This window comes from Sinomonas sp. (assembly GCF_051955515.1).
GTDB lineage: Bacteria > Actinomycetota > Actinomycetes > Actinomycetales > Micrococcaceae > Sinomonas.
This window is the reverse complement of record NZ_JBQCGQ010000291.1, coordinates 1-56,523: the sequence shown is the minus strand read 5'-3', so window position 1 is coordinate 56,523 and position 56,523 is coordinate 1. Positions and strand designations below refer to the sequence as shown.

Below are 56,523 nucleotides of genomic sequence, written 5' to 3'. Positions count from 1 at the left end.
GAAGAGCGAATTCTGGCCCCCCCGGCCCAGCCAGTCGTAATTGCCGTCGAGGTGGACAACATCCGGCACCACCCCGGCCGCAGCGATCGCCTCCAGTGCCCGGGTTCCGGCCAGCCTCAGTGCCTCCATGAGGCCAAAGGCGTCGATTTCGTCCGCCCCCGCGTGGCCGACCGCGCTCGCGACCCCCCACGAGCGGACCTTGGGAACGAGCTCCCGACGCTTCTCGGGGGCGAGCAGCTTGCTGTCGCGGAACATCGTACGGGTGCGAACTGTACGAGCGTCGACTACCACGATGCCGACGGAGACCGGGCCCGCAAGTGCTCCCCGGCCAACCTCGTCGCACCCTGCCACGAGCGGACCGTACTCGGCGGCGAGCTGGCGGACGTAGCGCAGTGTCGCGGGCGCAGGGGCGCGCCGAATCGCGGTTGGCCTTTCGATGATGGGCTGGATCACGGTCATATCAGTGAGGGGCAGGGATGGACGCGAAGGTGCTGGGATAGCTGCCCAGGCTTCCTAGGCGGTTGAGCGGCCATGCGATGACGACAGCTTGGCCCTCGATGTCGCTTTCGTCAATGAATCCGTTGCCCGGCTGAGACGCGTTGTGGAAGCGGGAGTCCGATGAATGGTTCCGGTTGTCCCCCATCACCCACACCTTGCCGGCTGGAACGGTCACGTCGAAGGGCACAGGGCGCGGGACTTCGGCGGGGTTGACGTAGGGCTCAGTGAGCGCGACGCCGTTGACGGTGACCTTCTGCTGTGCGTCACAGCAGACGACATGATCTCCCGGCAGCCCGATCAGCCGTTTGATGAGGTGCTGCTGCGACATGTCAGGCAGGAGGCCGATGAATTCGAGGCTCTGCTGGAACCAGTTCTGATTCCCATCCGGCGACGGCGGAAGCCATCCCTTCGTGTCTTTGAAGACGATGACGTCTCCACGATGGAGCTCGAAATTCCGCGGCACCATGAGGTTCACGAAGATCCGGTCGTTCTCCTCGAGCGTGGGAACCATGGACTCGGAGGGAATATAGAACGCCTTGAAGAAGAAGGTTTTGATCACGAACGAGATCGCGATCGAGATGACCAGGATGAGCGCTATCTCCCGGAGCCAGCTGAGAATCCCATTGCGTCGCTGCCGGCGGCCATGGCCCGAGTCTGCGCTTCCCTGCGAGTCCGGGGCATCAGGTCCGATCTCTGCCCCATGTGGCCCTGTCTCCGCCCCGTGCGTCACTGGGCCTCCTTCTGAGTGCTGCTCATCGCGCCCAATCTATCAAGCGGCCAGAGGATGGCGATGGGCTCGCCGATAACGCGGTCGGTGCGGACAAGTCCGCCACCGGGTGCCCCGAGAAGAGATCGCGAGTCCACAGAGTCGGCGCGGTGGTCACCCAGGAGCCACAGGCGGCCGGGAGGGACGACGACGTCGAACCGCTGAGTGCTGGGAGCATCGCCTGGGTAGACATAGGGCTCATCGAGCGGGCTGCCGTTGACCGTGATGTGCCCGTCGGCCGTGCAGCACGTCACGTGGTCTCCCGCCACGCCCACGACACGCTTCACGTACACGGTCTCATTGGGCACGAGCCCGAACCACTCGCCGACTCCGCGGACGGCGTCCCCCACCCATCCGCGCCCGCTGTCGAGGGGGGCGAACGAGCCACGGCCGTCGAAGACCACGACGTCTCCACGGGCGATAGGGCGTCCTGAAAAGGCCGTGCGCGACACGGCTATTCGATCACCCGGCTGGAGCAGGGGCTCCATCGAGCCGGACGGGATGTAGTAGAGGTCCACGAGGAAGGCTCGGACGAGTCCGCAGACCAGAATGGCCGCAATCACTCCGAGAAGCGCCGAGCGCCAGCCCAGTAGCCTGGGCCGGCGCTCGGTACGGAAGCCTTGCAGCAAGGCTTACTTGGAGTTGCTGTAGTCGCGCTTCTCCTTGATCTTCGCGGCCTTGCCGCGGAGCTCGCGCATGTAGTACAGCTTGGCGCGGCGAACGTCACCCTTGGTCACAACCTCGATCTTGTCGATGATCGGGGAGTGAACCGGGAACGTGCGCTCGACGCCCACACCGAAGGAGACCTTGCGGACGGTGAACGTCTCGCGGACACCGAAGCCCTGACGGCCGACCACGAAGCCCTGGAACACCTGGATGCGGGTGTTCTTGCCTTCGATGATGTTGACATGCACCTTGATGGTGTCACCCGGCGAGAACGAGGGAACGTCCGAGCGGAGGGACGCGGCGTCAACGTTGTCGAGAATATGCATGATGCTTCTCCTGGCGACTGCCACAGGTCAATCGCTTCAGTCGCGGGCCGCGAGGCCCGTGCTCTCCCCCGCACGCCGGCTGACCCGGCAGCGGGGCGCCCCGACCGTTGGCAGGCTCCCCTGTGGCAGAGTCCAAGCCCGGCGGGCGCAACGCTCTATTCTGCCATGATCTCGCGCGCCAGCGCGAATCCCCGGAGCATCACCGCCGCACGAGGCGACCATGGACGACGTCGTACCCCAGCTCCCGCAGGACCTCGCGCTCCCGCCCTGTGAAGTCGGCAGGATCAGCGTCTTCGAGCAGTTCAGGGCGTCGAGCGGCGGTCCGGCGGAACTGCTGCTCGCGGCGCCAGCGGGCGATGAGCCCGTGGTTGCCGCTCAGAAGGACGTCGGGCACGTCGTGTCCCCTCCACGAGGAGGGCTTCGTGTACACCGGGTACTCGAGGAGGCCGTCCGAATGGGACTCCTCCACGAGCGATTCGGGATTCCCCACGACGCCGGGGAGCAGCCTGCCGACCGCCTCGACCATGGCCATGACGGCCACTTCGCCGCCGTTGAGCACGTAGTCGCCAAGGCTCACGGGCCGCACGCGGAAGTGCTCGGCGGCCCACTCGAGGACGCGCTCGTCGATGCCCTCGTAGCGGCCGCACGCGAACGTCAGGCTCGGCTCCCGGGCCAATTCGTGGGCGAGCGCCTGCGTGAAGACCTCCCCGGCGGGCGACGGCACGATCAGCGTCGGCGGCTCGTTCGTCTCGGGAAGCTCGGCCAGGACAGCCTCAAGTGCGAGCGCCCACGGCTCGGGCTTCATGACCATGCCCGCGCCACCGCCATACGGCGTGTCGTCTACTGTCCGGTGCCGGTCAGCCGTGAAGTCCCGCAGGTCGTGCACCAAAAGCTGAAGGATCCCGTCCTCCTGCGCGCGGCCGAGCAGGGAGAGCCGGAGCGGGGCAAGATACTCCGGGAAGATGCTGACGACGTCGACGCGCACCTACGCTTCCTTGCCTTGCCGCGTCTCAGGCTCGGAGTTCAGCTCGAAGAGCCCCGGCGGCGGGACGACGACGATGAAGCCGCCCTCGACGTCGACCTCGGGAACGATCTCCTCGACAAAAGGAACCAGCACCTCGCCGGAGGGCGTATCCACGACGAGGAGATCCTGGGCGGGCATGATCTGGAGAGCCGAGACGCTTCCCGCTGCCTTGCCGTCGACACGGACCTCGAGACCCACGAGCTCATGCTCGTACCAGCCCTCGTCGTCCTCGTCCTCGACGTCCTCTGTGTCCAGAAAGAGCGTGGCCCCGCGCACTTCCTCGGCGCGATTGCGGTCGGCAACCTCCTCGAATCCGAGGACGAGGATGTCCTTGTTCCAGCGCGCTGAGCGCACCGTGAGCGAGCCCACGGTGAGAGAACCGTGGGAGGCGGGGTCGACGTCGAACTCCGCGCCCTGGATGAAGCGGTCTTCAGGCGAGTCCGTCAGGACCTGCACCGTCACCTCGCCCCGAATGCCGTGCGGCTTGCCGATGCGCGCGACCCGAACCTTCATCTCTTCCTCTCATCGTGCTCGCAAATTCGTCATACAGAAAAGGCTCCGGCCCCTCAGCCTATCGGCGGAGGGGCCGGAGCCTCGTGCTGGTGTGCCAGAGGTCAGCGGCGTCTGTCGGTGTCGACGACGTCGACACGAACCGCGTCGCCCTCGGCCAGGGCCGCCACGACGGTGCGGAGCGCACGCGCCGTTCGCCCCTGTCGGCCGATCACCCGGCCCAAATCGTCCTGATGGACGCGGACCTCGAGGATATCGCCCCGGCGGCCACTCTTGGCCTCCACGGTGACATCGTCGGGGTTGTCCACGATTCCGCGGACGAGGTGCTCGAGTGCGTCGGCCAGCAAGTTACTCAGCCTCGGCCGTCTCGGCGGGGGCCTCGTCGGCAGCCTTCGACGCCTTGGGCGCCTCGGGGACGATCACGGAGTCCTTCTCAGGGGCAACGAACGCAGCCTTGGACTTGGGAGCCTTGAGGGTGCCTTCCTGACCCGGGAGGCCCTTGAACTTCTGCCAGTCGCCGGTGACCTTGAGGAGCGCCAGCACCTGCTCGGTCGGCTGAGCGCCGACGGAGAGCCAGTACTGGGCGCGCTCCGAGTTGACCTCGATGAACGAGGGATCCTCGATTGGGTGGTACTTGCCGATCTCTTCGATCGCACGGCCATCGCGCTTGGTACGCGAGTCCGCGACGACGATGCGGTAGAACGGCTGGCGCATCTTGCCGAAGCGCTTGAGACGAATCTTAACGGCCACTGTTGTGGTCACTCCTGTTTCTGCAAATGGTCGAACCCGCGCTTTCTGCACCCGTGGGGCGAGCCATACTCGGGCCGGTTCTGGTGGACACGACGCGCGCGGAGAGAGGGGCCACGCGGATCGGGTACCCGTCTATTGTGCCAGATGCTTCGGCGGCATTGCGATTTGCAACGCGGCCGAGCTCAGGAGCCTGCCCAGACGAAGAGTTCCTGCTGGTCCGATTCGTCGACGTCAGCGGCAAGCTTGGCCAGCTGCTCGACGTATCCGTAGGCCTCTTGGGCGTTGAACGGCAGGTCTTCCTGGTCCACCCAGGCCGCGGCGACGCGCTCGACGGCGTCGCCCTCGCCTTCGTCGGACTCATACGCGAGAAGCTCCGCGAGCGCGCGGACCATGGCCGGCGGAACCGCCAGAAGCGTATCGCTGGCGACGTCCACCATGACGAGCTCGTAGTCGGCGCCCGCAGCGTGCACCGCTGCCCCCACCAGTCCTCCTAGCTGCTCGATCTCATAGTCCGAGACGCCCGGGATGCGCACCCCCTCGCCATCGACGTCGGAAGCGGAGCCGGCGTCGAGGTCCGCGGCCCTGCGGAGCGCGTCGGAGTGGGTTGAGACGAATACTTCGGCGAACGGGTTGGGAGCTGACACGGGATCCCCCTCGATCGGGCGGGCGCGGGGCCAGGCCAGCCCCTGCGACGGACTGCTGAACGGACAACGTGCCCGCGGGGCCCGCGGACACGTTGAGCGTAGCGCAGGAGGGAACGGGCTGCCACGAAGCGCGGGTCAGCGCTCCACTGCCAGACGGATCCTGTTCCGCCACGGGTCCTCGAACCGGAGCTCGAGCCCTGTGTGCTCGGTGGCAACTCCGGCAGACTTCAGGCGGTCCGCCGCGGCGAGGAGATCGTCGTCGCCCGGAAGGTGGATGAGGACCTCGCCGAGGCCCAGCGTGTCCTTGCGCGGCCCGGCCCCGCGGCTGTTCCACACGATCAACGACATGTGGTGGTGATACTTCCCCGCAGCGACGAAGAGGGCCTGCCCATGCCACCCCGCGGTCTGCTCGAATCCGAGAGTGTCCACGTAGAAGCGGTGCGCGGTGGGAACGTCACCGACCTGGAGGTGCACATGGCCGACGCCGGCACCCGACTCGGTCTGGAAAGTCACCGCTTCTTCGGTGAGGTTCGCCTGGAGGAAGCCCCGCGGGGGAAGCGGAAGGCTGTCCATGACGACCTGGTCGCCATGCCATTCCCAGGTGCTGCGCGGCTTGTCGAAATACAGTTCGACGCCGTTGCCTTCGGGGTCGGTGAAATAGAAGGCCTCGGAGACAAGGTGGTCGGCGCTCCCCGCGAAGAGGCGCGGGTCATACTGGGCGGCCGTCGCGACCGTGGCTGCCAGATCAGATCGATTCTCGAACAGGATCGCCGTGTGGAACAGCCCGGCCTCTCCTCGCCCGGGGATCTGCAGTCCGGCAGCAGGGCTGAGGTGAATGATCGGAAGGCCCTTGCGTCCCAGGTACACGCCGCCGAGCGACTCGGAGATCGGCACGAGGCCCAAGGCTCGCTGGTAGTAGTCCAGCATGAGTTTCATGTCCCCGACCTTGAGCATGACCGTGCCCATGCTCAGGTCCGCGGGCAGGAGATCTTGGCTCGACGCCGACAAGCTGGATGGTGTGGTCATGGCTGCTCCTCGGATCTGGTGTTGTCATCCATCGTACATTTACTTGAAGCTTCAATCAAGCAGGAATATTCCGGCTGTCGTGCTAGCCTGCGTGACTGTCCACACGGGTGCCCTCGCAGGGGCTGAGATCAGGCTGACGCGGCCTGCGACCGTCGAACCTGTCCGGGTCATGCCGGCGTAGGAAGTGAGAATCCCTTGGGAAACACTGTGAGCACCCCAGCAACCGCAGAACAGCACCCCGCCCACGCGCTCGCGTTCGTCGACGACAAAGAGCAGGGACTGAGAGTGCCGGTCACCGAGATCCGGCTCGATCCCTCCCCCAACGGCCTGCCGAACCCGTCCCTGCACGTCTACCGGACCGCCGGCCCCGGCAGCGACCCGGTGGTGGGGCTGCCGCCCTGCCGCGCGGCGTGGATCGAGGACCGCGGAGACACGGAGGCCTACGAGGGTCGCGAGCGGAACCTGCTCGACGACGGCCGCTCGGCGCAGCGTCGTGGTGCAGCCTCAGCCGAGTGGAAGGGCGCCAAGCCAGTCCCCCGGCGCGCCAAGGACGGCCTGCGTGTCACCCAGATGCACTACGCCCGCCGAGGCACGATCACGCCCGAAATGCGGTTCGTCGCACTCCGCGAGAACTGCGACGTCGAACTCGTCCGGAGCGAAGTTGCCGCCGGGCGCGCCATCATCCCGAGCAACATCAACCACCCCGAGTCGGAGCCGATGATCATCGGCAAGGCCTTTCTCGTGAAAATCAATGCGAACATCGGCAATTCGGCGGTGACGTCGTCGATCGCCGAGGAGGTCGACAAGCTCCAGTGGGCAACGAAATGGGGCGCGGACACCGTCATGGACCTCTCGACCGGCGACGATATCCACACGACGCGCGAATGGATCATCCGCAACGCGCCAGTTCCAATCGGCACCGTGCCGATCTATCAGGCTCTCGAAAAGGTCAACGGCGACGCATCGAAGCTCACATGGGAAGTCTTCCGCGACACCGTGATCGAGCAGTGCGAGCAGGGCGTCGACTACATGACGATCCATGCCGGCGTGCTCCTGCGCTACGTTCCGCTCACGGCGAACCGCGTTACGGGGATCGTGTCCCGCGGCGGATCGATCATGGCCGGCTGGTGCCTCGCGCACCACGAGGAGAACTTCCTCTACACCCATTTCGATGAGTTGTGCGAGATCTTCGCCCAATACGATGTCGCCTTCTCCCTCGGAGACGGCTTGCGGCCGGGTTCGACGGCGGACGCGAACGACGCCGCCCAGTTCGCCGAGCTCGATACGCTCGCCGAGCTGACTAAGCGCGCGTGGGAGTTCGACGTGCAGGTCATGGTCGAGGGCCCTGGCCACATCCCATTCCATCTGGTGCGGGAGAATGTCGAACGCCAGCAGGAGCTCTGCGATGGGGCACCGTTCTACACGCTGGGACCCCTCGTTACGGACGTCGCCCCCGGCTACGACCACATCACGTCGGCCATCGGGGCAACGGAGATCGCCCGTTACGGCACCGCCATGCTCTGCTACGTCACCCCCAAGGAACACCTCGGGCTGCCGAACAAGGACGACGTCAAGACCGGGGTGATCACGTACAAGATCGCCGCCCACGCGGCCGATCTCGCCAAGGGGCACCCTGGCGCCCGGGAACGCGATGATGCCCTCTCGAAGGCCCGCTTCGAGTTCCGCTGGAAGGATCAGTTCGCGCTCTCCCTCGACCCGGCGACGGCCGAGGCCTTCCACGACGAGACTCTCCCGGCCGAGCCGGCCAAGACGGCCCACTTCTGCTCGATGTGCGGGCCCAAGTTCTGCTCGATGCGCATCTCCCAGGACATCCGGAACGAATTCGGATCCAAGGAGGCTCAGGAAGCGATCGCCGGGATCGCAGACGGCATGAAGGCGAAAAGTGCCGAGTTCCTCGCCCAGGGCGGGAAGGTCTATCTGCCCGAGACTATCTCCGTGGGCGCACCCGAATAAGTTGCTCCGCCGAGGTCGGGGCGAGAAGCCCCGATCTCGGCGGCAGACGACCCGACCTCGGCGCCACACGACCCGACCTCGGCGGAGAGGGGTGCGCGCGGGGGTGCCAGACGGTTACTTGCCGAGGAACTTCTCGAAGCCCTTCGGAAGGTTCAGGGACGCCGGGTCGAAGTCGGACGGCTCCTGCTGGCCGAACGCGGAGCCGGACTTGGCTGCGTTCGCGGCGCCGGCTGCACGCCGCTGCTCCGCCTCGCGCAGCTGCTGCGCCGCCTTCGCCGGGTTGCCCGAGCGGGCCTTCTTCTTGCCATTCTTGCCGGCGGGCTTCCGCGATCCTCCGCCCATGCCGGGCATCCCCGGCATTCCCGGGATTCCACCGCCCTGCGCCATCTTGCGCATCATCTTCTGGGCTTGGCCGAACCGCTCGAGCAGGCCGTTGACCTCGGAGACGTGGACGCCGGAGCCGCGGGCAATGCGGGCGCGACGCGAGCCATTGATGATCTTGGGCGCCACCCGCTCGTGCGGCGTCATCGACCGGACGATGGCTTCGACGCGATCGATCTCGCGCTCGTCGAACTGCTCGAGCTGCTGGCGGAACTGGGCCGCACCCGGCATCATGCCGAGGAGCTTCTTCATCGAGCCCATCTTGCGGATCTGCTGCATCTGGGTCAGGAAGTCCTCGAGCGTGAAGTCCTCCTGGTCGGCGAACTTCTTCGCCATCCGAGCGGCTTCGTCCCGGTCCCAGTTCTTCTCGGCCTGCTCGATGAGCGTCATGACATCGCCCATGTCGAGGATGCGCGATGCCATCCGGTCCGGGTGGAACAGCTCGAAGTCGTCCAGGCCCTCGCCCGTGGAGGCGAACATGACGGGACGACCGGTCACCGAGGCCACCGAGAGGGCGGCGCCGCCGCGGGCATCGCCGTCGAGCTTGGTGAGGACGACGCCGGTGAAGTCGACGCCCTCCTCGAAGGCCTTCGCGGTGTTGACGGCGTCCTGGCCGATCATCGCGTCGATGACGAACAGGACTTCGTCGGGATTGACGGCGGAACGGATGTCCGCCGCCTGCTGCATCAGTTCGGCGTCGATGCCGAGGCGTCCGGCCGTGTCGACGATGACCACGTCGTGCAGCTTGCGGCGGGCCTCCTCGACGCCTCCGCGGGCAACGCCGACCGGATCCCCGCTGGCAGCCTCGAACTCGGACTGGACGCCAGGGTGCGGGGCGTACACGGGGACGCCGGCTCGCTGCCCCACGACCTGAAGCTGCGTGACGGCGTTCGGACGCTGAAGATCCGCGGCGACGAGGATGGGCGAGTGGCCCTGGCCCTTGAGCCATTTGGCCAGCTTGCCCGCGAGCGTGGTCTTGCCGGCACCCTGCAGACCGGCGAGCATGATGACGGTGGGCGGGTTCTTCGCGAGCCGAATGCGCCGCGTCTCGCCGCCGAGGATGTTCACGAGTTCGTCATTGACGATCTTGACGACCTGCTGGCTCGGATTCAGCGCGGCGGCCACCTCCGCGCCGAGAGCCCGCTCGCGGACGCGCGCCGCGAAATCGCGCACGACGGGAACCGCTACGTCGGCGTCGAGGAGAGCGCGGCGGATCTCGCGGACGGTTGCGTCGACGTCGGCCTCGCTCAGGCGGCCCTTGCCGCGGAGATTCTTGAACGTCGCAGTCAGACGGTCCGAGAGGGAGTTGAACACGTGACGGAGTCGCTTTCAGTCCTGTGAGTTGCCCGCCAATCGGCGGATCTGCCATTCCCAAGGGTATCAACGGCACGTGGGCGGTGGCATGCTGGGCACCGTGACGACCCAGACCTCAGATCCGAAGCCCGCCCCCTCACCGACTTCCGAGCCGGATCGGCGACGGGGACAGGTCCGAACCCTCCTCATTCTCGGCGCGTCCGGGGACCTCACGGGACGCCTCCTGTTCCCCGGGTTGGCCCGGCTTCTCGCGACAGGGCGGCACGCCGGCCTCTCCGTCATGGGAGCCGGCCACGAGAACTGGACCGAGCAGCAGTGGGCCGCGCGCGTCCATGACGCGACGGAGGGGGCGCTGGCCGAAGCCACCCCAGAGGGGCGCCAGGAACTGGAGCGCGTCCGCCGCGAATCCACGTACCAGCAGCTGGACGTCACGGCTCCGGGGGTCCTCGCGCGGTTTCTCGAGGCACTGCCGTCGCCCGTCGCGGTCTACTTCGCCCTCCCGCCCCAGATCACGGAGAAGGCCTGCGAGGTCCTCTCCCCCGCCGACCTCCCGCCAGGAACCCGCTTTGTGCTCGAGAAGCCGTTCGGCACCTCCGAGTCCTCGGCCGAGTCGCTGAACGAGACCCTCCGCGCGCTCGTTCCCGAGCAGCAGATCCACCGTGTGGACCATTTCCTGGGAAAGGGCACGGTCCTGAACATCCTCGGGCTGCGGTTCGCCAACAACTTCCTCGAGCCGGTATGGAACCGAGACCACATCGAGAAGGTCGAGATCTTCTTCGACGAAGACCTCACGCTCGAGGGACGCGCCGGCTACTACGACCGCGCGGGCGCCCTGCGGGACATGATCCAAAGCCACCTGCTCCATGTCATGGCGATCCTCGCCATGGAAACGCCGGCGCGACTCGACGAGCGCGATCTGCGGGACCAGATCAGTGCCGTTCTCCGGGCCGCCCGAGTCGAGGAGCCGTTCGCCGAGACGACGCGCCGTGCCCGGTACACCGCCGGCCGCATCGGGAACCGCGAGGTACCGGACTACACCGCGGAATCGGGCGTCGAGGCCGCGAGGGGAACTGAGACGCTCGCGGAGATCACCGTCACGCTCGCCACTTGGCGCTGGGCGGGGGTCCCCTTCGTCCTTCGGTCGGGGAAGGCGCTCGGAGCGAAGCGGAAGGAAGCAGTCATCACGTTCAAGCCGGTTCCCCATCTTCCCGAGGGATTCATCGGCGTGGACGAGCCGAACCGCCTGCGCATCGGCTTCGGCCCCGACGTCCTCCAGCTCGACGTCGACGTCAATGGACCGGGAGACGTCCTCACCCTCAATCGCGTCACGCTCGACGCAGACCTCAGCGCCACGGACCTCCTCCCGTACGGCGAGGTTCTTGACGGCGTGCTGAGCGGCGATCCCCTGCTCTCGGTGCGCGGGGACACCGCGGAGAGCTGCTGGCGGGTGGTGGACCCCGTGCTCTCAGCGTGGGCCGCGGACAAGGTGCCCATGGAGACCTACCCGGCAGGAAGCATGGGACCGGAGAGGTGGGCCACCTCGTCGCTCGAGGCGGACGGGACGGAAGTCGGCAGGGACGAGGGCGTCAGATAGCGTCCGATCCGCGCTCACCGGTCCGGACGCGTACCACGTCGTCGACTTGGACTGTCCAGACCTTGCCGTCCCCGGCTTGGCCAGTGTTGGCGGCCGCAACGATGACGTCGAGGATGTCTTCGGTCTGCTCGTCCGCCGCGAGGATCTCCACTCGGATCTTCGGCAGGAGATCCACGGTGTATTCGGCGCCGCGATACACCTGCGTGTAGCCGCGCTGGCGTCCGTAGCCGCTCGCCTTCGTCACGGTGAGGCCTTGCACCCCGTAGGACTCGAGGCCCTCCCGGATCGCATCAAGCTTTTCGGGACGGACGATCGCAGTAATCAACTTCACGAGGAAACTGTAGCCGTGCCGCGCGCGTCGACGAGCTCCCGCCCAGCAGACTCGCCGACGCCGTCGTGGGGGTGAACCGGTCCCTGCAGGTGGGCGATGGGGAGCTTCGCCGCGAGCGGATGGAATCCGCCGGCCGAGGACGAACCGGAGTGGTACGCGGTCTCGGCGTGGATCGCGATGTCGACCCCCGCTTCTTCGACGTCGGCCGAGACCCGGAAGCCCATGACCGCCTTGATGACGAGGCCGAGCGCGATGGAGACCGCGAACGAGTAGACCAGCACGGCTCCGGTCCCGACGGCCTGCTTGCCGAGGAGCTCGAGGCCGCCGCCGTAGAAGAGGCCACGGCCGGCGACTGGAGCAGCAGGGCTCGCGGCGAGGCCGATGAAGAGCGTCCCCACGATGCCGCCCACAAGGTGCACGCCCACCACGTCGAGCGAATCGTCGTAGCCGAACCTGTACTTGAGGCCGACGGCGAGCGCACAGACAGTTCCCGCGACGAGGCCGAGGACGATGGCCCACAGCGGCGTCAGGGAGGCGCAGGACGGCGTGATGGCGACCAACCCGGCGATGGCGCCGGAAGCCGCCCCGAAGGACGTGGCGTGACCGTCGCGGACCTTCTCGACGACGAGCCAGCTGAGCACGGCGGCGCACGGTGCCACGAGGGTGTTGATCCAGACAAAGCCCGCGGTGCCGTTTGCCGCGAGGGCCGAACCGGCGTTGAAGCCGAACCAGCCGAACCAGAGGAGGCCACAGCCCAGCATCACGAGGGGAAGGTTGTGCGGGCGGTGGTTGGGGTCCTTGCCGAAGCCGAGACGCTTCCCGAGGACAATGGCCAGCGCGAGGCCGGCAGCGCCGGCGTTCACCTCGACGGCCGTGCCGCCGGCGAAGTCGATGAGCCCAAGGTGGTTCAGCCAGCCGCCGATGAACGTGCCGTGGGAGTCTGACTTCGCGTCGAACACCCAATGCGCGACCGGGAAGTACACAAGGACGCCCCACAGTGCGGCGAACACCATCCAGGAGCCGAACTTCGCACGGTCGGCAATCGCGCCGGATACGAGCGCAACCGTGACGGTCGCGAAGACACCCTGGAAGCCCACGAACACGATCTCCGGGATGCTCCCGACGAGCGGCATGTCCCTCCCGGTCGACAGGAGACCGTGGAGACCCCAGAACTCGAACGGGTTTCCGAACAGGCCGCCGAACGCGTCATCTCCGAACGAGATCGAGTATCCGACCGTGACCCAGAGGACGCCGACGATCGCGAGGGCGCCAAAGCTCATCATCATCATGTTGAGCATGGACTTCACGCGGGTCATGCCGCCGTAGAAGATCGCGAGTCCGGGCGACATGAGCAGCACGAGCGCTGCGGAGACGAGTACCCAGGCGGTGTCGCCAGCATTCATGGGTCGTGGGCCTTCCGAGGGGGAAACGGTCGTCTTCCAGATTCCTCCCGCGGTGTTTCCAACGTCGAGCACCCATGTTGCCCCAGTGTTACAACAGAGCCACGGACGTTAAGAGTCCGTCACCGGCGTGTTAACGCCGTGTTTCCTGGTGGCGGTTTCCGCCGGTTGTCAGGCCTGCGGAAAGCGGACGACGGCGGTGCCTCCCGCCGTCGTCCGCTCCCTGCCTGGGTGGGCTGGCTAGATCGCGGCTGCCCCGCGCTCGCCGGTCCTGACCCGGATGGCCTCGTGGACGTCGACCGTCCAGACCTTGCCATCGCCGGCGCGGCCGGTGTTGGCCGTCGTGATGATGACGTCGAGGATGTCGTCAGTCTGCTCGTCGGTCGCGAGGATCTCGACCCTGACCTTGGGGAGGAGGTCCACGCTGTATTCCGCGCCGCGGTACACCTCGGTGTAGCCGCGCTGCTGGCCGTAGCCGCTCGCCGTGCTGACGGTCAGGCCCTGGACCCCGTAGGACTCGAGGCCTTCTCGGATCGCGTCGAGCTTCTCGGGCCGGACGATCGCGGTGATGAGCTTCATGAAGTGACCTTCCCTGCCTTGGTGGACTCGGTGAGCAGATCGTCCGCGTTGAACCCGGAGATCTCGTCTGCGGCGCCCTTGGCACCCAAGGGGTGGAAGCCGTTGCCGCCAGATGCCGTCGAGGAGTACGCGGTCTCGGCGTGGAGCGCGATGTCGACACCGGCTTCCTCGGCCTCCGTGGAGACTCGGAAACCCATCGTCGCCTTGATGATGAGGCCGATCACGAGCGAGAGGACGAACGAGTACCCGAGGACGGTGCCGGCGCCGATCGCCTGCTTGCCGAGCAGCTCGAAGCCGCCGCCGTAGAACAGGCCCTGACCTGCCGAGGGGGCGCCGGGGCTGGCCGCGAGACCGATGAACAGCGTGCCGACGATGCCGCCTACGAGGTGCACGCCCACCACGTCGAGCGAATCGTCGTAGCCGAACTTGTACTTGAGGCCAACGGCGAGGGCGCAGACAGCGCCGGCGAGGACGCCGAGGATGATGGCCGCGAGCGGGGAGATCGCTGCACAGGCCGGCGTGATCGCCACGAGGCCCGCCACGGCGCCGGAGGCAGCACCAAGGGAAGTTGCGTGCCCGTCGCGGATCTTCTCGACGATGAGCCAGCCCAGGACGGCGGCGCACGGTGCGACGAGCGTGTTGATCCAGGCGAAGGCCGCCGTTCCGTTGGCTGCGAGCGCCGAGCCCGCGTTGAAGCCGAACCAGCCGAACCAGAGGAGGCCCGCGCCGAGCATCACGAACGGGAGGTTGTGCGGGCGGTGGTTCGGATCCTTGCCGAAGCCGCGGCGCTTGCCGAGGACGAGCGCGAGGGCCAGACCGGCCGCCCCGGCGTTGATGTGGACAGCAGTTCCACCCGCGAAGTCGATCACGCCGAGGTGGTTGAGCCAGCCGCCGATGAAGTTGCCGTTCGCGTCCTTGTTGGCGTCGAACACCCAGTGCGCCACCGGGAAGTAGACGAGGACCGAGAACAGGGCCGCGAAGACCATCCACGAACCGAACTTGGCCCGGTCGGCGATCGAACCGGAGATGAGCGCAACCGTGATGATCGCGAACACGCCCTGGAAGCCGACGAAGGCGAGTTCAGGGATGGTGCCGGCCAGCGACATGTCCTGTCCGGTGGAGAGAGTGCCATGGAGGCCGAACTTGTCGAGGTTGCCGATGAGGCCGCCGAATGCGTCGGTGCCGAACGACATCGAATAGCCCACGGTGGCCCACAGGACTCCGACGAGCGCGATGGCTCCGAAGCTCATCATCATCATGTTGAGCACGGACTTGGCGCGGGTCATGCCGCCGTAGAAGAAAGCAAGCCCGGGCGTCATGAGCAGCACGAGCGCTGCCGAGGCGAGGACCCAGGCGGTATCGCCAGCGTTCATGGTGATTGCCTTTCGAGGGGTGGAACAGAACGGAATCGCCTGGCCCGTCGCCGCCGCTTTTCGACGGCCCGATCGGACCACTGAGAACAGATTGCGCCTCCGGTGTTTCAGCCGCACGCGACCCAAATTGCCCTGTTGTTACAACTTCATCCCCCGCGTTAAGGCAGGATCACCGGGACGTTAACGCGGTGTTTCAGAGCGCTTTTTCATAGGGTTGTGCCATGCCCCGCCTGTTCCCCCGCGCGACGGACCACCGCCCTGCTGCTCCCCGCACCGCGATCCCGCGCGACGTCTGGGTGCTCGTCGCGGCAGCCTTCGCGATCGCCATCGGCTTCGGTCTCGTGGCCCCGGTCCTGCCCCAATTCGCCGCGAGCTTCGGTGTCGGTGCCACTGCCGCGTCGGTGATCGTGAGCGCGTTCGCCCTGACGCGCCTCGTCCTGGCACCGAGCGCGGGCGGCCTGGTGAACCGGCTCGGGGAACGGCCGGTCTACGTGATCGGTGTCCTGACGGTCGCGGTCTTCACCGGCGCGTGCGCGTTCGCGGGAAGCTACTGGCAGCTCCTCCTCTTCCGCGGACTCGCAGGAATCGGCTCCACGATGTTCACCATCTCGGCATCGGGACTCATCGTGCGGCTCGCCCCGCCCGAGGCGCGTGGGCGCGTGAGCGGCCTCTACGCGTCGTCGTTCCTTTTGGGGAACATTGCCGGCCCGCTGGTGGGCGGCCTCCTCGCCGGCCTCGGGCTGCGAGTCCCGTTCCTCGTGTACGCCGGCACGCTCGTGGTCGCGGCATCGATCGTCGGCATCATGCTCGGGCGCGGTCGGACTGCCGAGGTCCGGACCGCCCTGCCTCCTCTGCGCCTCCCCGAGGCCCTTTCCGTGACGCCCTACCGCGCAGCCCTGGTCTCCAACTTCGCGAACGGGTGGGCCACGTTCGGCATCCGCATGGCCCTCGTCCCGCTGTTCGCTGCTGCCGTGCTTCACGCCGCGCCAGCCGTCGCAGGCCTTGCGCTCGCCCTCTTCGCCCTCGGCACGGCGGGGGCCCTCACCTTCTCAGGCCGCCTCGTGGACACGTGGGGCCGGCGGCCGCTGGCGCTCGCGGGGCTCGGCATCGCCGCCGTCGGAACGGCGCTCATGGGAGTGAGCGGCAGCGACGGCGTGCTCTTCCTGCTGTCCGTGGTGGCCGGCTTCGGCTCAGGCCTCCTCAGCCCCGCGCTGCAGGCCACGGTCGCCGACGTCATAGGCCGCGAGCGGAGCGGCGGAGCTCCGCTGGCCGTCTTCCAGATGGTCTCCGACGTGGGAAGCATCGTGGGGCCGCTGCTGGCCGGCCTTCTCGCGGACAGCGTCGGCTATGTGTGGGCCTTCGCTGCCTCGGGCACGTGCCTCCTGCTCGCCATGCCAGCGTGGACAGGCAGACGGAATCGCAGCAGCGCCCGGAAAGCCGACCCATCACGAATGCTTGAGAACGAGGACGGCCGCGAGCCACACGGTTGAGGCGCCGGTTGAGAAGGTGGCGTTCGGCGCGGCCCCTACGGCGGTCAGCTGGTCCTCGGCCACGAACTCCATATCGGGAGCGGGCGAGACGTTGATGCGAGAGGTGAACCCCGACCCGGACGCCAGCGTGTCCCCGAAACCCGAATCGGCGTAGAACCCGACCGCGAGTTCGTTGGCAGCACTGGCTGCCGCGGTGGCGCCCGAGGCGACTGTCGATTTCGTTCCGGTGGTCCCCGTAGCGTGGGCCTGGACATCCACGGCGCCGCTTCCGGTCGCGGTGGAGAGGCCCGAATATTCGAGGACTCCGAGGCCAATATCGGCCGGGGACGTCGTCTTTGCCGTGACGGTGACCGTCGAGCCGCCCCCTCCCGTGATCGGTGCCGTCCAGACGCTCATCTCCGTGTGATCCGAGGCGGTGAAGTGCGTGATCTCGGTGTAGGCGTTGCCTGCCGAGTCCGTGACACTGCTCGCCGTGGCGTTCGAGGAATTCCAGACACCCACTTCTACGACAAGCCTGTCTCCCGCGGTGACGGCGCGCCCGAGCGTCACGGTCGTCTGGGGCGAATTGCCCACGTGGGCGCTGCCCTGCTGAACGAACGCTGGCACCACGGTGGAGCTCGGTGTGACGCTGTTGGAGGGGGCCGACGCGGGCGAGGTCCCGACGGCGTTGGTCGCCGTCACCGTGAAGGTGTAGGCGACCCCGTTCGTGAGGCCCGTGATCGTTGCCCCGGTGGGCGCTGGGTTGCCCGTCACCGTGGTCGGCGCCAGTGCCGTCCCGCCCGTCCATGGCGTGACGGTGTACGACGTGATCGTCGATCCGCCGTTGTTCGGAGCGTTCCAGGTGACGTTTGCCGAGGCGTTTCCCGCCGAGGCGCTCACTCCGGCGGGCGCCGCGGGAGCGGTGGCCGCAGGCGCGACGTGCACGGTCGCGGCCAGGGAGGGCACACCGCTTCCGTTGACGACGAAGAGCATGTAGTCGCCCGGGGGCGCGGAGGCGCCCGAGACAGGAGCCTGTGCAGACAGGGAGCCCGAGCCTGCGGTGAAGCTGAGCGGGACGAAGTGCTGGTCCATGTCGGCCTGATGCGTGTCCGCTGCGAACGAGACGAGGTTGATGGCGCTGATGGACGCAGCGTCGGGGCTGCTGATCGTGAAGCTCGATCCGTACGCGATCGTCGCCGGAGCGGAAGAGATCGTCGGCCGGGTGCCTCCAAACAGGTACGACGGCGAGTAGACCTGGGCGCTGTACTGCCCGGGATTGCCCAGTGAGTCTTCGTGGCCGCCGCCCGCGATCAGCACCGTGCCGTCGGGCTGGAGGACGGCCGTGGAGTGGTAGTTCCGCGCCGCCGCGATCTGACCGATCACGCTCCACGCGCCGGTTGCCGGATCCCAGATCTCGGCGGGGAGCACGCCGCTCGTGACCTGGGTCTGATCCGAGGTCGGTTCTCCACCGACGGCGAGCACGCGCCCGTCGGCGAGTGTGGTGAGAGTGTGGTAGACGCGGGGGTAGTTCATGGGGGCAATGGGCTTCCACCCGGGGGTGCTGGCGGTGAGGTCGATGGTCGCCGCGCCGGCGACTGCCGTCGTCGTCGAGGTCACGCTCGGAGCGCCCCCGCTGTAGAGGATCTGCCCGGGCCGGTACATGACCGAGGAACCGTTCCTCAGCCCGCTCGCGCCGACTGACGTCCAGGTCTGAGCCGCCGCGTCGAGCCAATAGGAGACATCCTCAGAGGGACCGATGGTGAAGACCTTGCCATTGGGGGCAAGGTAGGAGAACGGATACTCCTCCTCGTGGACTTGGGAGGTGGTGATCTTCGTCAGGAGCGTCCACGTGTTGGTCGAGGGATCGTAGACCTCAGGGGTGTCAGCCCAGGTCGAGGCGCTGGACGAGTTGCCGCTGATCGCCACATAGCGGCCATCGGCAAGTTCAACGAGGTCCGGGTACCAGCGCGGAAGATTCATGCTTGCCAAGCGGCTCCACGCCTGGGTGCTCGGATCGAAGACGTTGGTGTCGGTCAGCCCCTGATTTCCGGTGGTCGTCACGCCATAGCCGCCCGCCACGATCACCCGGCCGTCGGCGAGCTTTGCGTTGCCTGAGCAGAAGATGCTCGACGGCGCGGTGATCGTTGTGAACGAACCGGTCGACGGGTCGTAGAGCGAGGTCGGTTCGGGCGTCTGCCAGCCGTCCCACTGCAGGATCTTTCCGCTGTTGAGCACCACGGAGTGCACCGCCACGATCGGCCAGGTGAGGAGCGGTCCCCATTGGCCGCTCGCGTTCGTGCTCGGCACGACGGCGTTCGACGGCGCCGACGCGGGTCCCGTGCCAACGCCGTTCGTCGCCGAGACGGTGAAGGTGTACGTGCTCCCGTTCGCGAGGCCGGTCACCGTGGCGGACGCCGCGGGTGGCGTCCCCGTCACCGTCGTGGCGGGTTGGGCAGCGGTGCCGACGTACGGCGTCACGGTGTACGAGGAGATCTGGGACCCGCCGTTGGACGGCGCCGTCCAGGACACAGTCGCCGAGCCGTTCCCCGGGCTCGCTGCGACCCCTGTCGGTGCTCCGGGGACGGTCGGCGCGGGGGCGCCTGCGTTCTTGAGGACCACAGTCGCGGCGAGCCACACCGTATTGGCCCCCGTCGTGAAGCTCGCGTTCGGCGCTGCGCCCGAGCCGACGACGGTGTCCTCGTCCACGAACTCCATATCGGAGGTCTTCGAGGTGTTCGTCCGCACTGTGAAGCCCTGCCCACCGCCGAGGGTGTCGCCGAACCCTGAGTCGACGTAAGCACCGAAGGCCAGCTCGCCGTCGCCCGTCGTCGCCGGCGTCGCTCCCGAGGCGACCGTCCCGCTTGCGGATGTGGTTCCCGAACCCTGCGCGTGGACATCCATGGCCGAGACGCCGCCCGCCGTCGACAGTCCGCTGTACTCCACGACCGAGAGGCCAACATCCGCGCTGGAGGTCGGCTTGGCCGTTACTGTTGGCCGCGTCCCCCCGCCAGCCGTGATCGGCGCGCTCCAGATGCTCAGCTCGGTATGGTCAGAGGCCGCAAAGTGGACGAGTTCGGTGTAGGTGTTCCCGGCGGAGTCAGCCACGCTCGCAGTGGTCGCCGAGGAGCTGTTCCAGACACCGACGGCCACCACCAGCCTGTCGCCGGCCGCCACTGCCGAGCCCGGCGTCACGGCGAGTGATGAGACGTTCGCCGCATGGGCTGAGGCCTGTTGGACGAAGGCGGGGCTGGTCACGGCCTGGGCCGGCGGCGCTTGCACGCCGAGTCCGGCGGCCAGGAAGAGCACGCCCGCAACACGGAGGAATCGGGAACGAAGGACGGGGCGCACTGGAACTCCCACGGTGTGGAGACCGCAATGAAACACCCAGCGCCAACACAGTGCGCCCTCTCCCCGATCGAGTCAAGACCACGAGGCGGGGAATGCCGTCAGGCGAGGATCGCGTCGACGAAGCCCTCCACGTCGAAGGGCGCGAGGTCGTCCGGGCCCTCGCCGAGGCCCACGAGCTTGACCGGCACCCCGAGCTGCTTCTGGATCGCGACGACGATGCCGCCCTTCGCGGTGCCATCCAGCTTGGTCAGGACGATCCCGGTGATGTCGACGACCTCGGAGAAGACCTTGGCCTGGTTCAGGCCGTTCTGCCCGGTCGTGGCATCGAGGACCAGGAGCACCTCGTCCACCTCGGCCTGCTTCTCGATGACGCGCTTGACCTTGCCGAGCTCGTCCATGAGGCCCACCTTGTTCTGCAGGCGCCCGGCGGTGTCGACCATGACCACATCGACCTCCTGCTCAATGCCGGCCTTGACCGCCTCGAAGGCGACGGAGGCAGGATCGGCGCCATCGACGTCGGACTTCACCGTCGGGACGCCCACGCGCGCACCCCAGGTGGCCAGCTGCTCGGCGGCGGCCGCGCGGAAGGTGTCCGCGGCGCCCAGGATCACGTCCTTGTCCTCGGCGACCAGAACACGCGCGAGCTTGCCGACCGTGGTCGTCTTCCCCACGCCGTTCACGCCGACCACGAGGACGACGGCGGGCTTGCCGGCCTTGCGATCGACGTTGAGCGAGCGGTCGAGGGACGGGTCCACGAGCTTGACGAGCTCGTCTCGGAGCATCGCGCGGACCTCATCGGGATTCCGGCTCCCCATGACCTTGACGCGGTCCTTGAGGGTGTCGACGAGCTCGAGGCTCGGCTCGGTGCCGATGTCGGCGAGCAGCAGGGTCTCCTCGACCTCATCCCAGACGTTGTCGTCGATGCGGTCGCTCGAGAGCAGGGCGAGAAGGCCCTTGCCGAGGACGTTGTTGCTGCGCGCGAGCCGTTCGCGGAGCCGCTGGAGCCGGCCCGCGACCGGGGCCGGGGTCTCGGTGGGCACCGCCTCGGCGACGGGCTCCTCGAACGCCTCGGGGACCTCGACGCCCGGCTCGGCCTCGAGGGTGGGCGCCGGCGGTTCGGCGACGGCGGTCGGCGCGCCCGTCTCGGGACCGGCCACATTCGGTTGATTGGGCGCGAGGACGGGATCGTTGGCATCCCTCGTGTCCGTGTAGCGAACCCTTGAGCGCCGCCCCCGGACAAGCCCGATGACGGACCCGGCGACGACGAAGAGCACGATCACAGCAATGATGAAAGGCAGCAATGCGGAGAGGTCTGTCACGAGACCTAGTCTGTCATGACAGGCTTTCGACGCGTTCGAGCTTCTGGCTGATGACGGTCGAGACCCCGTCGCCCCGCATCGACACGCCGTAGAGGGCATCGGCGACTTCCATCGTGCGCTTCTGATGGGTGATGACGATGAGCTGGCTGGACTCCCGCAGCTCCTCGAAGATCGTGATGAGGCGCCCCAGATTCGTGTCGTCGAGAGCGGCCTCGACCTCGTCCATCACGTAGAACGGCGACGGCCTGGCCTTGAAGATGGCCACGAGCAGCGCGACCGCGGTGAGCGAGCGCTCGCCGCCGGAGAGCAGCGAGAGCCGCTTGATCTTCTTGCCCGCTGGCCTCGCCTCGACCTCGATCCCGGTGGTCAGCATGTCCTCGGGCTCGGTGAGCACCAGACGTCCCTCGCCGCCCGGGAAGAGCCGTCCGAAGACCCGCTCGAACTGGACCGCGGTATCCGCGAATGCCTCGGCGAAGACCCGCTGCACGCGGTCGTCGACGTCCTTGATGATGGCGAGGAGGTCGCGTCGGCTCGCCTTGAGGTCCTCAAGCTGCTCGTTGAGGAACCTGTGCCGTTCCTCGAGCGCCGCGAACTCCTCGAGAGCCAGCGGATTGACCTTGCCGAGCGACGCGAGGTCCCGTTCGGCCTTCTTGAGCCGCTTCTCCTGTTCGGCCCGCACGTAGGGCGCCCCGCCGACCGGCTCCCCCGCCTCGTCGACCTCGACTCGGAGGGCAGCCCACTTGTCGCCGCCCGCCGCCTGGGACTCGGGGATCGGGACCGGCAGGTGCGGGCCGAACTCGTCGACGAGCTGCTGGGCGGAGACCCCGAGCTCCTCGATGGCGCGGTCCTCAAGGGCCTCGAGGCGAAGGCCGAGCTCGGCGCGGGCAAGTTCGTCGCGATGCGCCGCGTTGCCCAGCTCGGCGAGTTCCTTGGCGAGGGCGTCCGTCATCGAGCGCAGACCCGTGAGCCTCTCGTCGAGTTCGGCCCGCCGCTCCTCCGCCGCATCGCGCTCTTCGGCGGCCTCCTCGACAGCCCGGTCCATCGCCTCCACGCCGGCGTGCGCCGCACGGGCCACTTCCGCGGCGCGTGCGGCCTTGGCCGCACGCTCGCGCGCGCGACGCTGGGCCGCCGCCGCCGCGCGCCGTTCGCCCTCCGCGGCGCGTTCAAGGGATTCTGCCCGTGCCTCAAGCGCCCGGTGCTGCTCCTCTGCGCTCCGGAGTGCGAGGCGCGCCTCGAGCTCAGCCGCACGCGCCGCCGTCGCACGCTGGGCCAAGCGCTCCCGATCGCCTGAGGAGGTGGCGTCGTCGTCGTCCTCTTCAACTCCCGCTGCCGTCTCCTCGGCCGCCTCCAGCCGCTCGACGGCGGTCGCGAGGGCTTCCTGCTCGGACTCGAGCTGCGACTCGGCGGCTGTGAGCGAGGCCCGGAGCCGCTCGTCCTCGGCGGTCGCACCGCGCAGCTGCGCTCCCAAGGCGGCGAGGCGTTCGGCGACCGCCGCGAACTTCGCGTCCGAGTCGTGGAGTGCGGCGAGGGCCGCATCGGCCCGCTCGGCGGCCTCACGCACGAGGTCGCGGGCGCCAGCGAGCTCGAAGCCCGAGCGCTCGTACTCCGCCTGGGCGGAGGCGAGCTCGGCCTCCGCATCCTCGGCCTGCGCCTGCAGCTCGAGGGTGGACGGCGCACCCGCCGATCCGCCCCTCACCACGGCGGAGGTGAGCACATCCCCCTGCCGCGTCACCACCGTGAGATCGGGCTGCTCGGCGAGGATGGCGGCCGCCTGCGAGGTGTCCGTCGCCGCGACGACGCAATCGAGGAGGCGGACGACGGCGGAGCGCACCCGCGCGTCCGGAGTCACCACCGCGGTCAGCCAGCGGGCATTCTCCGGGAGCGCGGGCCGCGGGGACTCATCGTGTTCGGGCATGGGGGCGCCCGACACGAGCAGCGCGGCCTGGCCGCCGTCGTCCTCTCTCAGCCGAGCGAGCGCCCGGTGGGCTGCCTCGGCGCCGTCCATCACGAGGCCCTCCGCGGCCGCGCCCAAGGCTGCCGCCAAGGCGGCCTCGAATCCGGGCTCGGCCTTGACGAGGGACGCGACGGGCCCGAGAACACCGTCGCCCGAGGCCGCGATGACCCCGCTGCCGTCCCGCCCCCTCAGCCCCGCCTGCAGCACCTCGAGCCGCGCCTCGAGGGAGCGGCGTGCCCCGTCGGCGTCCCGTCGGCGCTCCTCGATCTCGGCCAGCGCGGCCTCCGCTGCTTCCTGACGTGCCGCGGCGTCCTCGTACTCGGCGTCGAGTCCTTCCTCGCCCTCCTCTACCCCGGCAACCTGGGATTCGAGGGCCGTGAATTCGAGCTCGGCGTCCCGACGGCGCTGGCTCGCCGAGCCCAGTGACGAGCGGAGCCGGCCGATCTCGCCCTCCGCCGCTTCGACGCGGCTACGCGCCGCCGCCACCGCGCCCGCGAGTCGGGCCAAGCCCTCCCTGCGGTCGGCCAGGGCCCTGAGCCTCGCGGTGTGGCGCCGGTCCTCCTCTGCGGCCTCGGCCTCGGCCTCCGCGCGAGCCTCCGACGCCGCTTCGAGGGTCTCGGCGCGCACGTCGATGGCTTCGGCCAGCACCGCGAGCTCCACGCGAGCCTCCGCTGCCTGGCGTTCGAGCCGCTCCGGGTCCCGCCCCGAGTGCTCGGGCTCATTCGTTCCGAGAAGCCGGCGCCGTTCCTCGGCGACCTTGGCGAGGGATCGAAGCCGCTCCCGCCCCGACGAGAGCCGATACCAGAGGTCGCGCGCAGCGTTGAGGCGCGGCGTCGCCACCGCCGCAGCGCGCTCCGCGTCCGCCTGTTCGCGGCGCGCGGCCTCGAGGTCCCGCTCGACCTGAGCACGACGTTCTATGAGGGCCGACTGGTCCGCGCGGTCCTTCTCCAGTGATTCCCTCAGGCGCACCACATCGTCCGCCAACAGCCTCGCGCGGGCGTCGCGCACGTCTGCCTGGATCGTCTGGGCCCTCCGTGCCACCTGAGCCTGACGCCCCAGAGGGCCGAGCTGGCGCCGGATCTCCCCCGTGAGGTCGGCAAGCCGCTGGAGGTTGCCCTGCATCGCGTCGAGCTTGCGCACCGTGCGTTCCTTGCGCCGGCGGTGCTTGAGGATCCCGGCGGCCTCCTCGATGAAGCCGCGCCGGTCCTCGGGGGTCGCGTGCAGGACGCGATCCAACTGGCCCTGCCCCACGATCACGTGCATCTCACGTCCGAGGCCCGAATCACTGAGGAGTTCCTGGATGTCGAGGAGGCGGCAGGCCTCGCCGTTGATCGCGTACTCCGACCCGCCCGTGCGGAAAAGCGTCCGGGAGATCGTGACTTCGCTGTACTCGATGGGCAAAGCCCCGTCGGCGTTGTCGATCGTGAGCGAGACCTGGGCGCGGCCGAGCGGCGGGCGTCCCGCGGTTCCCGCGAAGATGACGTCCTCCATCTTCCCGCCCCGCAGCGTCTTGGCGCCCTGCTCCCCCATGACCCACGCCAGCGCGTCGACGACGTTCGACTTCCCCGAACCGTTCGGACCGACAACTGCGGTCACGCCCGGTTCGAATTCGAACGTCGTGGCCGAGGCAAACGACTTGAAGCCTCGGATGGTCAGGGTCTTGAGATGCAAGGGAGCGCGGTTCTCCTGTCGCTGTGGCGGCCGTGGGCAATCCTGCTCTGCATTCTGCCACCGGGGATGGACAGTTCTCGGCTACCAGCGCGCGTTGCGGGGCGTCCGCTGGCAGTGCGGGCACCGATACGACGAGCGATTCATGAACGGCTCGCGAACCATGATGCTCGTGCGGCCTTCCTCCGCGCAGCGCGTGCACGCCTTCCCGGCACGCCCGTAGGCGGACAGCGAGCGGTCGAAGTAGCCGGAGGCGCCGTTGACGTTGACGTACAGAGAGTCGAAGCTCGTACCCCCTGCTTCAAGGGCCCGTGCCATGACGTCCTGCACTGCCGCGACAAGCCGCTGTGTCTCTGCCCGTCGGAGGGTATCGGTCGGACGGGCATAGTGGAGGCGGGCCGCCCACAGCGCCTCGTCGGCATAGATGTTGCCGATTCCCGAGACGAGCTGTTGGTCAAGGAGAGCCCGCTTGATGCTCGTGCGGCGGGCGCGGAGCCGACGGTGAAGCTCGTCCGCGGAGAAGGCGGGATCGAGCGGGTCTCGGGCGATATGCGCGGCGTCAGCCGCGATCAGCGGCAGGCGACCTGCGCCGAGGCCGCCCGGGCCGCCGTCGTCCGTCGGAACAAGAGGCACGACGGCGAGGCCTCCGAAGATGCGCTGGTCCACGAAGCGGAGCTCGGCTGGGAGTCCGGGGGCATCCGAGAGCGTGAGGCGCACTTTGAGGTGCTTTTCGTCCGGCTGCTCGGGATCCTCGACGAGGAGCTGTCCGCTCATCCCGAGGTGTGCCAGGAGGGCGGTGTGCGGGGTCGCGTCGGGGCTGCCGTCGTTGCTCTCAGCCGGGTCGGCACCGTCAGCCAGGGGCAGCCAGAGGAATTTGCCGCGACGCACGGCGCCGAGCACGAGGGCGCCTTCGAGCTGGCCGCGGAAGTCCTCGGGACCGAGGGTGTGGCGGCGGACGGATCGGGGATCCAGCACCTCGACTCGGTCGATCTGGCGCCCGGCGACCCAGGTCGAGAGGCCGCGGCGCACGACCTCGACTTCGGGGAGTTCGGGCAAGGCTAGACGGGTCCCTCGGCGCTCTCACGCTCGCCCGGGGAGCTGCCGAGGTCACCGGATTCGTCCGGGGCCAGAACCCTCCACGCGTCGGCTGCGGAGTGCTGCTCCGCTTCCTTCTTCGAGTTGCCGGCTCCGGTGCCGTAGGGGACTCCCCCGATGCTCAGCGTCGCGGTATAGGTGCGCGCGTGGTCGGGTCCATCGCCGACGACGGCGTAGTGGATATTGCCCAGCTGGCGGTTCGCGGCCAGTTCTTGGATGTGGGTCTTCCAGTCGGTGCCTGCTCCGAGCACGGCGGCGTCTTCGAGGAGCGGCCCCACGAGCCGCACCACGAGGCGGCGGGCCTCCTCGAGGTCGTTCGACAGGTAGGTGGCGCCGATGAGGGCCTCCATGGTGTCCGCGAGGATGGAGGACTTGTTCTTCCCGTTGGTCACCTTCTCGCCGTGGCCGAGAAAGATGCACTCCCCCACGCCGAGTCGGCGTGCGATGCTGGCGAGTGCTCTCGTGCTGACGACGGCGGCCCGGCGCTTGGCGAGCTCACCCTCGGAAAGGTGGGGGTAGGTGCGGTAAAGGTGATCGGTGACCGAGAAGCCCAGAATCGAGTCCCCGAGGAACTCGAGACGCTCGTTCGTGGGGATTCCGCCGTTCTCGTAGGCATACGAGCGATGCGTGAGGGCAAGACGAAGCGTCTCGGCGTCCCTCTCGACGCCGAGACGCTTCAAAAGCTCATCGCGAGCGGGCATATCGGGCGACTGGCTGTCTTCGTAACAGCTCAGGCGTCGGCGACCTTGCGGCCCTTGTACTCCATGAAGAGCGCCGTGCCGGCCGAGTCGGTGACGACCTTCGCCTGGTGCGGGAGGCTGTAGGTCACGCGACCGTTCTCCACGGTCTTGACGAGGGTGGGGACGGACGCCTTCCACTGGGAGCGGCGCGCGCGGGTGTTCGAGCGGGACATCTTCCGCTTGGGAACTGCCACAGCTAACTCATTTCTCTTAGGGCCAACACTTATTCGTCATTCTGCCGGTCGGGCCTGACCAGATCCGCCAAGGCCGACCACCGCGGGTCGAGGACCTCATGGTGGTGGTCCGGCTCGTCTGCGAGGCGGATCCCGCACTCGGGGCACAGCCCCGGGCAGTCCTCCCGGCACACCGGCTGGAACGGCAGCATGGTCACTACTGCGTCCCGCAACACCGGCTCAAGATCGATGGAATCGTGCTCGACTCGACGTTGCTCTTCATCGTCTTCCCCCTCTGAGGACGCCACGCCCTCGAAGGAGAAAAGCTCTTGCACATCGACATCGAGACCGTACTCGATAGGATCCAGGCACCGCCCGCACTCGCCGTTTACTTCGACATGTGCGGTTCCCGATACCAGGATCCCCTCGTGGACGGACTCGAGCCTCAGATCGAGGTCCACGGGGGACCCTTCCCTGACGCCGATGAGCGCCACACCGAGATCACTCGGTGCGGGCACATGCTCTGTGAGTGTCCGCATCGTGCCCGGGCTGCGCCCGAGATCCTTGACGTCGACCGTCAAGGGCGAACGATCTTCGCGCTTAATGAGAACTCCTGTAGAACATAGACCGACAAACAATCCTAGCCTGTGCGGCGCCGAGGCCCAAAACGGGCGCTCGGACGGTCACGGCTCACGTCCGGGAGCCGTCGCATCAAGCCGTGCCAAGACGGCGCGCGGCACAAACTCGGACACGTCCCCGCCGAGATCGTGGACCTCTTTGATGAGGGTCGAGGAGAGATGCACGTAATGGGACTCCGCCGCCAAGAATACCGTCTCCACCCCGGAGAGCTGGCGGTTCATGATCGCCATGGGCAGCTCGTAGTCGAAGTCCGACGAGGACCGCAGGCCCTTGACGATGGCCGATGCTCCGCGTTCGTGGCAGTACTCGGCCAGCAGGCCTTCCCCCATCGGCTCGACGAGGATGCCGCTGATGGCGCCGAGGGTCCGCCGTGCCATCTCAATCCGCTCGTCCAGACCGAAGCGGTACTTCTTCGAGTAGTTGGTCGACACCGCGACGATCACCTCGTCGAACTGGTTCGCGGCACGCGCGATGACTTCGAGGTGGCCGTTGTGGATCGGGTCGAAGGAGCCTGGGCAGACGGCGCGTCTCATGCTGTCAACATACTGCACGGCGTCCGTTTGCCTGGTCGATAGCATGGGCAGATGACTTCCCCTTGGCAGCGCACCGCCGCGGGCGCCAACCTCCTGAGCGCCGACGGACGGCTCGGTGTGACGATCTTCGAGGAGATGACCGCCCTCGCCGTTCGGACAGGCGCCATTAACTTGGGGCAGGGTTTCCCCGACGAGGACGGCCCGGCGGAGATGGCGGCGGCCGCCCGGCAGGCGATCGCGGACGGGGCGAACCAGTACGCCCCGGGCAAGGGTCTGCCGATCCTCCGGGAAGCGGTCGCGGGCCATCAGCAGCGCTTCTACGGCCTCAGCCCGGATCCCGACCGTGAGGTCCTGATCACGACGGGGGCCACGGAAGCCATCGCGGCAGCCGTCCTCGCCTTCGCCGAGCCCGGAGATGAAGTGGTGACCTTCGAGCCGTTCTACGACTCGTACGGTGCGATGATCGCCCTCGCGGGCGCACAGCACGTCACGGTGCCGCTCCACGCGCCGCGTTTCCAGCCGGACCTCGGGGAGCTCGCAGCAGCCTTCGGACCCAGCACCCGCCTTGTGATCCTCAATAACCCGCACAACCCGACGGGCGCCGTCTTCGGCCGCGAGGTGCTGCAGGCCGTGGTGGACCTCGCCGCCCAGCACGACGCGATCATCATCACGGACGAGGTGTATGAACACCTGGTCTTCGGCGAGCCCCATGTACCGGTCGCCACGCTTCCCCGAGCCGCCGTCCGCACCCTCAGCATCTCCTCGGCCGGGAAGACCTTCTCCTTCACTGGCTGGAAGGTCGGCTGGGTGACGGGCCCCGAAGAGCTCGTTGCCCGCGTGCGCACAGTCAAGCAGTTCCTCACCTACAGCTCGGGGACACCCTTTCAGGGTGCAGTCGCACTCGGCCTCGGCCTCCCCGACGAATTCTTCGGCGCAGCCGCCGAGACGCTGCGCCGCAAGCGGGACATCTTGGCCGAGGGGCTCCGTCAGGCCGGGCTCACGGTCTATCTGCCCGACGGCACGTACTTCATCACGGCCGACACCGCGGCCATCGGCTTCGACGACGCGCTGGACTTGGCCCGGCGCCTGCCCGAACTCGTGGGCGTCGCAGCGATCCCCGTCTCGGTCTTCTGCCACGAGGACGGCGCGAAGAGGACGCGGTCCCTGCTGCGATTCGCCTTCTGCAAGCAGGAGACCGTGCTCAAGGAGGCAGCCGACCGGCTCGCCCGCCTGAACGAGCTCGTGTGAGCCGCGCCGAGCGCTTCCTCTCAGGGCTCGGAACCCACGCGGCCATCGAGCCCGACGCCTTCGTTCCCGGCGCCTATGTGCTCTCGATCGGTGGTGCAGAGCAGTCCCACGTGGACCTCGCCCATCCCGAGCACATCTTCTACGCCTACCTCCGGCGCATGGCGACCGTGCTGGACCTTGTGCGCCCACCGCAGGAGCCCCTGCGCGTCCTCCACCTCGGGGCGGGCGCCCTCACGCTTGCCCGCTATGTGGAGGTCATGCGCCCCGGCTCCCGGCAGTTCGCGGTTGAGCTCGAGCGGGAGCTCCTCGGCTTCGTCCTCGAGCACCTCCCGCTCCCCGAGGGAACGCACCTCGAGACTCGGATCGGCGACGCGCGCTGGGAGCTGCCGGGGCTGCAGCCCGAGGCGCCGTTCGACGCCGTCGTCCTGGATATCTTCTCGGGCCCCGAGGCCCCCGAGCACCTCGCGAACCGGGACTTCTACGCCGAACTCCGCGAACTCCTGGCCCCCGACGGAGCGCTGCTCGTGAACATCGGCGACGACCCGCCCCTCCGCCTCGTCCGCTCGCAGCTCAGCGCCCTGCGGACTGTGTTCCCGGAGGTTGCCGCTGTCAGCGAACCGGAGATCTTCGAAGCCCGCTATCCGGGCAATGTGGTGGCGGTGGCACGCGCACGGCCATGGCCTCCCGGCTGGAGCGAAGCGATAGCCTCGGCGGGGCCTCATCCCACCGAGGTCAGGCGCGGCATCGACTTGGACGGCCTCGCGCGGCGCTGATCCTCAATAAGCGCTGGTCTTCAACTGGCCAGCTTCTGTTCGGCGAGCCTCTTGACCCACTCGGGAGTCTCGCGCTTGAGCCGCTCATCGAGGACCACGCGAAGCCGGGCTGCCGCGATCTGGACGCGGCGATCCGAGGCCCCCGGGCGGCGCTCCTGCCGCTCGGACTCGGCCGCATGCTTCGGTGCAGGCACCTCGTGCTCGCTCATCGCTCCCCCGTTCCAGACGATTCGGGATCCTCTCCTTCAGTATCCCCCGTAACATCCTCGCCGCCCAGCTCTTCGTCGAGTCCTGCGGCCTCCGCCTCTGCGATCGGGTCGATCCATACGGCGTCGAGGAGCCTGAGCTCCTCATCGCTCGCGATGAGTTCGCTCTTGGCCAGGCTCGCGAGCACCATCGTGCCCATCGTCTGCATCTGGGGATCCGGGTGGACGGTCGCTTCGAGGGCCCACTCCGTGCGCCGCCAGAACTCCGCGCGCCGATCGGCATACGACCGCTGGCGGATCGTGTTCAGGCCGACGATCGCTGCCACGACGGCGGCGGCGAGGGTGCCGACCGGTGCGAACGCCGCCAGGATCTCCCACCATTGCGGGCCCACCGCAACGGTCTGCTCGAGAAGCCTCACGCGCCCTCCGCGGCGTCAAGGCGCGTTGCCGCGGACTCTGCCGGCACCGGCTCAGCGAACCAGAGACGTGTCTCCCCATACTTGCGATCTGCGTAGTGGGCCAGCCCTTCCGGCCAGTCTGGCTCGGGCGAGCGGGCGGAGCGTTCGACGACGACGATGGCGTCTGGTGCGAGACGAACGGCGACGGCGGAGAGCACCGCGGTGAGTTGGCTCTCTCCCAGCGGGTACGGCGGATCCATCAGGACGAGGTCCCAGTGGGGGCCAGGCGGCACCCGCTCGAGAAACGTGGACACTTTGGAGCGGCGCACGGTCACGGCACGGCGGCTCACGGCGTCGTTGACGGTGCGGGCGTTGCGCTCGCACACTTGGGCGGCCTTGGCCTCCGACTCCACGAGCTCGACGGTCGAGGCACCGCGGCTGGCCGCCTCGACCCCCAATGCTCCGGAGCCCGCGAAGAGGTCGAGCACCCGCGCCCGTTGGACCATGCCGAGTGCATCGAGCCGCGAGAAGAGCGCCTCCTTGACGCGGTCCGTCGTGGGCCGTGTGGCGGAGCCGGGCACGGACGCGAGCGGCACGCCGCCGGCGATCCCCGCGATGATCCTGCTCATGCCCCCATCCTCCTCATCGTGAACGTTCCTGCCCCGGGGTTCCAGCGGGACGTGGTCCTGTCTTACCCACGTTCGAGGAACACCTCTCGTTCTGGGTCGAGGTAATCGTCGATGGCGGAGGCAAGTTCCGGATGGTGCTTGAGCTCAGGGTCCTCGGCAACGAGTCCGAGCGCGTCGTCGCGCGCGCTTTCGATGACGTCGACGTCGCGGAGGACCCGCAGCAGGCGGAGCGTCGAGCGGCGTCCGGACTGGCTCGATCCGAGGATGTCCCCCTCGCGGCGGAACTCGAGATCCTTCTGCGCGAGCTCGAACCCATCGGTGCTCGCCGCGACGGCCGCGAGGCGTTCCCGGCTCGGGTGACCGGGCTCGAGCCGCGTCACCAGGAGGCAGGTGCCCGCGTGGCCCCCGCGCCCGACCCGGCCGCGCAGCTGATGGAGCTGGGCGATGCCGAAGCGGTCAGCGTCGAGGATGACCATGAGCGTGGCGTTCGGCACGTCGACACCGACTTCGACGACGGTCGTCGCGACGAGGACGCCCGTCTCCCCGGACGCGAAGGATCGCATCGCCGCTGTCTTGGCCTCAGAGTCGAGGCGACCATGCAGGATGCCGACCTGCACACCCTCGAGTGCAGCTTCGGACGCGAGCTGCTCGGCGACCTCCACGACTGAGATCGGCCGCAGATCTGGCACGGAGGTAGACGCCGCAAGCGCCGTTCCGCCCCACGTGGCCTCGTCGAGCGCCTCGAGGTCCCCGTCATCGAGGCCGATCGCGGGGCACACCACGTAGACCTGCCGCCCGACGTCGACCTCTTCACGCGCCCGCTGCCAGATGCGCCGCTCCCACGAGGGGTTCTCGACGAGCCCCACGGTGTGCGTGGCAATGGGCGAGCGACCCGCGGGAAGCTCGCGGAGGATCGACGTCTCGAGATCCCCGAAGACGGTCATGGCCACAGTGCGCGGGATCGGGGTGGCCGTCATGACCAGCAGGTGCGGCGTCGCGAGGCTCTTCGCCCGGAGCGCATCTCGCTGCTCGACGCCGAAACGGTGCTGCTCGTCCACAACCACGAGTCCGAGGTCGGCGAACTGGACGTGTTCCGAGAGCAGCGCGTGGGTCCCGACGACGATCCCCGCCTGACCGCTGGCCGCTGCCAGCAGGCTTCGCTTCTTCTCCCCGGCCGATTGCGAGCCGGTGAGCAGCCCAACCTCGACCCCGTCGGCGTCGCCGAGGAGGCCGTCGCGCACGAGCGGACCCAGCGTCGCACGGATGGAGGCATAGTGCTGGGCCGCGAGGACCTCGGTGGGGGCAAGCAGAGCCGCCTGACCGCCGTCGTCCACGACTTGGAGCATCGCCCGGAGCGCCACGATCGTCTTGCCCGAGCCCACCTCGCCCTGCAGGAGGCGATTCATGGGGTGGTTCTCCGCGAGCTCTTTGGCGAGGAGCTCGCCGACCTCGCGCTGGCCGGCCGTCAGCTCGAACGGCAGGTTCTGGTCGAAGGCCTCGAGCAGCCCGCCCTTGCGCGCGGGACTGGGCCGCGATGGGAGGGCGGCGTGCTGCGCCTTGCGGCGAGCGAGCGCCGCCTGGAGGACGAGCGCCTCCTCGTACCGGAATCGCTTCTGCGCGGTCCGCCACGCGGCGTCCGTCTCGGGCTCGTGGATCATGCGGAAGGCGTCCGCGACTCCCGGGAGCCGGTACTTGAGCCGTAGATCAGGAGGAAGCGCCTCGGGGACGGAGTCGAGGTCGATCTGGCCGAGGACGGTGCCGACCGCCTTCTCGATCGTCCAGCTCGGAATCGAACCGGTGGCCGGGTAGACGGGAATGGGGCGTCCGGCGAGGCGGGCGGCGGCCTCAGGGCTGAATTCGTCCGGGTCGAGCAGCTCGTAGATGGGGTTGGTCAGCTGGAGCTTCCCCCGATAGGCCGTCACGCGCCCTGAGAACATCGCCACGACGCCCCGCGTGAGCTGCCGTTGCGCCGAATACCCGTTGAAGAACGTCAGTGAGAGGGTGCTGGGGCCGCTGCTCGCCCCCGGCCGGTCGCTGACCAGCACCTCGGTGATGCTCCCCTTCCGGGTGTTCATGCGTCGACTCGACGAGGACACGACCTGCGCCACGAGCGTGACCTCCTCGTCGAGGGGCAGCTCCCGGATCGGCGTCAGCTCTCCGCGCGCAAGATAGCGTCGCGGGAAGTGGTGGAGCAGGTCGCCGGCCGTGTCGAGCCCCAGCTGCTCGCGGAACTTCTTCGCGCTCCGCGCGCCGATGAGTCGGTCGAGCGTGGTGTTGCGGTCAGACGGCATCGGAATGCAGTTCGGTGAAGGAGACCCGTTCGGGTTCTCCAACGCGGCGGATCTCGGCGAGGGCGGCCTCGGGGTCTCTCACGTGGACGTGGACGCGCCAGCGGACGCACCCCGAGTCCTCGTCGAGCGTTCCGAGCGGACTCATGATGACCGACTCCCCGAGTTCGTCAAGGCGGTGCCGGAGACCAGCCGCATCGAGTGGGCTGAGCGTGATCGTGCACATGAGTTCAACCCCCTCCGCGGGCGGTTGATCTCCGTGGATATGCGGGTCCTGCACGTGATACCCATGCAGCGCATCGAGCACCGCCTCGGCAAGACCCTCGCCCAGCACTGCGGCCCGGAGCGCCCCGAGGACGAGGAGGAGGCCGACAGCTCCCGCGTCGACCACCTTCGCCTCGTGCAGCGTGGGGAGCTGACCTTCCGTGTCGACGACGGCATGGACCGCGGCGTCGACCACGTCGCCCAGCACGCGGGAAAGTGTCGCGTTGCTGTCCGCACCCGCGGCGTCCGCGCTGGCCGCGGCTTCGGCCGCTGCAACAGCCGCGGACCCCAGCACCGACAGCATGGTGCCCTCGACAGGCTCGCTCAAGGCAGACCAGGCGCGGATCTGACTGCGGTGAAGAGCCTCGGCGAGGAGGGGGCCGGTGAGCCGCGTCTGGCCCGCGAGCGGCACCGCGAACGCGTCGAGGAAGACGGCGAGGAGGGTCCCGGAATTGCCTCGGGCTTCCTCCATCGCCGCTCGGGCGCCAGCCGCCACGACTGTCCCGAGGTCGACGCTGTCGCACTCCGCAGCCGCTGAGGCGGCCGCGTGTGCGGTGAGATAGAGATTGGTGCCGGTATCGCCGTCGGGCACCGGGAAGATGTTGATCGCGTTGAGGCGGTCACTGTGGTTCGCGAGCACTGTCTCCGCCACGCCCAGCCACCGGCGCATCGCCGTGGCGTTCGACGCCGTCTTCGCGGCGTTTCTACCTGGCAAAGTGGTCCCATCCCCTCGTCGCCGCCGGCTTGCCTCCGATGGATACCGCGGAATTTCCTCCGTCGGCTGGCATCACCGAGCCTATCGCAGTGAAGCCATGCGGAAGCTGTGTTCCGGCGGGGAAAGCCGCGAGGAGCCCGTGGTCCTCGCCCCCGCCCAGAACCCACTCGAGCGCGTCCCCTCCGAGCAGCTCGGATGCCGGGCGCAGTGCTTCCGCCGCCGCGGCGAGGATGTCCGGATCGAGGTCGAGGCGCACTGTGCTGGCCTCGGCCATTCGCCCCGCGTCCTTCAGCAGCCCGTCGGAGAGGTCCATGAGCGCACTCGCCCCGCTCCGCGCGGCCGCCGGACCTGCCGCCAGCGGCGGAACCGGACGGCACTGCAGGGCAACCAGCGCCCGCATCGCGGCATCGAGCGAACCATACTCGGGCCCACGCTCGAGGAGCGCGAGCCCCGCGGCTGCCGGACCGAGCGAGCCGGCGACCGCCAACAGGTCTCCCGCACGGGCGCCGCTCCGCAGGATGGGGCTGCGCCCCTCGAGGCTGCCGAGCACGGTGACCGTCACGGACAGCTCTTCTCCGCGCCCAAGATCCCCACCGGCAAGTGCGCAGCGGGTGGCTCCCAGCTCGGCGACAGCCTCCGCCAGGCCGTCCGCGAAGTCTTCGACCCAGCGCACCTCGGTCGTCGCCGGCAGCGTGATGCTCACGACAAGTCCGGTCGCAACACCGCCCATGGCATTGATGTCACTCAAGTTCTGGGCCGCGGCCTTCCATCCGACGTCGCGCCCCGTGTGCCGGTAGCCGTTGGGCCACACCAGGCGGAAGTCCGAGTCCTGGGTCTGGGTGTCGGTGCTGACCACGACGCGCCCGTCGTCGGCCGCGAGGACGGCCGCGTCGTCGCCGGGGCCCAGCAGCGCGGGCGGGCCCCCGGCGAGCCGGGGCAGGATGCGATCAAGGAGCTCCCCCTCGCTCAGCTCGCCGACGGTCAGGGGCAGCGGGGACGTGCGCACCAGCCCAGCCTAGTAGTCTGGAGAGAGGCCCGGCTGTTCCGGACACACCCCTTTCCCGTCCTGAGGAGAACCACGTCATGCGCGCATCGGCGATCGTTTCCGCCCTCGCGCTCGCAGTCTCGCTGTCCGCCTGCAGCGCCCCTGTCGTCGTCGAGCCCGCTCCTGACGCCGCCAATCCGGCCTGCGCCCCTGAGATGATCGCCGTCCCCGATTCCATCGGCGACGCGACGCTGCGCAAGACCACCAGCCAGGCGACCGCCGTGTGGGGCGATCCGGCCGCCGTCGTCCTCCGGTGCGGTGTCGCCTCGCCGGGCCCCACCACGGATCGCTGCGTCACCGTGAATGGGGTCGACTGGGTCATCCGGGAAACCGCGCCCACGGCCAGCTCCTCGCCGAGTGGGAAGGCCTCTCCGAACACCCAACCTCAGCCGAGTGCGCAGCCTCAGCCGAGTGGGCAGCCGACGGCGACTGCGGACGACGGCGCGAACGGCACCTACATCCTCACGACCTTCGGGCGGACGCCGGCAACGGAACTGGTCCTCGACACGTCCAAGATCAGCTCGGCGACCGTCCTCGCGTCCCTCGCCTCGGCCGTGGCCAAGGTTCCGCAGACCGCAAAGTGCGTGGGCCAAGCCGAGGTGGCCCAGCTCCCCCAGGGCTGAGGGCCGCTACGGCTGGTGGGTGGCGGCCGGTTCCCGAGGTTTACCGCAGGCCCGTGGGGCGCTCGAGCGCGAGCTGGATGAGCTCATCGATGAGGTCGTGGTAAGGGAGGCCGGTCGCCGCCCACATCTGCGGGTACATGCTGATCGGCGTGAAGCCGGGCATCGTGTTGATCTCATTGATGATGAGCTCGCCCTCGGGCGTGTAGAAGAAGTCGACCCGGCTCAGGCCCTCCGCCGAGACCGCATCGAAGGCGATCGCCGCCTGCTCGCGGACCCGGGCGATGGCCTCCTCCGGAAGGTCGGCCGGGCAGCTCAGGGCGGCAGCGTTGTCCTCGACGTACTTGGCCTCGAAGTCGTAGAAGGCGTGAGCGGGGCCCTGGACCACGATCTCCCCGGGGAGGGAGGTCCGGGGAGGCTCGCTCCCCCGCCCCTCGAGGACGCCGCACTCGATCTCGCGTCCGGTGATCCCGGCCTCGATGACGATCCGGAGATCATGCCGACGTGCCTCCGTGATCGCAGCGTCCAGATCCTCGGGCCGCTCGACACGGCTGATCCCGACCGAGGACCCAGCCCGGCACGGCTTCACGAAGACGGGGTATCCGAGGCGGTCGACGGCGGCACGCACCTCGTCCGGGTCACGGCGCCATTCCTTGTCGGTCACGGCGACATACGGGCCGACTGTGAGACCTGCCGCCTTGAACGCGACCTTCATGAAATGCTTGTCCATGCCCACCGCCGAAGCGAGGACTCCCGCGCCGACGTACCGCACGTCGGCAAGCTCTAGGAGCCCTTGGACCGTGCCGTCCTCGCCGAAGGCGCCGTGGAGGAGGGGGAAGACGACATCGACGTCACCCAGTTCCCTCGGCACCTCGTTGGGACGGGTCACCACAAGCCCTGGCCGACCCGCACCGCCCGCGAGCCGCACGGTCTCGGCCCCCGGACGCACCTCGGGCATCTCTCCCGCGTTGAGCGCCCACTGCTGCCAGTCGCCGTCGCTCAAGACCCACTGGCCGTCCTTGGCGATGCCGACCGGCACCACCTCGTACTTGTCCTTGTCGATGGCGTTCATGACGCCCGCGGCCGTGACGCAGCTGACCGCGTGTTCGCTCGACCGCCCTCCGAACAGGAGCGCGACGCGGACCTTTCGCCCGGACGATGCAGGGAGGGACACGCTATCCGCCTTCCGACTTGAGCTCCCGCGCGAGCAGGAGCGATTCGAGCTGGTTCACCTCGAGGCGCCCGGCGAGCACGCCGACCACCGCTTCCGTGATGGGCATCTCCACGCCCACGCGCCGCGCGAGTTCGCGCACGGCGGGCGCGGACTTGATGCCCTCCGCCACCTGGGTCATGTGGCTGCCGAGTTCTTCGACGCTGAAGCCCTGCCCGAGCAGGGTCCCCGCAGTGTGGTTGCGGGAGAGCTTGGACGCGCAGGTCGCGACGAGGTCGCCCAGACCCGCAAGCCCGGCCAACGTCTGCGGATCGGCGCCGAGGGCCACGGCCAGACGGGTGGTCTCGGCGAGGCCGCGCGTCATCACAGAGGCCTTCGTGTTGTCGCCCATGCCCTTGCCCTCGCAGATCCCGACGCACAGGGCGATGACGTTCTTGACGATGCCGCCGATCTCGGCGCCGACGACGTCGGTCGAGGTGTAAGGGCGGAAATACGGCGCGGTGCACACGCGGGCGATGCGGAGCGCGAGGGCCTCATCCGAGCAGGCGACGACCGACGCAGTGGGCTCGCGCCGCGCAATCTCCATTGCCAGGTTGGGACCTGAGAGGACGGCGATGCGGTCTGCGGGCACGCCTGCGACCTCGGTGATGACCTCGCTCATCCTCAGATCGCTGCCCGCCTCGAGGCCCTTCATGAGGGACATGACCACGGCATCGGAGGGGAGGAGCCCCCGCCATTGCGCGAGCTGGTCCCGCAGCGACTGGGCGGGAACGGCGAACACCACCAGCCCGGCGCCCGCCATCGCTTCGGCCGGATCGGTCGTGGCGGTGATCCCGTCGGGGAGCTCGATGTCCCCGAGGTACCGCTCGTTGCGCCGGCGGTTGATATCCGCGATCGTCTCGGGATTGCGGCCCCAGATGGTGATCCTGCGGGCCACGCCCGTGGCGGCGGCAGCGTCCGCGAGCACCTTCGCGAACGTTGTCCCCCAGCTTCCCGCGCCGAAGACGGCGATCCTGCCGAAGTCCGGCCCCCCGTCGGCGTGAGGCTCGGCAACGCCAGAGGCGAGGCCAGCGCTCACGCGGAGGCTCCGCCGTCGTTCGCGGGGCTCTGTGTGCCGCGGGCGACGTCCCGGCCGTGGCGCATCTGCTGGTGCGCCGAAGGGTCCCACCGCTGCGCAGGCGGCTGCTCGCCCCGGAGCTCGGCGAGGAGCGCCGTGATCGCGTCCATGATCTTGTCCGTGGCCGCGAGGAGAGTCGTCTTGTCGAGCGGGCGGCCTTCGAACTCGGTCAGGTCCACGGGGTCCCCGACGAGAACGCGCACGCGCTTCCTGGGCCAGACGTAGAAACGCTTGGCGTACCGCGGGAAGACCTCCTGGGCCCCCCAATGGGCAATGGGGACTACCGGAGCTCCGGTCTTGAGCGCGAGCCGGGCCGCTCCCGTGTGCCCCTTCATGGGCCACAGATCGGGGTCACGGGTGAGCGTGCCTTCGGGGTAGATCAGGATGGCGCCGCCGTCCCCGAGCACCTCGCGCGCCACCTCGAGGGACTGCCCAGCCCCCGTGCCGCTGCGGTCCACGGGGATCTGCTTCGTGGACCGCATGATCTGCCCGACGACTGGAGGCTTGAACAGGCCGGCCTTGGCCAGGAAGTGGGGCGGGCGGCCGTTGTTGTACAGCATGTGGCCCACGACGAGCGGGTCGATCTCGGTGCAGTGGTTGGGGCACGCAATGAAGCCACCGGCTGGCAGCTTCTCGGTGCCCAGCCACTTCCGGCCCATCAGCGCGTTCATGAGCGGGCGCACCACGGCGCCGGCGATCGCGAAGGCGACGCGCTCGCCAGTGCTCTCCGCCGCCGTCGCCCGGGTCACGCCGCTTCCTCGAGGTCGAAGTCCGCGCCGAGCCCAGCTAGCTTGTCGGTGAAGTGCTCGTACCCGCGTTTGATGACGTCGATGCCCGTCGCGCGGGAGGTGCCCTCAGCAGCGAGCGCCGCGATGAGGTGGCTGAACCCGCCTCGCAGGTCCGGCACGTTGAAGTCCGCGCCATGCAGCTCGCTCGGACCCGAGATGACGGCGGAGTGGAGGAAGTTCCGCTGCCCGAAGCGGCACGGGACGCTGCCGAGGCACTCGCGGTGGACTTGGATCTGGGCCCCCATCCTGCGCAGCGCCTCGGTGAAGCCGAAGCGGTTCTCGTAGACCGTCTCGTGGACAATCGAGACCCCGTCCGCTTGGGTCAGCGCGACCACGAGGGGCTGCTGCCAGTCGGTCATGAAGCCAGGGTGGACGTCGGTTTCGAGGACGAGCGGCGAGAGCTTCCCTCCCTTATGGAAGAAACGGATCCCGTCGTCGAGGATCTCAAGGCCCCCGCCGAGCTTCCTGAACGTGTTGAGGAATGTCATCATGTCCCGCTGGAGGGCGCCTTCGACGAAGATCTCCCCCTTGGTCACGAGAGCTGCAGAGGCCCACGAAGCCGCCTCGTTGCGGTCGGGAAGGGCCGTGTGGACGTAGCCGCCCAGAGTCGGGACGCCCTCGATCCGGATCGTCCGGTCCGACTGTATGGAGATGAGCGCGCCCATCTTCTGCAGGACCGCGATGAGGTCCACAATCTCGGGTTCGGTCGCCGCGCCTGTCAGCTCGGTGATGCCCTCTGCGCGGGTGGCACTCAGCAGGACCTGCTCCGTGGCGCCGACGCTCGGGTATGGCAGCGAGATCTTGGCGCCCTTCAGGCCCTTGGGCGCGGAGATGCTGATGCCACCCGGGCGCTTGTCTACCACGGCCCCGAACTCGCGGAGGACGTTCAGGTGGTAGTTGATCGGGCGGTCCCCGATGCGGCAGCCGCCAAGGTCCGGGATGAAGGCCTCGCCGATCGCGTGGATGAGCGGGCCGCAGAAGAGAATGGGGATGCGCGAATCGCCGGCATGGGCGTCGATGTCTGCGACCTGCGCAGTGCGGGCGTTGGCGGGGTCTAGGATCAGCTCCCCCGGCGCATCCTTCCTGATGCCCACGCCGTGCAGCGCGAGGAGGTTCGTGACGACCTCCACGTCCTTGATCTCCGGGACGTTGCGGAGGATCGACGGCTCGTCACCGAGCAGCGCGGCGACCATCGCCTTCGGGACGAGGTTCTTGGCCCCGCGGACGGCTACCCGTCCCGAGAGCGGAACGCCGCCGCGGATGGTCAGGACACTGCTCATCGATTGTGCTTCCTCACTGCTCGCCTGCCCCACGGCGTGGCCGCGGACCTTGCTAAGCATAGAAGCTCGCGAGGTGGGCCGCGAAACGCCAAGCGGGCGCGCCTCCCCTTAGGGACGGCACGCCCGCCAGGTTCCGCCGAGTCAGGACTTGGCCGGGAGCGTGGTGGGCTTGAACGAAGGCCGGGTCGCCTCGTAGGCGGCGATCTCGTCTTCGTGCTGGAGGGTCAGCCCGATGTCGTCGAGGCCCTCGAGGAGGCGCCAGCGCGTGTAGTCGTCGATCTCGAAGGGGGCCACGATGTTCCCGCAGGTGGCCGTCTTCGACTTCAGGTCCACGGTGATCTGGGTGCCCGGGTGGTTCTCGAGCTCCTTCCAGATCAGCTCGATGTCGTCCTGCGCCACGCCGGCGGCGAGGAGGCCCTGCTTGCCGGAGTTGCCGCGGAAGATGTCCGCGAACCGGGACGAGAGGACTGCCTTGAACCCGTAGTCCTTGAGCGCCCAGACAGCGTGCTCGCGGGACGACCCGGTGCCGAAGTCAGGGCCTGCCACGAGGACCGAGCCGCGGTTGAACGGCTCTTGGTTGAGGATGAACTGCTCGTCCTTGCGCCATGAGGAGAACAGGGCGTCCTCAAAGCCAGTCCGGGTGATCCGCTTGAGGAAGACGGCGGGGATGATCTGGTCGGTGTCGACGTTGCTCTGGCGCAGCGGCACGCCGATCCCGGTGTGGGAGGTGAACTTCTCCATGGTTTTCTCCGTAATGTCTGGGCGGGGCCGGCTCAGGCGGCGCTGCTGGCGGCGGTGGCGGGCACGGGATCGAGGTCCGACGGCGACGAGAGGGTTCCGCGGATCGCGGTCGCCGCGGCGACGACGGGCGAGACAAGGTGGGTCCGGCCGCCCTTGCCCTGACGGCCCTCGAAGTTGCGGTTCGAGGTCGACGCGCACCGCTCGCCCGGGGCCAGCTGGTCCGGGTTCATGCCCAGGCACATCGAGCAGCCCGCGAAGCGCCACTCGGCGCCGAAGTCCTTGAACACCTGGTCCAGGCCCTCCGCCTCGGCCTCGAGGCGCACCCTTGCCGAGCCGGGGACCACGAGCATGCGCACGTTCGGATCCTTCTGGCGGCCGCGGATGACGTCCGCCGCAGCACGCAGGTCCTCCAGACGGGAGTTGGTGCACGAGCCCAAGAACACCGTGTCCACGCGGATTTCCTTCATCGGGGTGCCTGCCTCGAGCCCCATGTACTGCAGCGCTCGGCGCGCGTTGGCCTTCGAGTTCTCGTCGGCGAACGCCTCGGGGTCCGGGACGGCCTGCGAGAGCGAGACGCCCTGGCCGGGGTTGGTGCCCCACGTGACGAAGGGCTCGAGCTCGTCCGCGTCGAGGAACACCTCGGCGTCGAAGACCGCGTCCTCGTCGGTGTGCAGGGTGTCCCAATACTCGACCGCGGCGTCCCAGTCGGCGCCCTGCGGGGCGTGCGGGCGGCCCTGCATGAAGGCGTACGTCGTCTCGTCCGGCGCGACCATCCCGGCGCGGGCACCGGCTTCGATCGACATGTTGCAGATCGTCATGCGCGCCTCCATGGACAGCGCGCGGATGGCGGACCCGCGGTACTCGAGCACGTAGCCCTGGCCGCCGCCGGTGCCGATCTTGGCGATGACCGCCAAGATGATGTCCTTCGAGCTCACGCCCGGCTTGAGTGTGCCCTCGACGTTGATGGCCATCGTCTTGAACGGCTTGAGCGGCAGCGTCTGGGTGGCCATGACGTGCTCGACCTCGGAGGTGCCGATGCCCATGGCGAGGGCACCGAAGGCGCCGTGGGTGGACGTGTGCGAGTCACCGCACACGATCGTCAGGCCAGGCTGGGTCAGGCCGAGCTGCGGTCCCACCACGTGGACAATGCCCTGCTCCTTGTCCCCGAGGGGATGCAGACGCACGCCGAACTCGTGGCAGTTCGCCCGCAGCGTTTCGATCTGGGTCCGGCTCGTCGGGTCCGCGATCGGCTTGTCGATGTCCAGCGTCGGGGTGTTGTGGTCCTCCGTCGCGATCGTCAGGTCCGGGCGTCGCAGACGGCGGCCCGCGAGACGGAGGCCCTCGAACGCCTGCGGAGAGGTCACCTCATGCACCAGGTGCAGGTCGATGTAGAGAAGGTCAGGCTGGCCAGCCTCGCCCTTGCGCACAACATGCGCATCCCAGACCTTCTCGGCCAGAGTGCGTCCCATGGCCAGCTCCCTTCGTTCGCTCGCGCCGTCGGCGCCTGTCATACCAGTCCAGCAGGCGGCTCGTCCTGCGGCCACCCCATCGACTTGCATCTCAGATATTGAGACGGCAATATCAATCTATGGACAATTCTAGTGGCGTCGGCGTGATCGACAAGGCCGCAATGGTACTTGATGCCCTCGAGGCCGGCCCGACCACGCTCGCGCAGCTCGTGGCGGCGACGGGTCTCGCCCGCCCGACCGTTCACCGGCTGGCGCTTGCCCTTGTCCACCACCGCCTCGTGGCCCGCGACATCCAGGGGCGGTTCGTGCTCGGTTCGCGCCTCGTTGAGCTCGCGTCCGCGGCCGGAGAGGATCGCCTTATCGCCGCCGCCGGCCCCATTCTCGTCCAACTCCGCGACGCCACGGGCGAGAGCGCCCAGATCTTCCGGCGCCAGGGCGACTGGCGCGTGTGCGTCGCGTCCGCGGAGCGGCCCGTCGGCCTCCGCGACACGATCCCCGTGGGCACCCAGCTCACCATGAAGGCCGGATCCGCTGCGCAGATCCTCGTGGCTTGGGAGGATCACGACCGCCTCCTCGAGGGCCTCAACAACGCGCGCTTCACCCCCACCGTCCGCGCAGGCGTACGACGGCGGGGCTGGGCCCAGTCCCTCGGCGAACGCGAGCCCGGGGTCGCCTCAGTCTCGGCACCCGTGCGGGGCCCGTCCGGCCGCGTCATCGCAGCCGTCTCGATCTCGGGTCCCATCGAACGCCTGACCCGGCAGCCGGGACGTCAGCACGCCGAAGTCGTGTGCAGCGCCGCGCGCCTCCTCACCGAGGCACTCCGCAAGGGCAACGACTGATGACGGCCTACGCAGTCTTCCTGAGGGGGGTCAACGTGGGCGGGATCAACCTCAAGATGGCGGATGTCCGCGCCACAATCTCCCGTCTGCCGGTCAGCGACGTCTCCACGCTGCTCGCGAGCGGGAACATCGTCCTTCGCTCCGAGCTGGACGCCGCCGAACTCAAGGAGACGATCCAGACGGCCCTGCGGACGGCGTTCGGGTACGACGCGTGGGTCATCGTCATGACCGCCCCGGACGTGGCCGCCACGATTGATGCCTGCCCGTATCCCTCCGACGACCCCTCGACGCATTCGTACGTGACCCTGTCCTCGGACCCTGCCGTGCTGGACGAGCTCTGGGACCTGGCCGCGGCGGACGGAACCGAACATACCCGCCTCTCTCCCTTCGCGACCGCGTGGCTCGCCCCCGTCGGAGCCACCCTCGACAGCGCGATGTCGAAGGCCACGGGAAAAGCCAAATTCAAGGCCACGACGACCACGCGAAATCTCCGCACGATGCTGAAGGTGAAAGCCGCCGCGGACAAACTGGCCACGCGATAAAACAAAGAGCGTCCCGGTCGTGACGACCGGGACGCTCTTTGGCAGTGACCCCAGCGGGATTCGAACCCGCGTTACCGCCGTGAGAGGGCGGCGTACTAGGCCGCTATACGATGGGGCCTCTTCACTGCAAGCGCCTTTTCGAAAAAAGGCTTCTCGAAAATAGCTGCGGATTACTCCACAGCCATTCCGTGACCCCAGCGGGATTCGAACCCGCGTTACCGCCGTGAGAGGGCGGCGTACTAGGCCGCTATACGATGGGGCCAGTACTTTCACCGTCAGACCCGCTAATCGCTCACGGGGCGTCAGGAGCTGGGATACCAGGACTCGAACCTAGAATGACGGTACCAGAAACCGTAGTGTTGCCAATTACACCATATCCCAAGGCGTGTTCCGGGCCGGTGTCCCTGAACCATCGGTTCAAGTCCCTCCGTGCCCCTCAGCACGAGTAATTACTTTACTGGAACACTCGCCCGCCTGCCAAATCGCCCACGCCGTCTGCCGCCGGGCGGGAGTCTAGGCCGATGAGGGCAGGCAGCTCGGTGAGGCTGGGGATCTGCTCGCGCACCAAAGGAGCGAGATCCTCGGGCAAGGACCGCCCGAGACGATTGAGCCAGACCCCCCGCAGCCCAGCAGCCTCCGCGCCGAGGACGTCATGATGCGGATTGTCGCCCACGTAGACAGTCTGCTCGGGGGACGAGCCTACCAGCCGAAGTCCTTCGTGGAAGATCGCCGGGTCCGGCTTGGCCGCCCCCACCGCGTCGATCCCCACGAGGATCTTGATCCGCTGCAGACCCGCATGATCGAGCTTTGCCCGCTGGTAGTCGTGGACGTTGTTGCTCACAGCCCCATAGGCGATTCCCGCGGCCTCCAGCGTGTCGAGCAAGGGGGCTACGTCGTCGAACGCGCGCACGTAGCGCGGCTGAGCCGTCTCGTACGCTTCAAGCCATGCCCGCGCCGCCACCTGGTCCACGAAGGCCGTCCCGGCGTTCGCGAGGCACCGCTCGGCGCGCAGCACACGCTGCTCGGCGAACGTGATCTCGCCCGCTACGTATTGGTCGTAGATGTCGTCCGAACCGCGGGTGAAGGTATGGCAGAACGCGGCCCATCCGGCCTCGTCGAGGTCGACGTACGCGGCCGTGACCTCGCGCAGGGCGCGGTGCATTGCCCCTTCGAGGTCCACGAGCGTCTCGTCGATGTCGAGCAGGACCGCGGCGACGCGGGAGGTGTCAGCCACGGAAGGCCTTGAGGCGGGCCAGCGAGGACTCCTTGCCGAGGATGACCATCGACTCGAAGAGCGGCGGCGACACGCGGCGGCCAGAAACAGCCGTGCGCACCGGGCCGAAGGCGAGCCGCGGCTTGATGCCCAAGCCCTCGACGAGCGCCGACCGCAGCGCCTCCTGGACTGCCTCGGCCGTCCACTCCGCCAGCGGTTCCAGCGCCCCGATCGCGGCATCGAGCACTTCGGTGAGGTTCTCAGGGAGACCCTTCCGCGCGTCGTCCTCCACGGTGATCGCGGAGTCGTCGGCGAACAGGAAGCCGAGCATGCCGGGGGCCTCGCCGAGCAGCGTGATGCGTTCCTGGACGAGCGGCGCGGCTTCGGTGAGGATCTGCTTCTCGCGCGATGTGAGATTCTCCCCGACGATGCCCGTGGCGCGCAGATACGGCAGGAGGCGGTCCCGGAAATCCTCGGGTGCCAACATGCGGACGTGCGTGCCGTTGATGGCCTCCGCCTTCTTCTGGTCGAACCGCGCGGGGTTTGGCAGAACATCCTTGATGTCGAAGTTCTCGGTCAGCTGCTCCACCGTGAAGATGTCCTCGTCCGCGGAGAGCGACCAGCCCAGCAGCGCCAAGTAGTTGAGGAGGCCTTCTGGGATAAAGCCGCGGTCGCGGTGGTGGAACAGATTCGACTGCGGATCGCGCTTCGAAAGCTTCTTGTTGCCTTCGCCCATGACATAGGGAAGGTGGCCGAACAGCGGCATATACGCGGCCACGCCGACGGCGTGCAGGGCGTGGTACAGGGCTACCTGACGCGGCGTCGAGGACAGGAGGTCTTCGCCCCGCAGGACGTGGGTGATCCCCATGAGCGCGTCATCGACCGGGTTGACGAGCGTATACAGCGGCGAGCCGTCAGCGCGCACCAGGACGAAGTCCGGCACCGACCCGGCCTTGAAGCGGATTTCCCCCCGGATGAGGTCATCGAAGACCACGTCCGTCTCCGGCATGCGGAAGCGGAGCACCGGTTCGCGGCCCTCGGCCCGGAACGTCGCGATCTGCTCGGGGGTCAGGTCCCGGTCGGAGTTGTCGTAGCCGAGCTTGGGGTCACGGCCCGCCGCGCGGTGTCGCGCCTCGATCTCGTCGGGGGTCGAGTAGGACTCGTAGAGGAATCCCGCGTCCTTGAGCTTCGCAGCGACGTCCTTGTACAGGTCGAGCCGGCGAGACTGCCGGTACGGCTCGTGAGGGCCGCCGACGTCAATGCCCTCGTCCCAGGTCAGCCCGAGCCAGCGGAGCGCTTCGACGATCTGCTCGTAGCTCTCCTCCGTGTCCCGCTGCGCGTCCGTGTCTTCGATGCGGAACACGAACCTGCCGCCCGTGTGGCGCGCATAGGCCCAGTTGAAGAGGGCCGTGCGGACCATGCCCACATGGGGCGTGCCGGTCGGCGATGGGCAGAAGCGGACGCGGACCGGGGTGTCCGGAGTGACGGAGGGGATGGAGTTGGCGTCGTGCAGCTCAGCGGCGGAAGTCATAGTGACCCTATTCTAGGCCGCTGGCGAAGCCCCTCCCCCCGGACGCCCAGGGGTGGTCAGCGGCGCACGATGGGGTTCGAGAGCGTTCCGATGCCCTCGATTTCGACGTCGACCCGGTCGCCCTCGGTGACCAGGCCCACACCGGCCGGCGTGCCGGTCATGATCACGTCCCCGGGAAGAAGCGTGAACGCCTGCGAGACGGCCGCGACGAGCTCCCGCACCCCGAACACCATGTCCGCCGTCGTGCCGTCCTGCACCACGCTCCCATTGAGCCGCGTCACAAGCGAGAGGTCCTCGGGATCGAGCTCGGTTTCGATCCACGGTCCGAGCGGCGACGACGTGTCGAAGGACTTGGCCCGGGCCCACTGGACGTCGGAGCGCTGCTTGTCCCGCGCGGTGAGGTCATTGCCCACGGTGTACCCGAAGATCACGTCGTCCGCCTTCTCAGCGGGAACGTCCTTGCAGATCCGGCCGATCACCACGCAGAGCTCGCCCTCGTAGGAGACCTCCTCGGTCCACTCGGGCAGGACCACCGGATCGCCCGGTCCCACGACGGCCGTGTTGGCAACGAGGAACATGGCCGGCTCGGTGGGGAGCTCGTTCCCGAGCTCCTTGGCGTGGTCGGCGTAGTTGCGCCCGATGCCTACGACCTTGCTGCGGGGGATGATCGGCGCGAGAAGCCGGACGTCGTCAAGGCGGTGCGTCTGCCCGGTCGGAGTGACTCCTTGATAGAAGGGGTCGCCCTTGATCACCGCAACCTGCTCGTTGCCGGGATCACCATGGACAACTCCGTAGACAGGCGCCGCATCCGCAGCAGAATCAATGACAAAACGGGCGATGCGCATGGCCTCACCCTATCGCGGTCCGCCACTCAGACGACGACGGCGCCTCCCCAAGCCGGGGACGCGCCGTCGTGCGTTGAACGGGTTGAGCGATGCCTAGGCGAGCCTTGTCAGCCAGCCGTGGAGGTCCTCCACGGCGCCCGTCTGGATGCCGAGAAGCTGCTCGCGGATGCTCATGGCCACCGAGTCCGGCCCAGGCGGCGGCGAGACCAGGGAGCCGTCGGCCGTCTTGAGCTCGCTGATCGGCGTGATGACCGCGGCCGTGCCGCACGCGAAGACCTCCGCGAGGGTGCCGTCGGCCACCGAGGCGCGCCACTCGTCGATCGTGATCTTGCGCTCCTCGACGGAGAGCCCGCGGTCTGACGCAAGCTGGAGGACCGAGTCGCGTGTCACCCCGTGGAGAATGTTGCCGTTCAGTGCGGGAGTGACGAGCCGGCCGTCGGTGAAGACGAAGACGATGTTCATGCCCCCGAGCTCCTCGACGGCGTTGTCGTTGTACGGGTCCAGGAAGAGGACCTGCTTGCAGCCATGCGCCTCGGCCTCGAGCTGGGCTGCGAGCGACGCCGCATAGTTGCCGCCGCATTTTGCCTCGCCCGTGCCGCCGTGGCCTGCCCGCGCGAAATGCTCCGAGAGCCAGATGGACACCGGCTTGAGCTCCCCGCCGAAGTAGTTGCCGGCCGGGGAGGCGATCACCCGATACGACACTTCACGCGCCGGACGGACACCGAGGAAGGCCTCCGTGGCGATCATGAAGGGACGAAGGTACAGCGCCTCGCCCTCGCCGCCCGGCACCCAGTCCTTGTCCACCGAGACCAGCTGGCGCAGGGACTCGACGAACAGCTCCGGCGGCAGCTCGGGCAGGGCGAGGCGGCGGGCGGAGCGGTTGAAGCGGTGCGCATTGGCCTCCGCACGGAAGGTCCAGACGCTTCCGTCGGCGTGCCGGTAGGCCTTGAGCCCCTCGAAGATCTCCTGGCCGTAGTGGAGCACAGCCGCTGCTGGGTCCATGGCGATCGGACCGTACGGCTCGATCCGCGCGTCGTGCCAACCCCCACGCCCTTCGGCGTCAACCGACCAGTCGACCACTGCGGTGTGATCCGTGAAGTAGTTGCCGAAGCCGGGGTCCGCGAGGATCGCGGCACGCCGCTCAGCGCTCGTCGGGTTGTCGGTGAGCCGCTGCGCGAAGTCAACGCCGACGGCGTTCTGAGTCATTGGTCCTCCACATCATTCGGGGTTTTGATCCCGTTGGTGCCTATTCATTCCACGGCACTCCCCAGGGCAGGACCCCGGGCTGCCTACAGCTTACGCCTCACAACCGGGCTGCAATCGCGTCGCCGATCTGCGCCGTCGTGCGCCGTTCACCCGCGCCGCGGGACTCGACGTCGGCCCGAACGGCCTCCTCGATCCGCGCGGCCGCTTCGCCCTGGCCCAGGTGGTCAAGCAGCAGCGCGGCGGAGAGGATCGCAGCCGTCGGATCAGCCTTCTGCTGGCCGGCGATGTCCGGCGCCGAACCGTGGACGGGCTCGAACATGGACGGTGCCGTGCCGTCGATGTTGATGTTCCCCGACGCCGCGAGGCCGATTCCGCCCGTCACGGCTCCGGCGAGATCCGTCAGGATGTCCCCGAAAAGGTTGTCCGTCACGATGACGTCGAAACGGGACGGATCCGTGACGAGGAAGATCGTCGCGGCGTCGACGTGGAGATAGTCGTGCTGGACCTCGGGGAACTCGGCCGCAACGGCCTCGACCGTGCGCTTCCACAGGTGACCCGCGTGGACCAGGACGTTGTGCTTGTGCACCAGCGTGACCTTCTTGCGCAGCCGCTGAGAGGCGCGGCGGAAGGCATCGCGGACGACTCGCTCAACGCCATAGGCGGTGTTGACCGACACCTCGGTGGCAATCTCGTGCGGGGTGCCGACGCGCAGCGCGCCCCCGTTCCCGACGTAGGGACCCTCGGTTCCCTCGCGCACCACGACGAAGTCGACCTCGCCGGGCTCGGCCAAGGGGCTGCCGACGCCCGCGTACAGGCGCGAAGGACGGAGGTTGACGCAGTGGTCCAAGGTGAAGCGCAGCTTCAGGAGCAGCTCGCGCTCGATGAGCCCCGACGGGATCCGGGTGTCACCGGGGGCCGCGCCCACCGCGCCGAACAGGATTGCGTCCCGGCCGCGGATGTCGTCGAGGACGTCGTCAGGAAGCGTCTCCCCCGTGGTGAGCCAGTGCTGCGCGCCGAGGCTGTAGTGCGTCTCCTTGACCTCGACGCCCGCGCCGTCGAGCGCCGAGCGGAGGACTTTCAGGGCCTCAGTGGTGACCTCGGGGCCGATGCCGTCGCCGGGGATCACTGCAAGGTCGAGAGTCTGCGTCATGCAGCCACCTTAGCGGGAGCATCCATATGCTGGGCATCCGGTCTCGCTATCCGGACAGCTCGCGTCGAGATCGGGCCCCCTGCCGCCGAGAGATCGGGTCCCCTGCCGCCGAGATCGGGCCGAACGTATTACTCCCCCACATGCGCGGCCTCCCGATGTTATCCACATAGCGATGGGAACCGCTCTCTCAGCCCGCGCTCTCGCTGAAGACTCGGGACATGCACCTCAATCTGAACTACAAGTCAACGCAAGCTCTGAAAGCTCTAGCCGAGCGATCGCCGTCGGCGACTCCGATGTTCCGGCGGTCGGAACTCGTAGCGGCGGGGCTCGAAGAGCAAGCCATCCGAAGTCTGCTCGACGACGGCTCACTCGTTCGCCACCAGCGTGGAGTTTTTTCCCCAGCCCTCGGAACTGTCCCAGACCCCGCGCTTGTGAGAATCCATGCTCATGACGCCGCGTCATCAGGCCAATCACACGTTTACACCCACACATCTGCAGCCCATATCTGGGGGCTGTCCGTGTGGCGTGCTCGCCCGCGCGTGCATGTGGCACACGCGAGCCGCCGAGGCGACGCGGGTCCTCTCAGCGATGTTGTTCGGCACAATCAGCGAGTCCCCGCTCGGGATGTCCGACTAGTGGACGGTCTCAGAGTGACTTCGCTCGAACGGACAGTCGTCGACTGTGCGCGGCTTCTGCCGTTCGAGCAGGCCGTGGTCATCGCCGATTCCGGCCTATCCCGAGGCGCGGACGAAGCAGTCCTCCAACGGCTCGTCAGCGAGGGAAAAGCAACTCGGGGAATCCGCAAGGTGCGCGAGGTCCTCCTGGCGGCTGACGGCCGGTCCGAATCACCCGCGGAGAGCCGGTTTCGCCTGCTGCTCGCCGAGTGGAACCTCCCGGAACCGGAACTCCAGCTCTGGATTACGACCATAGGGGGCCGGGAACGAGTGGATTTCGGGTGGCCGAGGCGACGCATTGTCATCGAGGTACACGGCTACGGGAAGTACTTCGATTACCTTCCGATAGACGAAAAGGTCGCTCAGCAGCAGGCGCGTGAAGGGCGGCTTGTCGCCGCCGGCTGGCGAGTGCTCAATGTCTATTGGCCCGAACTCGACGACCCGGTCACCTTGGGCAGGAGAGTCAAGGCCTTCGTGCGAACACCTCATGCTGCTGTGGAGCTGCGGTGATTAGCCGATCTCAGCGCCACACGGCCCGACCTCGGCACCACACCACCCGACCTCGGCGGCACACGGCCCGACCTCGCGTCAGGCTTCGGTCGGCTCCTCGTACTTCGGGAAGATCGGCGCCGGGGCGGGCAGGTTCGTTCCCGGGACGATGCGCGCACCGAGGGCCGAGAACTGCCGGGCGTCACCCTCCGGCTGGCCGAGGGCACCGAGCAGCTTCGCGGCGGACCCGGGCATGACCGGCTGGACCAGCACCGACACGATCCGCAGCACTTCAAGGGTCACGTACAGCACCGTGGCCATGCGGGCGGGGTCGGTCTTACGCAGGACCCAGGGGGCCTGCTCCGCGAAGTACGCGTTGGTGTCGCCGAGCACACCCCAGATGGCCTCGAGCCCGCGGCTGAACTCCTGCTTCTCGAACGCGGCACGCGTCGCTTCGAGCAGGCCGTCGGCGGCCTCGAGCAGTGCCTTGTCGGCGGCCGTCAACTCCCCCGGCTCGGGTACGACCCCGTCCAGGTTCTTGGCGACCATCGACAGCGACCGCTGCGCGAGATTCCCGAGATTGTTCGCCAGGTCGGCGTTCATGCGCCCCACGATGGCATCGTGGTTGTAGCTGCCGTCTGCACCGAATGGCACCTCGCGGAGCAGGAAGTAGCGCACCTGGTCCAGGCCATACTGGCTGATGAAGTCCCGCGGGGCCACGACGTTGCCGAGCGACTTGGACATCTTGACGCCGTTGTTCTGCAGGAAGCCGTGAATCATCACGCGCCGCGGCACCTCGATCCCGGCGCTCATGAGGAAGGCCGGCCAGTAGACCGCATGGAAGCGCGAGATGTCCTTGCCGATCACGTGCACGTCGGCGGGCCAGTACTTCTGGAAGGACTCGGAGTCGACGTCGGGGAAGCCAACACCGGTGAGGTAGTTGGTGAGGGCGTCGACCCACACGTACATGACGTGCCCGGGGGCGTCGGGGACGGGGATCCCCCAGTCGAAGGTCGTCCGAGAGATCGAGAGGTCCTCGAGTCCACGCTTGACGAACGAGATGACTTCGTTGAACCGGTACTGTGGCGCGCCGAACTCCGGCTGCGCTGAATAGAGCTCGAGGAGCTTGTCCTGATACGCCGAGAGCCGGAAGAAGTAGCTCTCCTCGGCGGTCCAGGTGACTTCGGTATCGGTCTCCTTCGAGTACCGGACGCCATCGCGCACCACGGTCTCATCCTCGGTGTAGTACGCCTCGTCGCGCACCGAATACCAGCCCTCGTACTTGTCGAGGTAGATGTCCCCGGTCTGCTCCATGCGCTTCCAGATCGCCTGGGCGGAGGCATAGTGGTCCGCATCGGTGGTGCGGATGAACCGGTCATAGCTCACGCCCAACGCCGCGTGGGTCTCCTTGTAGAGTTCCACGTTGCGGTCCACCAGTTCCTTGGGCGCGATGCCTTCCTTCTGGGCGGACTGTGCGATCTTGAGCCCGTGCTCGTCAGTGCCCGTGAGGAAGAAGACGTCGTAGCCGTCCAGCCGCTTGAAGCGCGCCATCGCATCGGTCGCGATGTACTCGTAGGCGTGGCCGATGTGCGGCTCGCCGTTCGGGTACGTGATGGCGGTGGTGATGTAGAACGGGGTCTTCTCTGCTGCGGACGTCACCCTAAGAATTTACCGGATCCGCGAGACAGGCGCGGCGAATGCGTCAACGGACGACGGCGGGCCCCACCGCATGAGGTGAGGCCCGCCGTCGTCGTGCTCGTCTTGGTGATCTAGCTGCGCCGAGCTAGCTAGGGACTAGTCCTCGAGGTCGATCTCCCGCACCGCAGTCGCGCCGATCTCGCTCTTGACGGTATCGAGCACGGTGGCCGGGATCTTCGAGTCGACCGTGAGGAGCGCCATCGCCTCGCCAGCCTGCTCGGCACGGGCCACCTGCATGCCGGCGATGTTGACGCCGTTCATGCCGAGGATGTGGCCGATCGTTCCGATGACGCCTGGGCGGTCAGCGTAGGTCATCACGACGAGGTGCTCGGAGATGGGGATCTCGAGGTCGTAGCCGTTGATGCCCACGAGCTTCTGGATCTGCTTAGGACCGGTCAGGGTACCAGCGACCGAGACCTGGCTGCCATCGGTCAGCAGGCCGCGAATGGTCAGGACGTTCCGGTAGTCCTCCGCCTCCGACGTAGTGAGCAGACGCACCGCAACGCCGCGCTGCTCCGCGAGGACCGGCGCGTTGACATAGGAGACCTTCTCGGAGACGACATCCGTGAACACGCCCTTCAGCGCGGCGAGCTCAAGGGACTTGACGTCGAGCGAGGCGATCTCGCCCGCGACCTCGACGTCGATCTGCGCCACCGGCTCGTGGCTCAGGGCGGTGAAGATGCGGCCGAGCTTCTCGATCAGCGGAATGCCCGGGCGCACGTCGGGGGCAATGACGCCGCCGGCCACGTTGACGGCATCCGGGACGAGCTCGCCGGCAAGGGCGAGCCGCACCGACTTCGCGACCGAGATGCCGGCCTTCTCCTGGGCCTCATCCGTCGACGCGCCGAGATGCGGGGTGACGACCACGTTCGGGTACTCGAAGAACGGGAGATTGGTGCTGGGCTCCTTCTCGAAGACGTCGATGCCCGCGCCCGCGATCTGGCCGGACTCGAGGGCCTTCGTGAGCGCGTCCTCGTCGACGAGGCCACCACGGGCCACGTTGACCACGTACGCGGTCTTCTTCATCTTCTCGAAGGCGTCCGCGCCGAGCATGCCGACGGTCTCCGGGGTCTTCGGCATGTGGATCGTGATGAAGTCGCTCTGTGCGAGGAGTTCATCGAGCGTGACGAGCTTGACGCCGAGCTGGGCGGCGCGCGCCGACGTGACGTACGGGTCGAAGGCGACCACGTTCATCTCGAACGCCTGCATGCGCGCGGCGACGAGGGCCCCGATACGGCCAAGGCCGATCACGCCGAGGGTCTTGTCGAGGAGTTCGATCCCCGCGAACTTGGACCGCTTCCACTCGCCGCCCTTAAGGGAGCCGTTCGCGGCGGGGATGTTGCGGGCGAGGCTCAGGATGTGCCCGCACGTGAGCTCGGCTGCGGACACGATGTTCGACGTCGGCGCATTGACCACCATGACGCCCGCCTGCGTGGCGGCCTTGATGTCGACGTTGTCCAGGCCGACGCCCGCGCGAGCGATGACCTTGAGCTTCTTGGCCGCCGCGATCGCCTCGGCATCCACCTTCGTGGCGGAGCGGACGAGGATCGCGTCGACGTCGGCGATGGCGGGAAGGAGCTGGGAGCGGTCGGCACCGTCGGCGTGACGGATCTCGAAGTCGGGGCCGAGGGCATCGATGGTGGCAGGCGAAAGTTCCTCGGCGAGGAGGACGACGGGCTTCTCGTTGGACACGGGCGGGGCCTCTCCGGTCAGTGGGGCGGATATGGGCGGGACGGGGACGGGCGGCCGGATGCGGGCGGGCGGATCAGCACATCGACCGAGAAGTGTGGCGGACGTCACCGGGGAGGGTGATGACAGCCGGAAGCGGCGGGCGCACGTGCGCCCACCGCTTCGTTCGGCGACTAGCGGGCGACGGAGCCCTCGGTGTAGTCGTCGTTCTGCTTGATCCACGAGAACAGCTTGCGCAGTTCGCGGCCCGTGGCCTCGATCGGGTGATCCTCGCCCTTCTTGCGCAGCTCGAGGAACTCCTTCGCTCCGTTGGCCTGGTCGTCCATGAAGCGCTTGGCGAACGTGCCGTCCTGGATGTCCGCGAGGACAGCCTTCATGTTCTCCTTCACGTGCGGATCGATCACGCGCGGGCCAGAGACGTAGTCGCCGAACTCGGCCGTGTCGGAGACGCTCCAGCGCTGCTTGGCGATGCCGCCCTCGACCATGAGGTCGACGATGAGCTTGAGCTCGTGCAGGACCTCGAAGTACGCGATCTCCGGCTTGTAGCCGGCCTCGGTCAGCGTCTCGAAGCCGTACTGGATGAGCTGCGACGCGCCACCGCAGAGGACGGCCTGCTCGCCGAAGAGATCCGTCTCGGTCTCCTCGGTGAAGGTGGTCTCGATGACGCCGGCGCGGGTGCCGCCGATCGCCTTCGCGTAGGAGAGTGCGAGCTCCTTGGCCTTGCCGGAGGGGTTCTGCTCGACGGCGATGAGGTCCGGAACGCCGCGCCCGGCCTCGAACTCGCGACGCACGATGTGGCCCGGGCCCTTCGGGGCGACGAGGGCAACGTCGACATCGGCCGGGGGCTTGATGAAGCCGTAGCGGATGTTGAAGCCGTGGCCGAAGAACAGGGCGTCCCCGGCCTTGAGGTGATCGGCGATCGACTCCGCGTAGACCTTCGCCTGGACCTGGTCCGGGGTCAGGATCATGATGAGGTCGGCTTCCTCGGCGGCCTGCGCCACCGGGAGGACACGCAGGCCCTCGGCCTCGGCCTTGGACTTGGACTTCGAACCCTCGGCGAGGCCGACGCGCACGTCGACGCCCGAGTCGCGCAGGCTGAGCGCGTGGGCGTGCCCCTGGCTGCCGTACCCGATCACGGCGACCTTGCGGCCCTGGATGATCGAGAGGTCGGCGTCGTCGTCGTAGTAGAGGTGAGTCACTTGATTTCTCCTTGGTACTTCACTGGGAAACTTTCTTCTTAGCTTGCGCGCAGCGCGCGGTCGCTCATCGACCGCGAACCGCGTCCGATTGCGAGGGTGCCCGACTGCACGATCTCGCGGACGCCAAACGGCTCGAGGACGGTGAGAAGCGCATCGAGCTTCTCGGTAGTCCCGGTCGCCTCGACGACGACGGCGTCCGTCGACACGTCGACCACCGAGGCGCGGAACAGCTCCACAGCCTGGGTCACCTGGACCCGGGTCATGGAGTCCGCACGGACCTTGATGAGGACGTGATCACGACGGACCGAGTTCTCGGGCAGCAGCTCGACGATCTTGATGACGTTCACGAGCTTGTTGAGCTGCTTGGTCACCTGCTCAAGGAGGTCGCCCTCGGCATCGACGACGACGGTCACGCGCGAGATCCCTTCGACCTCCGTGGGGCCCACGGCAAGCGAGTGGATGTTGAACGCGCGCCGGGCGAAGAGGCCCGCGACGCGCGTGAGCACGCCCGGCTTGTCCTCGACCAGCACGGACAGGGTGTGGCGGGCCATGCCTCAGTCCTCCTCTTCCCACACAGGCGTGGAATTCCGGGCCACCTGGAT

53 protein-coding genes, 3 tRNA genes and 1 riboswitch (1 of these 57 only partly in view) are annotated in these 56,523 nt (G+C 68.1%); of the genes, 9 read left to right on the top strand and 47 right to left on the bottom strand.

What is annotated here, in order from left to right; translation table 11 throughout:
• The 10 genes from ACTHL9_RS17545 to ACTHL9_RS17500 form a co-directional block, all read right to left on the bottom strand.
• Positions 1–459 carry the 5' portion of a ribonuclease HII gene (locus ACTHL9_RS17545; RefSeq protein WP_440520551.1) on the bottom strand. Its footprint begins 282 nt before the window's first position, so 459 of the gene's 741 nt are visible here — the first part of the coding sequence; the start codon lies at positions 457–459; its stop codon lies beyond the left edge, outside the window.
• Between the two features lies 1 nt (position 460).
• The gene (gene lepB, locus ACTHL9_RS17540) at positions 461–1,228 is read right to left on the bottom strand and encodes a signal peptidase I (protein WP_440520550.1); all 768 of its coding nucleotides are present in this window, start codon (positions 1,226–1,228) and stop codon (positions 461–463) included.
• Positions 1,225–1,827, bottom strand: coding sequence for a signal peptidase I (lepB, locus tag ACTHL9_RS17535; protein ID WP_440520549.1), 603 nt, complete (start codon positions 1,825–1,827; stop codon positions 1,225–1,227). Before lepB (ACTHL9_RS17535) ends, lepB (ACTHL9_RS17540) begins: the two co-directional genes overlap by 4 nt.
• Positions 1,828–1,896: 69 nt before the next feature.
• On the bottom strand, positions 1,897–2,256 hold the full coding sequence (rplS, locus tag ACTHL9_RS17530; RefSeq protein ID WP_440520548.1) for a 50S ribosomal protein L19: 360 nt from the start codon (positions 2,254–2,256) through the stop codon (positions 1,897–1,899).
• Between the two features lie 199 nt (positions 2,257–2,455).
• Positions 2,456–3,241, bottom strand: a complete 786-nt coding sequence (gene trmD / locus ACTHL9_RS17525) for a tRNA (guanosine(37)-N1)-methyltransferase TrmD (RefSeq protein WP_440520547.1) — start codon at positions 3,239–3,241, stop codon at positions 2,456–2,458.
• A complete protein-coding gene (gene rimM, locus ACTHL9_RS17520; RefSeq protein ID WP_440520546.1) occupies positions 3,242–3,793 on the bottom strand; it encodes a ribosome maturation factor RimM in 552 nt (183 codons plus the stop codon).
• A 101-nt stretch (positions 3,794–3,894) separates the two neighbouring features.
• Positions 3,895–4,137, bottom strand: a complete 243-nt coding sequence (locus ACTHL9_RS17515) for an RNA-binding protein (RefSeq protein WP_138413284.1) — start codon at positions 4,135–4,137, stop codon at positions 3,895–3,897.
• Position 4,138: 1 nt separating this feature from the next.
• Positions 4,139–4,540, bottom strand: a complete 402-nt coding sequence (rpsP, locus tag ACTHL9_RS17510; protein WP_440520545.1) for a 30S ribosomal protein S16 — start codon at positions 4,538–4,540, stop codon at positions 4,139–4,141.
• A 182-nt stretch (positions 4,541–4,722) separates the two neighbouring features.
• The gene (locus ACTHL9_RS17505; protein ID WP_440520544.1) at positions 4,723–5,184 is read right to left on the bottom strand and encodes a hypothetical protein; all 462 of its coding nucleotides are present in this window, start codon (positions 5,182–5,184) and stop codon (positions 4,723–4,725) included.
• A gap of 135 nt (positions 5,185–5,319) precedes the next feature.
• A complete protein-coding gene (locus ACTHL9_RS17500; RefSeq protein WP_440520543.1) occupies positions 5,320–6,210 on the bottom strand; it encodes a VOC family protein in 891 nt (296 codons plus the stop codon).
• Between the two features lie 93 nt (positions 6,211–6,303).
• Positions 6,304–6,411: riboswitch (TPP riboswitch) on the top strand.
• A 6-nt stretch (positions 6,412–6,417) separates the two neighbouring features.
• On the opposite strand from ACTHL9_RS17500, the gene thiC reads away from it, so the two are divergent.
• Complete coding sequence (thiC, locus tag ACTHL9_RS17495; RefSeq protein WP_440520542.1) at positions 6,418–8,184, top strand: phosphomethylpyrimidine synthase ThiC; 1,767 nt, start codon at positions 6,418–6,420, stop codon at positions 8,182–8,184.
• Positions 8,185–8,298: 114 nt separating this feature from the next.
• Here thiC and ffh read toward each other — a convergent pair whose 3' ends face one another.
• Complete coding sequence (ffh, locus tag ACTHL9_RS17490) at positions 8,299–9,879, bottom strand: signal recognition particle protein (protein WP_440520541.1); 1,581 nt, start codon at positions 9,877–9,879, stop codon at positions 8,299–8,301.
• A gap of 187 nt (positions 9,880–10,066) precedes the next feature.
• On the opposite strand from ffh, the gene ACTHL9_RS17485 reads away from it, so the two are divergent.
• A complete protein-coding gene (locus tag ACTHL9_RS17485) occupies positions 10,067–11,473 on the top strand; it encodes a glucose-6-phosphate dehydrogenase (protein WP_440520561.1) in 1,407 nt (468 codons plus the stop codon).
• Here the strand turns inward: ACTHL9_RS17485 and ACTHL9_RS17480 are convergent.
• The 4 genes from ACTHL9_RS17480 to ACTHL9_RS17465 form a co-directional block, all read right to left on the bottom strand.
• On the bottom strand, positions 11,466–11,804 hold the full coding sequence (locus tag ACTHL9_RS17480) for a P-II family nitrogen regulator (protein WP_440520540.1): 339 nt from the start codon (positions 11,802–11,804) through the stop codon (positions 11,466–11,468). The genes ACTHL9_RS17485 and ACTHL9_RS17480 overlap by 8 nt on opposite strands.
• Positions 11,801–13,207, bottom strand: a complete 1,407-nt coding sequence (locus ACTHL9_RS17475) for an ammonium transporter (RefSeq protein ID WP_440520539.1) — start codon at positions 13,205–13,207, stop codon at positions 11,801–11,803. The genes ACTHL9_RS17480 and ACTHL9_RS17475 overlap by 4 nt, the downstream gene beginning before the upstream one ends.
• Before the next feature lie 237 nt (positions 13,208–13,444).
• The gene (locus ACTHL9_RS17470) at positions 13,445–13,783 is read right to left on the bottom strand and encodes a P-II family nitrogen regulator (protein WP_138413276.1); all 339 of its coding nucleotides are present in this window, start codon (positions 13,781–13,783) and stop codon (positions 13,445–13,447) included.
• The gene (locus ACTHL9_RS17465; RefSeq protein WP_440520538.1) at positions 13,780–15,156 is read right to left on the bottom strand and encodes an ammonium transporter; all 1,377 of its coding nucleotides are present in this window, start codon (positions 15,154–15,156) and stop codon (positions 13,780–13,782) included. Before ACTHL9_RS17465 ends, ACTHL9_RS17470 begins: the two co-directional genes overlap by 4 nt.
• 221 nt (positions 15,157–15,377) lie before the next feature.
• On the opposite strand from ACTHL9_RS17465, the gene ACTHL9_RS17460 reads away from it, so the two are divergent.
• Positions 15,378–16,646: an MFS transporter gene (locus ACTHL9_RS17460; protein WP_440520537.1), complete on the top strand. Its 1,269-nt coding sequence runs from the start codon at positions 15,378–15,380 to the stop codon at positions 16,644–16,646.
• Here ACTHL9_RS17460 and ACTHL9_RS17455 read toward each other — a convergent pair.
• The 8 genes from ACTHL9_RS17455 to coaD all read right to left on the bottom strand — a co-directional run bounded on the left by ACTHL9_RS17455 (position 16,602) and on the right by coaD (position 28,094).
• The gene (locus ACTHL9_RS17455; protein WP_440520536.1) at positions 16,602–19,973 is read right to left on the bottom strand and encodes a fibronectin type III domain-containing protein; all 3,372 of its coding nucleotides are present in this window, start codon (positions 19,971–19,973) and stop codon (positions 16,602–16,604) included. The genes ACTHL9_RS17460 and ACTHL9_RS17455 overlap by 45 nt on opposite strands.
• 98 nt (positions 19,974–20,071) lie before the next feature.
• Positions 20,072–21,292, bottom strand: a complete 1,221-nt coding sequence (ftsY, locus tag ACTHL9_RS17450; RefSeq protein ID WP_440520535.1) for a signal recognition particle-docking protein FtsY — start codon at positions 21,290–21,292, stop codon at positions 20,072–20,074.
• Between the two features lie 13 nt (positions 21,293–21,305).
• Positions 21,306–24,917, bottom strand: a complete 3,612-nt coding sequence (smc, locus tag ACTHL9_RS17445; RefSeq protein WP_440520534.1) for a chromosome segregation protein SMC — start codon at positions 24,915–24,917, stop codon at positions 21,306–21,308.
• A gap of 81 nt (positions 24,918–24,998) precedes the next feature.
• Positions 24,999–25,970 (bottom strand): bifunctional DNA-formamidopyrimidine glycosylase/DNA-(apurinic or apyrimidinic site) lyase, encoded by a 972-nt coding sequence (mutM, locus tag ACTHL9_RS17440; RefSeq protein ID WP_440520533.1) that lies wholly within the window; start codon positions 25,968–25,970, stop codon positions 24,999–25,001.
• A gap of 2 nt (positions 25,971–25,972) precedes the next feature.
• Entirely contained in the window at positions 25,973–26,710 is a 738-nt protein-coding gene (rnc, locus tag ACTHL9_RS17435; RefSeq protein WP_440520532.1) for a ribonuclease III, read from the bottom strand.
• A gap of 29 nt (positions 26,711–26,739) precedes the next feature.
• Complete coding sequence (gene rpmF / locus ACTHL9_RS17430; RefSeq protein ID WP_138413269.1) at positions 26,740–26,943, bottom strand: 50S ribosomal protein L32; 204 nt, start codon at positions 26,941–26,943, stop codon at positions 26,740–26,742.
• A gap of 29 nt (positions 26,944–26,972) precedes the next feature.
• A complete protein-coding gene (locus ACTHL9_RS17425; protein WP_440520531.1) occupies positions 26,973–27,503 on the bottom strand; it encodes a YceD family protein in 531 nt (176 codons plus the stop codon).
• A gap of 102 nt (positions 27,504–27,605) precedes the next feature.
• Positions 27,606–28,094 carry a pantetheine-phosphate adenylyltransferase gene (gene coaD / locus ACTHL9_RS17420; protein ID WP_440520530.1) on the bottom strand — a complete coding sequence of 163 codons (489 nt, stop codon included), beginning with the start codon at positions 28,092–28,094 and terminating at the stop codon, positions 27,606–27,608.
• A 51-nt stretch (positions 28,095–28,145) separates the two neighbouring features.
• Here coaD and ACTHL9_RS17415 point away from each other — a divergent pair, with 51 nt between their 5' ends.
• Together ACTHL9_RS17415 and ACTHL9_RS17410 are read left to right on the top strand one after the other, a co-directional pair.
• On the top strand, positions 28,146–29,342 hold the full coding sequence (locus ACTHL9_RS17415) for an aminotransferase class I/II-fold pyridoxal phosphate-dependent enzyme (protein WP_440520529.1): 1,197 nt from the start codon (positions 28,146–28,148) through the stop codon (positions 29,340–29,342).
• The gene (locus tag ACTHL9_RS17410; protein ID WP_440520528.1) at positions 29,339–30,115 is read left to right on the top strand and encodes a spermidine synthase; all 777 of its coding nucleotides are present in this window, start codon (positions 29,339–29,341) and stop codon (positions 30,113–30,115) included. The genes ACTHL9_RS17415 and ACTHL9_RS17410 overlap by 4 nt, the downstream gene beginning before the upstream one ends.
• A 20-nt stretch (positions 30,116–30,135) precedes the next feature.
• On the opposite strand, the gene ACTHL9_RS17405 is transcribed toward ACTHL9_RS17410, so the two are convergent.
• The 6 genes from ACTHL9_RS17405 to ACTHL9_RS17380 form a co-directional block, all read right to left on the bottom strand.
• Positions 30,136–30,324, bottom strand: coding sequence for a hypothetical protein (locus ACTHL9_RS17405; protein WP_138413264.1), 189 nt, complete (start codon positions 30,322–30,324; stop codon positions 30,136–30,138).
• Positions 30,321–30,740: a hypothetical protein gene (locus ACTHL9_RS17400; protein WP_440520527.1), complete on the bottom strand. Its 420-nt coding sequence runs from the start codon at positions 30,738–30,740 to the stop codon at positions 30,321–30,323. The genes ACTHL9_RS17405 and ACTHL9_RS17400 overlap by 4 nt, the downstream gene beginning before the upstream one ends.
• On the bottom strand, positions 30,737–31,348 hold the full coding sequence (gene rsmD, locus ACTHL9_RS17395) for a 16S rRNA (guanine(966)-N(2))-methyltransferase RsmD (protein WP_440520526.1): 612 nt from the start codon (positions 31,346–31,348) through the stop codon (positions 30,737–30,739). Before rsmD ends, ACTHL9_RS17400 begins: the two co-directional genes overlap by 4 nt.
• Positions 31,349–31,410: 62 nt before the next feature.
• Entirely contained in the window at positions 31,411–33,639 is a 2,229-nt protein-coding gene (locus tag ACTHL9_RS17390; RefSeq protein ID WP_440520525.1) for an ATP-dependent DNA helicase RecG, read from the bottom strand.
• Positions 33,629–34,570 carry a DAK2 domain-containing protein gene (locus ACTHL9_RS17385; protein ID WP_440520560.1) on the bottom strand — a complete coding sequence of 314 codons (942 nt, stop codon included), beginning with the start codon at positions 34,568–34,570 and terminating at the stop codon, positions 33,629–33,631. The genes ACTHL9_RS17390 and ACTHL9_RS17385 overlap by 11 nt, the downstream gene beginning before the upstream one ends.
• A gap of 34 nt (positions 34,571–34,604) precedes the next feature.
• Entirely contained in the window at positions 34,605–35,621 is a 1,017-nt protein-coding gene (locus ACTHL9_RS17380) for a thiamine-phosphate kinase (RefSeq protein WP_440520524.1), read from the bottom strand.
• Positions 35,622–35,698: 77 nt separating this feature from the next.
• On the opposite strand from ACTHL9_RS17380, the gene ACTHL9_RS17375 reads away from it, so the two are divergent.
• On the top strand, positions 35,699–36,283 hold the full coding sequence (locus ACTHL9_RS17375) for a DUF3515 family protein (protein WP_440520523.1): 585 nt from the start codon (positions 35,699–35,701) through the stop codon (positions 36,281–36,283).
• A gap of 40 nt (positions 36,284–36,323) precedes the next feature.
• Here ACTHL9_RS17375 and ACTHL9_RS17370 read toward each other — a convergent pair whose 3' ends face one another.
• From ACTHL9_RS17370 to leuC, 6 genes are all read right to left on the bottom strand, one after another.
• A complete protein-coding gene (locus ACTHL9_RS17370; protein ID WP_440520522.1) occupies positions 36,324–37,454 on the bottom strand; it encodes a D-alanine--D-alanine ligase family protein in 1,131 nt (376 codons plus the stop codon).
• A gap of 1 nt (position 37,455) precedes the next feature.
• Positions 37,456–38,463: an NAD(P)H-dependent glycerol-3-phosphate dehydrogenase gene (locus ACTHL9_RS17365; protein ID WP_440520559.1), complete on the bottom strand. Its 1,008-nt coding sequence runs from the start codon at positions 38,461–38,463 to the stop codon at positions 37,456–37,458.
• A gap of 62 nt (positions 38,464–38,525) precedes the next feature.
• Positions 38,526–39,239 carry a lysophospholipid acyltransferase family protein gene (locus tag ACTHL9_RS17360; protein WP_440520558.1) on the bottom strand — a complete coding sequence of 238 codons (714 nt, stop codon included), beginning with the start codon at positions 39,237–39,239 and terminating at the stop codon, positions 38,526–38,528.
• A gap of 74 nt (positions 39,240–39,313) precedes the next feature.
• Entirely contained in the window at positions 39,314–40,636 is a 1,323-nt protein-coding gene (gene murA, locus ACTHL9_RS17355; protein WP_440520521.1) for a UDP-N-acetylglucosamine 1-carboxyvinyltransferase, read from the bottom strand.
• Positions 40,637–40,777: 141 nt separating this feature from the next.
• Positions 40,778–41,377 (bottom strand): 3-isopropylmalate dehydratase small subunit, encoded by a 600-nt coding sequence (gene leuD, locus ACTHL9_RS17350; RefSeq protein ID WP_440520520.1) that lies wholly within the window; start codon positions 41,375–41,377, stop codon positions 40,778–40,780.
• 32 nt (positions 41,378–41,409) lie between these two features.
• A complete protein-coding gene (leuC, locus tag ACTHL9_RS17345; protein WP_440520519.1) occupies positions 41,410–42,846 on the bottom strand; it encodes a 3-isopropylmalate dehydratase large subunit in 1,437 nt (478 codons plus the stop codon).
• A 119-nt stretch (positions 42,847–42,965) separates the two neighbouring features.
• Between leuC and ACTHL9_RS17340 the strand changes: the two genes are divergently transcribed.
• Together ACTHL9_RS17340 and ACTHL9_RS17335 are read left to right on the top strand one after the other, a co-directional pair.
• Positions 42,966–43,685, top strand: a complete 720-nt coding sequence (locus ACTHL9_RS17340) for an IclR family transcriptional regulator (RefSeq protein WP_440520518.1) — start codon at positions 42,966–42,968, stop codon at positions 43,683–43,685.
• On the top strand, positions 43,685–44,227 hold the full coding sequence (locus tag ACTHL9_RS17335; RefSeq protein ID WP_440520517.1) for a DUF1697 domain-containing protein: 543 nt from the start codon (positions 43,685–43,687) through the stop codon (positions 44,225–44,227). Before ACTHL9_RS17340 ends, ACTHL9_RS17335 begins: the two co-directional genes overlap by 1 nt.
• Before the next feature lie 45 nt (positions 44,228–44,272).
• Here the strand turns inward: ACTHL9_RS17335 and ACTHL9_RS17330 are convergent.
• The 8 genes from ACTHL9_RS17330 to ACTHL9_RS17295 all read right to left on the bottom strand — a co-directional run bounded on the left by ACTHL9_RS17330 (position 44,273) and on the right by ACTHL9_RS17295 (position 50,172).
• Positions 44,273–44,345: transfer RNA gene (locus ACTHL9_RS17330), tRNA-Glu, on the bottom strand.
• 71 nt (positions 44,346–44,416) lie between these two features.
• Positions 44,417–44,489 (bottom strand) — tRNA-Glu (locus ACTHL9_RS17325).
• A 47-nt stretch (positions 44,490–44,536) separates the two neighbouring features.
• Positions 44,537–44,608 (bottom strand) — tRNA-Gln (locus ACTHL9_RS17320).
• A gap of 73 nt (positions 44,609–44,681) precedes the next feature.
• Positions 44,682–45,461 (bottom strand): HAD family hydrolase, encoded by a 780-nt coding sequence (locus tag ACTHL9_RS17315; RefSeq protein ID WP_440520516.1) that lies wholly within the window; start codon positions 45,459–45,461, stop codon positions 44,682–44,684.
• Positions 45,454–46,971, bottom strand: a complete 1,518-nt coding sequence (gltX, locus tag ACTHL9_RS17310; protein WP_440520515.1) for a glutamate--tRNA ligase — start codon at positions 46,969–46,971, stop codon at positions 45,454–45,456. Before gltX ends, ACTHL9_RS17315 begins: the two co-directional genes overlap by 8 nt.
• Before the next feature lie 56 nt (positions 46,972–47,027).
• A complete protein-coding gene (locus tag ACTHL9_RS17305) occupies positions 47,028–47,816 on the bottom strand; it encodes a fumarylacetoacetate hydrolase family protein (RefSeq protein WP_440520514.1) in 789 nt (262 codons plus the stop codon).
• A 93-nt stretch (positions 47,817–47,909) separates the two neighbouring features.
• A complete protein-coding gene (locus ACTHL9_RS17300; RefSeq protein WP_440520513.1) occupies positions 47,910–49,022 on the bottom strand; it encodes a branched-chain amino acid aminotransferase in 1,113 nt (370 codons plus the stop codon).
• A gap of 97 nt (positions 49,023–49,119) precedes the next feature.
• Entirely contained in the window at positions 49,120–50,172 is a 1,053-nt protein-coding gene (locus ACTHL9_RS17295) for a 3-isopropylmalate dehydrogenase (RefSeq protein WP_440520512.1), read from the bottom strand.
• Between the two features lie 218 nt (positions 50,173–50,390).
• Here ACTHL9_RS17295 and ACTHL9_RS17290 point away from each other — a divergent pair, with 218 nt between their 5' ends.
• Positions 50,391–51,356, top strand: coding sequence for a type IV toxin-antitoxin system AbiEi family antitoxin domain-containing protein (locus tag ACTHL9_RS17290; protein WP_440520511.1), 966 nt, complete (start codon positions 50,391–50,393; stop codon positions 51,354–51,356).
• Positions 51,357–51,434: 78 nt separating this feature from the next.
• Here the strand turns inward: ACTHL9_RS17290 and metG are convergent, their stop codons facing one another.
• The 4 genes from metG to ilvN form a co-directional block, all read right to left on the bottom strand.
• Positions 51,435–52,994 (bottom strand): methionine--tRNA ligase, encoded by a 1,560-nt coding sequence (gene metG, locus ACTHL9_RS17285; RefSeq protein WP_440520510.1) that lies wholly within the window; start codon positions 52,992–52,994, stop codon positions 51,435–51,437.
• Positions 52,995–53,129: 135 nt separating this feature from the next.
• Positions 53,130–54,725, bottom strand: a complete 1,596-nt coding sequence (serA, locus tag ACTHL9_RS17280) for a phosphoglycerate dehydrogenase (protein ID WP_440520509.1) — start codon at positions 54,723–54,725, stop codon at positions 53,130–53,132.
• Positions 54,726–54,895: 170 nt separating this feature from the next.
• Entirely contained in the window at positions 54,896–55,921 is a 1,026-nt protein-coding gene (gene ilvC, locus ACTHL9_RS17275) for a ketol-acid reductoisomerase (RefSeq protein WP_440520508.1), read from the bottom strand.
• A gap of 38 nt (positions 55,922–55,959) precedes the next feature.
• Entirely contained in the window at positions 55,960–56,472 is a 513-nt protein-coding gene (gene ilvN / locus ACTHL9_RS17270; RefSeq protein WP_440520507.1) for an acetolactate synthase small subunit, read from the bottom strand.
• Between the last annotated feature and the right edge of the window lie 51 nt (positions 56,473–56,523).

Excerpts from the sequence above, each read along its gene's own strand:
- rplS (WP_440520548.1), bottom strand. The coding sequence starts at position 2,256 with ATGCATATTCTCGACAACGTTGACGCCGCGTCCCTCCGCTCGGACGTT.
- rimM (WP_440520546.1), bottom strand. The coding sequence starts at position 3,793 with ATGAAGGTTCGGGTCGCGCGCATCGGCAAGCCGCACGGCATTCGGGGC.
- ACTHL9_RS17500 (WP_440520543.1), bottom strand. The coding sequence starts at position 6,210 with ATGACCACACCATCCAGCTTGTCGGCGTCGAGCCAAGATCTCCTGCCC.
- ACTHL9_RS17475 (WP_440520539.1), bottom strand. The coding sequence starts at position 13,207 with ATGAATGCTGGCGACACCGCCTGGGTACTCGTCTCCGCAGCGCTCGTG.
- ACTHL9_RS17470 (WP_138413276.1), bottom strand. The coding sequence starts at position 13,783 with ATGAAGCTCATCACCGCGATCGTCCGGCCCGAGAAGCTCGACGCGATC.
- ACTHL9_RS17465 (WP_440520538.1), bottom strand. The coding sequence starts at position 15,156 with ATGAACGCTGGCGATACCGCCTGGGTCCTCGCCTCGGCAGCGCTCGTG.
- ACTHL9_RS17460 (WP_440520537.1), top strand. The coding sequence starts at position 15,378 with ATGCCCCGCCTGTTCCCCCGCGCGACGGACCACCGCCCTGCTGCTCCC.
- rnc (WP_440520532.1), bottom strand. The coding sequence starts at position 26,710 with ATGCCCGCTCGCGATGAGCTTTTGAAGCGTCTCGGCGTCGAGAGGGAC.
- coaD (WP_440520530.1), bottom strand. The coding sequence starts at position 28,094 with ATGAGACGCGCCGTCTGCCCAGGCTCCTTCGACCCGATCCACAACGGC.
- ACTHL9_RS17415 (WP_440520529.1), top strand. The coding sequence starts at position 28,146 with ATGACTTCCCCTTGGCAGCGCACCGCCGCGGGCGCCAACCTCCTGAGC.
- ACTHL9_RS17405 (WP_138413264.1), bottom strand. The coding sequence starts at position 30,324 with ATGAGCGAGCACGAGGTGCCTGCACCGAAGCATGCGGCCGAGTCCGAG.
- rsmD (WP_440520526.1), bottom strand. The coding sequence starts at position 31,348 with ATGAGCAGGATCATCGCGGGGATCGCCGGCGGCGTGCCGCTCGCGTCC.
- ACTHL9_RS17390 (WP_440520525.1), bottom strand. The coding sequence starts at position 33,639 with ATGCCGTCTGACCGCAACACCACGCTCGACCGACTCATCGGCGCGCGG.
- ACTHL9_RS17385 (WP_440520560.1), bottom strand. The coding sequence starts at position 34,570 with ATGCGCCGGTGGCTGGGCGTGGCGGAGACAGTGCTCGCGAACCACAGT.
- ACTHL9_RS17375 (WP_440520523.1), top strand. The coding sequence starts at position 35,699 with ATGCGCGCATCGGCGATCGTTTCCGCCCTCGCGCTCGCAGTCTCGCTG.
- ACTHL9_RS17360 (WP_440520558.1), bottom strand. The coding sequence starts at position 39,239 with ATGAACGCGCTGATGGGCCGGAAGTGGCTGGGCACCGAGAAGCTGCCA.
- murA (WP_440520521.1), bottom strand. The coding sequence starts at position 40,636 with ATGAGCAGTGTCCTGACCATCCGCGGCGGCGTTCCGCTCTCGGGACGG.
- leuD (WP_440520520.1), bottom strand. The coding sequence starts at position 41,377 with ATGGAGAAGTTCACCTCCCACACCGGGATCGGCGTGCCGCTGCGCCAG.
- leuC (WP_440520519.1), bottom strand. The coding sequence starts at position 42,846 with ATGGGACGCACTCTGGCCGAGAAGGTCTGGGATGCGCATGTTGTGCGC.
- ACTHL9_RS17340 (WP_440520518.1), top strand. The coding sequence starts at position 42,966 with ATGGACAATTCTAGTGGCGTCGGCGTGATCGACAAGGCCGCAATGGTA.
- ACTHL9_RS17335 (WP_440520517.1), top strand. The coding sequence starts at position 43,685 with ATGACGGCCTACGCAGTCTTCCTGAGGGGGGTCAACGTGGGCGGGATC.
- gltX (WP_440520515.1), bottom strand. The coding sequence starts at position 46,971 with ATGACTTCCGCCGCTGAGCTGCACGACGCCAACTCCATCCCCTCCGTC.
- ACTHL9_RS17305 (WP_440520514.1), bottom strand. The coding sequence starts at position 47,816 with ATGCGCATCGCCCGTTTTGTCATTGATTCTGCTGCGGATGCGGCGCCT.
- ACTHL9_RS17300 (WP_440520513.1), bottom strand. The coding sequence starts at position 49,022 with ATGACTCAGAACGCCGTCGGCGTTGACTTCGCGCAGCGGCTCACCGAC.
- ACTHL9_RS17295 (WP_440520512.1), bottom strand. The coding sequence starts at position 50,172 with ATGACGCAGACTCTCGACCTTGCAGTGATCCCCGGCGACGGCATCGGC.
- ACTHL9_RS17290 (WP_440520511.1), top strand. The coding sequence starts at position 50,391 with ATGCACCTCAATCTGAACTACAAGTCAACGCAAGCTCTGAAAGCTCTA.
- ilvN (WP_440520507.1), bottom strand. The coding sequence starts at position 56,472 with ATGGCCCGCCACACCCTGTCCGTGCTGGTCGAGGACAAGCCGGGCGTG.